At 42.0% G+C, this 57,671-nt stretch carries 42 protein-coding genes (1 of these 42 running past the window's edge); 34 read left to right on the top strand and 8 right to left on the bottom strand.

From position 1 onward, the window contains the following. Positions 1-164 precede the first annotated feature (164 nt). The 3 genes from PGR09_RS10175 to yegD form a co-directional block, all read right to left on the bottom strand. Complete coding sequence (locus PGR09_RS10175; RefSeq protein WP_315711207.1) at positions 165-1,655, bottom strand: hypothetical protein; 1,491 nt, start codon at positions 1,653-1,655, stop codon at positions 165-167. Between the two features lie 11 nt (positions 1,656-1,666). Further along, complete coding sequence (locus PGR09_RS10170; RefSeq protein ID WP_213797614.1) at positions 1,667-2,848, bottom strand: O-antigen ligase family protein; 1,182 nt, start codon at positions 2,846-2,848, stop codon at positions 1,667-1,669. A 432-nt stretch (positions 2,849-3,280) separates the two neighbouring features. Beyond that, positions 3,281-4,630 (bottom strand): molecular chaperone, encoded by a 1,350-nt coding sequence (gene yegD, locus PGR09_RS10165; protein ID WP_213797615.1) that lies wholly within the window; start codon positions 4,628-4,630, stop codon positions 3,281-3,283. A gap of 136 nt (positions 4,631-4,766) precedes the next feature. On the opposite strand from yegD, the gene alkA reads away from it, so the two are divergent. The 4 genes from alkA (at position 4,767) to asmA (ending at position 8,919) form a co-directional block, all read left to right on the top strand. After that, positions 4,767-5,615 carry a DNA-3-methyladenine glycosylase 2 gene (alkA, locus tag PGR09_RS10160; RefSeq protein ID WP_213797616.1) on the top strand — a complete coding sequence of 283 codons (849 nt, stop codon included), beginning with the start codon at positions 4,767-4,769 and terminating at the stop codon, positions 5,613-5,615. A gap of 114 nt (positions 5,616-5,729) precedes the next feature. Beyond that, positions 5,730-6,371: a uridine kinase gene (udk, locus tag PGR09_RS10155; protein WP_015365789.1), complete on the top strand. Its 642-nt coding sequence runs from the start codon at positions 5,730-5,732 to the stop codon at positions 6,369-6,371. 91 nt (positions 6,372-6,462) lie between these two features. Further along, entirely contained in the window at positions 6,463-7,044 is a 582-nt protein-coding gene (dcd, locus tag PGR09_RS10150) for a dCTP deaminase (protein ID WP_015365790.1), read from the top strand. Positions 7,045-7,071: 27 nt separating this feature from the next. Next, positions 7,072-8,919, top strand: coding sequence for an outer membrane assembly protein AsmA (gene asmA, locus PGR09_RS10145; RefSeq protein ID WP_315711206.1), 1,848 nt, complete (start codon positions 7,072-7,074; stop codon positions 8,917-8,919). A 47-nt stretch (positions 8,920-8,966) separates the two neighbouring features. On the opposite strand, the gene PGR09_RS10140 is transcribed toward asmA, so the two are convergent. Then, a complete protein-coding gene (locus PGR09_RS10140) occupies positions 8,967-10,553 on the bottom strand; it encodes a TerC family protein (protein WP_047046458.1) in 1,587 nt (528 codons plus the stop codon). Between the two features lie 855 nt (positions 10,554-11,408). Here PGR09_RS10140 and galF point away from each other — a divergent pair. The 21 genes from galF to ugd all read left to right on the top strand — a co-directional run bounded on the left by galF (position 11,409) and on the right by ugd (position 42,090). Continuing rightward, positions 11,409-12,299 carry a UTP--glucose-1-phosphate uridylyltransferase GalF gene (galF, locus tag PGR09_RS10135; RefSeq protein WP_015706060.1) on the top strand — a complete coding sequence of 297 codons (891 nt, stop codon included), beginning with the start codon at positions 11,409-11,411 and terminating at the stop codon, positions 12,297-12,299. Between the two features lie 448 nt (positions 12,300-12,747). Continuing rightward, positions 12,748-13,377, top strand: coding sequence for a phosphatase PAP2 family protein (locus PGR09_RS10130; protein WP_045391862.1), 630 nt, complete (start codon positions 12,748-12,750; stop codon positions 13,375-13,377). Between the two features lie 921 nt (positions 13,378-14,298). Next, the gene (locus tag PGR09_RS10125) at positions 14,299-15,738 is read left to right on the top strand and encodes a capsule assembly Wzi family protein (protein WP_315711205.1); all 1,440 of its coding nucleotides are present in this window, start codon (positions 14,299-14,301) and stop codon (positions 15,736-15,738) included. A 110-nt stretch (positions 15,739-15,848) separates the two neighbouring features. Beyond that, on the top strand, positions 15,849-16,985 hold the full coding sequence (locus tag PGR09_RS10120) for a polysaccharide export protein (RefSeq protein ID WP_213797619.1): 1,137 nt from the start codon (positions 15,849-15,851) through the stop codon (positions 16,983-16,985). A gap of 2 nt (positions 16,986-16,987) precedes the next feature. Continuing rightward, positions 16,988-17,422, top strand: a complete 435-nt coding sequence (locus tag PGR09_RS10115; protein ID WP_430916103.1) for a protein tyrosine phosphatase — start codon at positions 16,988-16,990, stop codon at positions 17,420-17,422. 16 nt (positions 17,423-17,438) lie between these two features. Further along, the gene (locus PGR09_RS10110; protein ID WP_430916102.1) at positions 17,439-19,595 is read left to right on the top strand and encodes a polysaccharide biosynthesis tyrosine autokinase; all 2,157 of its coding nucleotides are present in this window, start codon (positions 17,439-17,441) and stop codon (positions 19,593-19,595) included. A gap of 81 nt (positions 19,596-19,676) precedes the next feature. Then, positions 19,677-21,104 (top strand): undecaprenyl-phosphate galactose phosphotransferase WbaP, encoded by a 1,428-nt coding sequence (wbaP, locus tag PGR09_RS10105; protein ID WP_315711202.1) that lies wholly within the window; start codon positions 19,677-19,679, stop codon positions 21,102-21,104. A 112-nt stretch (positions 21,105-21,216) separates the two neighbouring features. Further along, positions 21,217-22,263 (top strand): glycosyltransferase, encoded by a 1,047-nt coding sequence (locus tag PGR09_RS10100; RefSeq protein ID WP_315711201.1) that lies wholly within the window; start codon positions 21,217-21,219, stop codon positions 22,261-22,263. A gap of 17 nt (positions 22,264-22,280) precedes the next feature. Further along, positions 22,281-23,264, top strand: coding sequence for a glycosyltransferase family 4 protein (locus PGR09_RS10095; RefSeq protein WP_315711200.1), 984 nt, complete (start codon positions 22,281-22,283; stop codon positions 23,262-23,264). A 61-nt stretch (positions 23,265-23,325) separates the two neighbouring features. Beyond that, the gene (locus tag PGR09_RS10090) at positions 23,326-24,867 is read left to right on the top strand and encodes a membrane protein (RefSeq protein ID WP_047056503.1); all 1,542 of its coding nucleotides are present in this window, start codon (positions 23,326-23,328) and stop codon (positions 24,865-24,867) included. Position 24,868: 1 nt separating this feature from the next. Beyond that, a complete protein-coding gene (locus PGR09_RS10085) occupies positions 24,869-25,858 on the top strand; it encodes a polysaccharide pyruvyl transferase family protein (protein ID WP_047078094.1) in 990 nt (329 codons plus the stop codon). Between the two features lie 55 nt (positions 25,859-25,913). Beyond that, positions 25,914-27,335, top strand: a complete 1,422-nt coding sequence (locus tag PGR09_RS10080) for a mannose-1-phosphate guanylyltransferase/mannose-6-phosphate isomerase (protein ID WP_047046485.1) — start codon at positions 25,914-25,916, stop codon at positions 27,333-27,335. Positions 27,336-27,351: 16 nt separating this feature from the next. Then, positions 27,352-28,725: a phosphomannomutase CpsG gene (gene cpsG, locus PGR09_RS10075; RefSeq protein WP_152691906.1), complete on the top strand. Its 1,374-nt coding sequence runs from the start codon at positions 27,352-27,354 to the stop codon at positions 28,723-28,725. A gap of 82 nt (positions 28,726-28,807) precedes the next feature. Continuing rightward, a complete protein-coding gene (locus PGR09_RS10070; RefSeq protein ID WP_315711199.1) occupies positions 28,808-29,959 on the top strand; it encodes a glycosyltransferase family 4 protein in 1,152 nt (383 codons plus the stop codon). A 219-nt stretch (positions 29,960-30,178) separates the two neighbouring features. Beyond that, positions 30,179-31,585, top strand: coding sequence for an NADP-dependent phosphogluconate dehydrogenase (gene gndA, locus PGR09_RS10065; protein ID WP_045391829.1), 1,407 nt, complete (start codon positions 30,179-30,181; stop codon positions 31,583-31,585). 155 nt (positions 31,586-31,740) lie between these two features. Beyond that, entirely contained in the window at positions 31,741-32,802 is a 1,062-nt protein-coding gene (locus PGR09_RS10060; RefSeq protein ID WP_315711197.1) for a glycosyltransferase family 4 protein, read from the top strand. Between the two features lie 507 nt (positions 32,803-33,309). Then, positions 33,310-35,913 carry a beta strand repeat-containing protein gene (locus PGR09_RS10055; RefSeq protein ID WP_315711196.1) on the top strand — a complete coding sequence of 868 codons (2,604 nt, stop codon included), beginning with the start codon at positions 33,310-33,312 and terminating at the stop codon, positions 35,911-35,913. A gap of 251 nt (positions 35,914-36,164) precedes the next feature. Next, on the top strand, positions 36,165-37,940 hold the full coding sequence (locus tag PGR09_RS10050) for a type I secretion system permease/ATPase (RefSeq protein WP_045391820.1): 1,776 nt from the start codon (positions 36,165-36,167) through the stop codon (positions 37,938-37,940). 52 nt (positions 37,941-37,992) lie between these two features. After that, complete coding sequence (locus tag PGR09_RS10045) at positions 37,993-39,324, top strand: HlyD family type I secretion periplasmic adaptor subunit (protein WP_047078091.1); 1,332 nt, start codon at positions 37,993-37,995, stop codon at positions 39,322-39,324. 11 nt (positions 39,325-39,335) lie between these two features. Beyond that, positions 39,336-40,700, top strand: coding sequence for a TolC family outer membrane protein (locus PGR09_RS10040; protein ID WP_430916108.1), 1,365 nt, complete (start codon positions 39,336-39,338; stop codon positions 40,698-40,700). Positions 40,701-40,923: 223 nt separating this feature from the next. Continuing rightward, on the top strand, positions 40,924-42,090 hold the full coding sequence (ugd, locus tag PGR09_RS10035; protein WP_045391811.1) for a UDP-glucose 6-dehydrogenase: 1,167 nt from the start codon (positions 40,924-40,926) through the stop codon (positions 42,088-42,090). 256 nt (positions 42,091-42,346) lie between these two features. Here the strand turns inward: ugd and PGR09_RS10030 are convergent, their stop codons facing one another. Continuing rightward, positions 42,347-43,351, bottom strand: a complete 1,005-nt coding sequence (locus PGR09_RS10030) for an NAD-dependent epimerase (RefSeq protein ID WP_315711194.1) — start codon at positions 43,349-43,351, stop codon at positions 42,347-42,349. 951 nt (positions 43,352-44,302) lie between these two features. Here PGR09_RS10030 and PGR09_RS10025 point away from each other — a divergent pair. From PGR09_RS10025 to PGR09_RS09990, 8 genes are all read left to right on the top strand, one after another. Continuing rightward, positions 44,303-45,070, top strand: coding sequence for an ABC transporter permease (locus PGR09_RS10025; RefSeq protein WP_045391805.1), 768 nt, complete (start codon positions 44,303-44,305; stop codon positions 45,068-45,070). Further along, positions 45,070-45,810, top strand: coding sequence for an ABC transporter ATP-binding protein (locus PGR09_RS10020; protein WP_045391802.1), 741 nt, complete (start codon positions 45,070-45,072; stop codon positions 45,808-45,810). Before PGR09_RS10025 ends, PGR09_RS10020 begins: the two co-directional genes overlap by 1 nt. Positions 45,811-45,821: 11 nt before the next feature. Then, positions 45,822-46,973 (top strand): UDP-galactopyranose mutase, encoded by a 1,152-nt coding sequence (gene glf / locus PGR09_RS10015; RefSeq protein WP_047045968.1) that lies wholly within the window; start codon positions 45,822-45,824, stop codon positions 46,971-46,973. After that, positions 46,970-47,860, top strand: coding sequence for a glycosyltransferase (locus PGR09_RS10010; RefSeq protein ID WP_430916101.1), 891 nt, complete (start codon positions 46,970-46,972; stop codon positions 47,858-47,860). The genes glf and PGR09_RS10010 overlap by 4 nt, the downstream gene beginning before the upstream one ends. Before the next feature lie 6 nt (positions 47,861-47,866). Continuing rightward, complete coding sequence (locus PGR09_RS10005; RefSeq protein ID WP_047045961.1) at positions 47,867-49,003, top strand: glycosyltransferase family 4 protein; 1,137 nt, start codon at positions 47,867-47,869, stop codon at positions 49,001-49,003. A gap of 22 nt (positions 49,004-49,025) precedes the next feature. Beyond that, complete coding sequence (locus PGR09_RS10000) at positions 49,026-50,780, top strand: glycosyltransferase family 2 protein (protein ID WP_047045958.1); 1,755 nt, start codon at positions 49,026-49,028, stop codon at positions 50,778-50,780. A 165-nt stretch (positions 50,781-50,945) separates the two neighbouring features. Beyond that, positions 50,946-52,115, top strand: coding sequence for a glycosyltransferase family 2 protein (locus PGR09_RS09995; protein WP_315711193.1), 1,170 nt, complete (start codon positions 50,946-50,948; stop codon positions 52,113-52,115). 4 nt (positions 52,116-52,119) lie between these two features. Beyond that, positions 52,120-53,604, top strand: a complete 1,485-nt coding sequence (locus PGR09_RS09990) for a glycosyltransferase (protein ID WP_049061320.1) — start codon at positions 52,120-52,122, stop codon at positions 53,602-53,604. Between the two features lie 49 nt (positions 53,605-53,653). Here PGR09_RS09990 and PGR09_RS09985 read toward each other — a convergent pair whose 3' ends face one another. Beyond that, a complete protein-coding gene (locus PGR09_RS09985; RefSeq protein ID WP_315711188.1) occupies positions 53,654-54,832 on the bottom strand; it encodes an acyltransferase family protein in 1,179 nt (392 codons plus the stop codon). A gap of 556 nt (positions 54,833-55,388) precedes the next feature. On the opposite strand from PGR09_RS09985, the gene PGR09_RS09980 reads away from it, so the two are divergent. Beyond that, a complete protein-coding gene (locus tag PGR09_RS09980; protein WP_161801950.1) occupies positions 55,389-56,732 on the top strand; it encodes a phosphoethanolamine transferase in 1,344 nt (447 codons plus the stop codon). Positions 56,733-56,807: 75 nt separating this feature from the next. On the opposite strand, the gene hisIE is transcribed toward PGR09_RS09980, so the two are convergent. After that, entirely contained in the window at positions 56,808-57,407 is a 600-nt protein-coding gene (gene hisIE, locus PGR09_RS09975) for a bifunctional phosphoribosyl-AMP cyclohydrolase/phosphoribosyl-ATP diphosphatase HisIE (RefSeq protein ID WP_047045945.1), read from the bottom strand. Then, positions 57,401-57,671: the 3' portion of an imidazole glycerol phosphate synthase subunit HisF gene (gene hisF, locus PGR09_RS09970; RefSeq protein ID WP_045391773.1), read on the bottom strand. Its footprint extends 506 nt past the window's final position; only the last 271 of its 777 coding nucleotides appear in the window; its start codon lies beyond the right edge, outside the window; the stop codon is at positions 57,401-57,403. Before hisF ends, hisIE begins: the two co-directional genes overlap by 7 nt.

Raw genomic sequence — 57,671 nt, 5'->3', positions numbered from 1 at the left:
TCTGAATTGGCGGGCTTTCACGAGGAGGCTCGCAAAGTGAGCGGCAATATGGTTATTCAATCTTGTATGAAAGTTGCGGCTATCAATACCAGTTTGGTGAGAGGCCGGAACATTTTTGACCAATGCGGGGAAAATTGGCCCCGCATTGGTCGCCTATATGATGATTACTGCATAGTATATTGAAATCTACTTGCAACAAATGCGATATCAGCAATCCATCTGGCATTGCTATCACCGTTTGATTTTACGTAGATTGTTGATTTTTCGAATGAAATATAGTTTTCATGCTTAAAGTTAACACTAACCGGTGAAAGTTCTGTATTAGTGATTTTTCCATTTCCATTTTCATCTACGGCGATGAAAATTAACCCTCGATTCACTCTTCCATTTGTGATCAATGAGAGGTCAAGAAAGGCGCTTTCTCCTGCACTCAAATGTAAAACGGGTTCTTGTGAACCATTAATAAATTTCCCTGAAAGCGAGGTTGGATTTCTTATAAAGTTTACCGAACCATCAGAGTTGGCCTGGAAACGGCTACAAAAAATAGCGTTATTTGTTGACAAGTTTTCACTTAGACAAACGACGCTACCAATAATATAAAGCGGTTTGCCTAATACTAGATCTACAATGTTTTTGGGTTTTTTTTCAACTGTGATTATACCATACACATTTGAACGTTCGAAACCATCATGATTAATGACTGGTGAGTCTGTTATATCCCGGAAAACATGAATCGTCATTGGTGCATTATAAACCAAACATCTTGGTCCAATATGGATATGTGGAGCGTTTGCATTCAATGTCTGCTGTTGGAATACGCACTCTCGAAGCCCAGTACCATGGAAAGATTCGTTCCCATTTTGGCGTTCATAAGTCATTCCAGTCTCGCATGAGGATAAAAAAATACACTTATCAAGAACGTTGAACTCTGTAAAACCTCCATTGGACTCATTAACCATCCGAACACCAGATTTACAATTTTCAAAAGAACATCTGTCAAGAGATATACCGCACTGATCAGCGATTATTAATAAACCATTATTATCACCGGAGCCTGAAAAAGTGATCCCGACAATATTTGAACCGCACAAAACACCCGAGCCACCTTTTATTTTTAAGAAGGCATTGTTTGCGAATTTTAAAATCGTTCCTTTATTTTTTCCTTTGCTTCCAGAACCTATGAGATTAGGGCATGAGAAAGATTGTTTTTTTTCAACATTGCCGGCGTGAAAATATTCACCTGTGTCGTATAATATATTTGCATTGTTATCATCAGCCCAATCCATAAGCATATTATGGTAGGCGGTGTTGTCAAAGTTATTTCCGGCCAACATGCCGGAATATGAACAGTGGATTTCACTTTTGGAATCTAATACTCTTTCCCAGACTCCACCAATGGAAGGATATGATGTAATCATATTAGCTTCTATTTCTGGTTGCGAAATAAACCGAATAAAACCCCCACCAGTGTTTTGGCCATGATGATAGGAGTGGAGGTAAGCAATTTCATCATCCTTGCCTGGATTGTCTTTAAGAGCATCAACACTTTCAAAGTTGCGGAATGTACTTGAAGTATTCTTTTCGCTGGCATGCGAAACTCCAGTAACCATCGCAGCCGGTACGATTGCTCCAATTAAGGTTCGACGTGAAATCATTAATCACCTCATTAAATTTTATTATTGGAGTTACGCTTATTAAGCGATATTTGACCCATAACAAGTCCTATTAACATCCAATAATAAGGACGCATGAAATTAGATTCAATGAATAATGCAAGCATTGCAACAATAAGCGAGCAAATTATCACAGGATTGTCTGATTTATTTTTGCTTGCCTCACTTAGCATTTTATAGTGCCAGAATAACCAGACAACTAAAGCCAGCCAGCCACATGTTGCAGCAATTTCAAAGTAAATATTTATTGCTGGATAGCCTATGGGGGATAAATAGTCAGTTAATCCGGAATACATTGGTAGGAAATGACTTAATGTATATTCTTCAAAAGCACCAATCCCAATGCCCCAAAATGTACTCATCGCAATATCATAGGTTAATTGTGCTCTTGGCCAACGGTTACCCGTTCTATCCATGGCTGCATTAAACTTATTTGATGAGTTGATGAAATTTTGAAAGGTAGTTGAAAGCAAATCATCTTTACCTTGCGAGTAAAAATAAAAAATACCAAATATAAATAATACAACTAAGGACATTAGGAGTGTTTTCTTAAACTTCCCTTTGCCAATCATTGAAAGGATAATGATAGAAATTAAGAAAACAAAAATCAAGTTGGCACTTTTAGTTGTATATAAAGCAATAGCAATTAAAAACCAATCAATTTTCCCCGTGTAATTTATCAGGTTTTTGTTTTTGCCAATAGCAGTAATTGAACTCACAATCATTACTACATAAGGTGTTAATGATAGTGCAAAATACGATGGTTCGTAATATAGGACTTGAGCTCTATATTGAATGCCGGAAAATGTAAGTAATGCCCCGATTATTATTTGAAATCTATAAGCATCTCTAATGCCGACTAAAGCATTATCTTTATTGTTAGTAATGAGATGCTTGTACACAATTGATATGGAAATATAATTGAAAATAATCCAAATTAAATAGCCTAAAGATTTTCCTTCATTGGTGGAAAAAAATACAGAAGGTAAGCAGGTTAAGGCGAAAATTAGAACATAGAAAAACCATTTATCAATTTTCATTGATCTTAGTAATAAATAGAGGCCATAAGCCAGAAGTGGCAAAAGCGTAAGCCTCAAACCAGAAACTTGTATAACATCCACACTAACTAAAAGTGTGCAAACGAACGCTATCACTCTGTTTTTATTAACAATCATATAGTTTACGCCAGCATATCAAAGTGCAAGGATGATATATCCTGAATGTTGAAAGATCAAGAATATAAGCTGTTAATATATTTATCTTTTTTTAAGAATAAACCGAGTGTAAATCAATAAAATAATACGTGGTAATGCATAAAAGCAATTAAGCGTCAATAGTTTAGAAGACATCGTTTTCTGGGGCCTGGCGTAGATTGAAACAGAATGCTTTTAGCGTGTGTTGATTAACTTATTGATTATTATCATTTTTAAATGATAGTGTTCGACTAGATGATGTTCTTTGCCATAAGAAAAAACGTATTTTATTTCACGGCTAAGAAAGTATCATTTACTATTTATGTATTGTATGTGTTTGAAGCTTATTGATGTTTTAAGGGCTAAATGCAGTGGGTGAAAACAAGATAGTGTATATCCCCCACTGCCGGATAATTAAAAAACCACCTGCGCCCAGCGGGCAAGACCGGCGGTCACGGAACCAAAATCATCGCCGCCGGCGATCGGTATCCCCGGCAGCTGTGCGGCCAGCGCCTTCTTAATTAATGGCGATCGCGCGCTACCGCCGGTGAGATAGATAACGTCCGGGGTTTCATGGCTGCTTTCCAGCGCTAACTTTACCTGCTCCATAATGCGGGCCAGCGGCTGATTGAGCGCCTCTTCCAACCCCTGCTGGCTGATAGCGGTCGCCAGCTCATCGCTAATAAACGGCAGTTCGGCGTTGAAATCCTGCTGGGCGGAAAGGGCTATTTTGCTCTCTTCCGCGCTGCGCACCAGGCGATAGCTCAGACGCTGACGCCATACTTTAAGCAGCAGTGCGACCTTGTCGGCATCGCGGGCGTCGCGCAGCAGGTCATTGAGCATACGGCCGTTGGCGGCGCTGTAAAAATCGCTTTGCGCCGGGACGTCATTAATCGCCACCGCATTCCACCAGGGCAGTACCGGCAGCGCAATGCCTTTTTCCGTTTCACCGCCCATACCGAGTAACGGCATCAGGCATTTGAAGGCCAGGGCGATATCCAGATCGTTACCACCGATACGGCAGCCGCTGTGGCCGAGCAGGCTATTCTGACGGTCAGCTTTCTGCCGCCACTGTGGCCCCATCAACAGCAGCGAGCAGTCGGTGGTGCCGCCGCCGATATCGACGACCAGTACGCGTTTTTCGTTATCGAGGGTGGCTTCAAAATCTAATCCCGCCGCGACGGGTTCAAACTGAAACACGACATCGTTAAATCCAGCTCGTTTCGCCGCCCGCTCCAGAATTCCTTGTGCCTGAGCGTTGGCGTCATCGCCGCCAAGCCCCTGGAAGTTAATCGGTCGACCAATGACCGCCTGGGTAATTTGTTCACTCAGCTGAGACTGCGCCTGCTGCTTAATATGCAGCATCATCGCGCAGACCAGATCTTCAAATAACGCAACCTGCTGGGGTTTAAGGCCATTGGCGCCAAGAAACGATTTTGGCGACTTAACGAAGTAGACCTCTTCCGGATCGTCAACGTATTGATGCAGAGAGGCGAGTCCGAACTGAACGCTGTTGCCCAGGACTTCGATATCTTCATCACGGTTATAATTAATGGCGCGACGCAGCAGCGCCTGGTTTTCCGCACCGTCGGCCGGGACATTGTGGTGGCGGTATAGCCATTCGCTGACCGCTTCGCGCGTCGGAGCGCAAAGCATCGATGGCAACAGCGGGCTACCATTTTCCAGCGTTAAAAGCCGTGGGCTGTCACCCTGCATAACGGCGACCGAACAGTTGGCGGTACCATAGTCAAAACCAATAAACATAACCGGAAAAATCCCCATGCCAGTGAAGAAGGGGGGCGACTTTAGCGGATTGCCGCCATGCCGACAACTGGAATTTAAAAGCAAGGCGTATCTGGCGCAGAGCATCTATGCTTGTTGCGATTAAGAAGGAGAGTGCATGACATTATTACCCTGGCAACCGCCTTATGACTGGCGATGGATGTTCGCGTTTCTCAGCGCGCGTGCGGTAGCGGGAATTGAAAGCTTCTATGAAGATGAATATACCCGCAGCTTTAGTATCGATGGGCACAGCGGATTGATTACCGTTAAAGCGGATGAATGCGGGCAGGGTTTCCGGGTGATGCTCTCTCGCGGACTATTACCGGTAGCAGACCAGTGCCTGGCGCGCGTAGCGCAACTGTTTGATTTAGCATGCGATCCGTTTGAGGTCACGCAAACCTTAGGCAAACTGGCGCAGCCGCGGCCTGGGTTACGCTTGCCGGGCGCGCTGGATGCGTTTGAACAGGCGGTGCGCGCGGTATTGGGGCAACTGGTGAGCGTAGCGATGGCGGCGAAGCTGACGGCCAAAGTGGCTGCGGCCTACGGGCAGCCGTTAAGCGAAGCGCCAGGCTATGTTCTCTTCCCTGACCCACAGAAACTGGCGCAAGCCGATCCATTGGCTCTCAAAGCGCTAGGTATGCCCCTTCGCCGCGCGGAAGCCTTGATTCACCTTGGCAAAGCGGCATTGAGCGGTGAATTGCCGTTGACGGCGCCTGCTGATATTGCAACCGGTATGAAGCGATTGCAGAGTCTGCCGGGCATTGGTCGCTGGACGGCGAATTACTATGCGCTGCGTGGTTGGCAGGCAAAAGATATTTTTCTGCCCGATGACTATCTGATTAAACAGCGTTTTCCTGGAATGACACCCGCGCGTATCGCGCGCTATGCCAGCCGCTGGCAACCCTGGCGCTCCTATGCGTTGTTGCATATCTGGTATACCGAAGGCTGGACGCCGGACGAGGAATAGGCGTACAGGGCGCATATTACTGGTATCGCCGCCCTGAAATCCCTATAATTGCCGCGTTTGACGGTCAAACGTCACCCTCCATCTACATCCAGGTTAATCAGGTCGCAAAAATTTATGACTGATACGTCTCATCAGTGCGTCATTGTAGGCATCGCCGGCGCATCGGCTTCGGGCAAAAGCCTTATCGCCAGCACACTTTATCGTGAATTACGTGAACAAGTTGGCGATGAGCATATTGGCGTTATTCCAGAAGACAGCTATTACAAAGATCAAAGCCATCTGTCGATGGAAGAGCGTGTAAAAACCAACTATGACCATCCGAGCTCGATGGACCATAGCTTGTTGTTCCAGCATTTACAGACGCTGAAAAGCGGCCAGCCAATTGAATTACCCGTGTATAGCTACGTTGAACATACGCGTATGCCGGAAACGATTCATATTCAACCGAAGAAAGTGATCATTCTGGAAGGGATCCTGCTGTTGACGGATGCCAGACTCCGCAATGAATTAAACTTCTCTATTTTCGTCGATACGCCGCTGGATATCTGCCTGATGCGCCGCATCAAACGTGATGTTAACGAACGTGGTCGTTCCATGGACTCGGTGATGGCGCAGTATCAGAAGACGGTGCGGCCAATGTTCCTGCAATTTATTGAACCTTCCAAGCAATATGCCGACATTATTGTCCCGCGCGGCGGTAAAAACCGTATTGCCATCGATATTCTGAAGGCCAAAATCAGTCAGTTCTTTGAATAACACGTACTAATTGTGTAACGTGCAAAGAGAATCCCCAATTGCCCTTATTCCCGGAAAGCGTAAGGGCTAGATGCCTTAAAGGAGAAAGCTCATGCGTCTGTGTGACCGAGATATAGAAGCCTGGTTGGATGAAGGGCGCCTGGCAATCAGCCCACGTCCGCCGGTGGATCGAATTAACGGTGCGACCGTTGACGTTCGCTTAGGCAATAAATTCCGTACCTTCCGCGGTCATACGGCGCCATTTATTGACCTGAGCGGCCCTAAGGCGGAAGTGAGCGCGGCGCTGGACCGGGTCATGAGCGAAGAGATCGTATTGCCGGAAGGAGAGGCTTTCTATCTTCATCCTGGAGAGTTGGCGCTGGCGGTGACTTATGAGTCCGTAACGCTTCCGGCAGACCTCGTCGGCTGGCTTGATGGCCGCTCGTCACTGGCGCGTCTCGGACTTATGGTTCACGTCACTGCGCACCGAATTGATCCGGGCTGGTCTGGCTGCATCGTGCTGGAATTCTATAATTCCGGCAAGCTGCCGTTGGCGCTGCGCCCGGGAATGCCCATTGGCGCGTTGAGCTTCGAGCCGCTTTCTGGCCCGGCGGCGCGGCCATACAACCGCCGTGAAGACGCCAAATATCGCGACCAGCAGGGCGCGGTGGCTAGTCGAATCGACAAGGATTGATAAAGTAAGCGGCTTATAGAGGATGTCATGAGACGAATTCTGACCACGCTGATGATCTTGTTGACCGTCATTGTCGCGGGACTCACTGCGCTGGTGTTGCTGGTCAACCCTAATGACTTCCGCAACTATATGGTGCAGGAAGTGGCGGAGCGTAGCGGCTATCAACTGAAGCTTGATGGTCCGCTGCGTTGGCATGTTTGGCCGCAGTTGAGTATTCTCTCCGGCCGTATGGTGCTAACGGCGCCAGGTGCTTCCGAACCGGTCGTGCGTGCTGATAATATGCGTTTGGATGTTGCGCTGATGCCGCTACTTTCTCATCAACTGCAGGTCAAGCAGGTGATGCTGAAAGGCGCGGTCATTCAGCTTACCGCGAAAACGGAAGCGGTGCGTGACCAGAACGCACCGGTGGTGCCGCATGACAATACGTTGCCGCAGGCGCCGCAAGATCGCGGTTGGTCCTACGATGTCCGTAAGCTGCAGGTAGCCGATAGTGTCCTGTTCTTCCAGCATGAAAATGGCGAACAGATCACCGTGCGCGACATACGCTTACAAATGGAGCAGGATGACAACCATCTGGCGACGGTTGATTTCTCCGGCAGGGTCAATCGCGATCAACGTGACCTGGCGTTGTCCTTTACTGCACAGGTTCAGGGCGGTGATTACCCTCATTCTCTGAAAGCGGATTTTTCGCAGCTCAACTGGCAGGTACGCGGAGCGGAGCTGCCGCCGGATGGCCTCAACGGGCAAGGAAGTCTGCAAGCCAGCTGGATTGAAGAGGCGAAAAAACTCAGTTTCGACAATCTCCATCTCACGGCTAATGGCAGCGCAATTACCGGTAGTGGTAGCGTTGTGTTGGGGGATAAACCTGACTGGGTGCTAAACCTGCAGGCGACCACCCTGAATCTGGACAGTTTGCTTGCGCAAAACGCGGCGGCTAATGAAGGCAATGCCGATCAGCGTGGGCAAAGCCAGCCGAGACAGCTGCGCCCCGTGATTGCCGATAGCGATATCCAGCAGGATTATCATAGTTTGCTTGGCTTTAACGGCCAGCTCGCGCTGTCGGCGGATCAGGTGCAGTGGCGTGGTATGCGATTCAGCCAGGTGAAGAGTGATATCACGAACCAGCAGGGGCTGCTGACGGTGAAACAACTGCAGGGCAGTCTGGGCGAGGGGCGTATCTCGTTACCTGGAGTGCTGGATGTTCGGGGCAATACGTCCCATGCCGCTTTCCAACCGCAGTTAGATAATGTGGAAATCGGTACCATTTTGCAGGCCTTCCACTACCCGATTAGCCTGACGGGAAAATTATCCCTGAATGGCGATTTCTCCGGCCCGCGCATTGATGCAGATGACTTCCGTCGTAACTGGCAGGGACAGGCACAGCTGCGAATGAAGGATACGCGTACCGAAGGACTCAACTTCCAGCAGCTCGTACAGCAGGCTGTAGCGAGGAGCACCAACGTACAGGCGCAAGAAAACTTCGATAATGCGACTCAGCTTGACGCGTTAAGCAGTGATTTAACCCTGAATAATGGCCAGATAACGCTTAACGGCTTGCAGGGACAGTCCGCAATGATGGCGTTGAACGGGCAAGGTAATCTGAATCTGCAAGCAGAGGATTGCGACATGCATTTCAACGTGAGGGTGTTAGGCGGCTGGAAAGGCGAAAGCAAGCTGATTGACCGCCTCAAGCAGACGGCAATCCCGCTGCGTATCTATGGTAAGTGGCAGTCGTTAAGCTATAGCCTACAGGTAGATCAGATCCTGCGTAAGCAGTTGCAGGACGAAGCCAGACAGCGTTTGAACGAGTGGGCTGAACGCAATAGTAATAGTCAGAACGGCAAAGATGTGAAGAAACTGCTCGATAAGCTGTAATCATCATCAGCCGCCGCAGGTGACCCGCGGCGGCTGAACCGCTTTATTCACACTTCATAATCTAATTCATCTTCTACTTCAACCGGCGGGATAATCTGTACTTTCTGCACTCGGTGGCTTTCAACTTCCAGAGTTCGCAGGGTATAACTGCCAATCTTCACTTCTTCACCTGCGGCTGGAATATGCTGCAAATATTCCATCAATAATCCGGCTATCGTGTGATATTCGCGTTTATCATCCAGCGGTAGCGGAACGTACTGAACCAGATCCTCCAGCGGCATATGGCCGTTAGCGGTCCAACTGCCATCGGCGTTTTTGTGAATATCATGACGAGCATCGATCTCTTCCACTTCATTAGGCAGATTACCCGCAATGGTTTCCATAACATCGCTGATAGTCACCAGCCCTTCAACGGAGCCAAATTCGTCGACCACAAAAGCAAAGTGCGTCCGCGCCTGGCGAAACTGCTCCAGCGCCGGGAGTAGCTGCAAGGTTTCCGGAAAAATAAGCGGTTGGCGTAGCAGAACGTGTAAATCAAGCGGCTCATTGCGCAACGACTGCTGTAGCAGGTCGATAACATGAACAACCCCTAACAGATCCTCGTTATCGTTGCCGCCGGTGACGACGATACGGGTATGCTGGTTTTTCTCCAGCAGCGCGCGGACTTCCTCTTCGGGCGCGCTTAAGTCGATGTGCTCGATATCATGACGTGAAGTCATGATGCTGCTGACGGTGCGTTGATTCAGATTCAGTACGCGCTCAATCATTAAGCGTTCCTGCGGATTAAACAGCGGGTTTTCCCCCTGATCGGCGACCATGGTTGCCGTCTCGGCATCAAGCTCAGCATTCTCCTTACGTCCGCTTAGTAGATTCATCACCGCCTCAGTCGTCCTCTGCCGCATAGTGAGATTTGCCGAGAGGAAGCGCCGGCGATTAAAGATAGCTAACTGATTGAACGATTCGATCATCACCGAGAAACCAATAGCGGCATACAGATAACCTTTCGGGATTGGGAAGCCAAACCCTTCGGCGATCAGGCTAAAACCGATCATCAGCAGGAAACTAAGGCATAGGATGACAATCGTGGGGTGGCTGTTGACAAAGCGGGTCAGGGCTTTGCTGGCCATTAACATCAGCGTAATGGCGATAATAACTGCGGCCATCATTACCGCCAGATGATCAACCATACCAACCGCGGTAATGACTGAATCCAGCGAGAAGATAGCATCTAGCACGACTATTTGCGCCACCACGCCCCAGAACTTCGCCCCTTTACGCTGGGTGGGATTATTACTGTCTTTCCCTTCCAGCCGCTCATTAAGCTCAACGGTGGCTTTAAACAACAGGAACAGCCCGCCGAATAACATGATCAAATCGCGGGCGCTGAAGCTTAAGTCATGCCAGTTGAAGAGCGGCGTGGTGAGGGTGACTAACCAGGAAATTGACGCCAGCAGAACCAAACGCATCACCATTGCCAACAACAGACCGGTAACACGCGCGCGATCGCGCTGGGCAGGGGGAAGCTTTTCGGCAAGGATAGCAATGAATACCAGGTTATCTATCCCCAGAACCAGTTCGATAACCACGAGCGTAATGAGACCAGCCCAGATAGAGGGATCGGCAATCCATTCCATAATCAATAAGAACCTTTACAACATAATCGTATCATCTATCGATCATGGATAAGCGCCAGGTAAAATGCAACGACTTATGGTGGCGATGCGTAGCGGGTTAGCGTACAAACGAAAGTTATAACGTAATAAGCGATGGTTAAATATCGGGCCTTTAAGATCTATTTGGGCTGATTTGGAATTAATTAGAAATCCACACAATTACTGTGCGGTAATAGCAAGGATAAGAAAAGATTATTAACCGTGGCCAACACCAAAATATTGGCGTATTTTTCACCAAGTTGTTATTTAGGGGAAAATTCCTACTGAATTCCGTAGCTTGTCAGGCCTCTCGTTTAATAAGACCCTTAAGATGGCTCATTGTTGCATAAAAGCAGCAGTATCAGCGATGGACAATGGGTTAATCTGCGGGTAAGAAGGTTAGTTAAGTTAGCTTTTTGTCCAAAGTTTAGACGATTTTACTAATTACTATCGCCAAATTGCTATTCCACATGGTATTTGACTTTTTCTGAAGTGTCTTGCCATGGCGGTTTTTAAGAAAGAAGATGTTTAATCTGCAAAGGAAGTTGCTTATCGCCAGGAACGTTTTCCAATTATTATTGTTAAATAACAATGAATTAGGTGCTGCTTTTGCTCTGTTCCCATGAATGCCAATTGACCAGGACAAATGTGTGAGAATTTTCTTAAAGCTACCTGTCAGCTAGCATTTTTTGCGTGTATTCTTGGACTAAGAGAGTAATTTAGGATTTTGGTTAAAGTCGTGCACGGTACGATGCTGTACCATCACAAACAAATGCCAGTGACATCAACGTTCTGACAAAAATTCGAAAGTTTATAACCATATAGGTGGATGAAATAATGGTGAGTTTGAAAGCAATTATTCCGGTAGCAGGGTTAGGGATGCATATGTTGCCTGCAACCAAAGCGATACCGAAAGAGATGCTGCCGATCGTTGATAAGCCGATGGTTCAGTATATCGTCGATGAAATTGTCGCCGCCGGAATCAAAGAAATTGTGCTGGTCACCCATTCATCTAAGAATGCTGTAGAAAACCATTTTGATACCTCTTATGAGCTGGAAGCGCTGCTGGAGCAACGAGTTAAACGCCAACTGTTAGCAGAAGTGCAGGCGATTTGTCCGCCAGGCGTCACGATAATGAACGTTCGACAAGGTCAGCAACTGGGCCTGGGTCACTCTATCCTTTGCGCGCGTCCGGCCGTTGGCAATAATCCGTTTGTAGTGGTGTTGCCGGATATCATTCTTGATGGCGCGAGCGCGGATCCGCTGCGTTATAACCTTGCGGCAATGGTAGCGCGGTTTAATGAAACCGGGCGCAGTCAGGTTCTGGCCAAACGCATGCCAGGCGACCTTTCCGAGTATTCCGTCATTCAAACCAAAGATGGGTTGAAAGTGGAAGGGGAGATTGGCCGTATTGTTGAATTTATTGAAAAACCAGACGAACCGCAAACGCTCGATTCCGATTTGATGGCCGTTGGCCGTTATGTGCTGTCTGCTGATATCTGGGAAGAACTTGAGCGTACCGAACCTGGCGCATGGGGTCGTATCCAGTTGACTGACGCTATAGCCGCACTGGCGAAGAAACAGTCTGTTGATGCCATGTTGATGACCGGTGAGAGCTACGACTGCGGTAAAAAAATGGGCTACATGCAGGCGTTTGTAAGCTACGGCTTACGTAACCATAAAGAAGGGACTAAATTCCGCGAGAGCATCAAAAAGCTGCTGGCGTGAAACCAGGCGCTTAATACGAACGAAAGCTGGCGTGCAGATAACATCATATTGTTGAGTGGCACGCCAGCGTTAGAAGATCCAACTGAAATGAAGCCGAGATTCTTATTTATTCGGTTCATTAATTGCAATGAAGAGTTTTCATCTCAGTTGAATCTTATTGAGTACATAGATGCGATGGCTGATTGATGATTGTCGTGCGTGAAGCAGTCATTTGGTCAGATGAGTCAGAAAATTGCTTAACTGATAGTTGCTTAGTGCGCTCTTTCTTAAGCAAGCGCACTGTAGCACAGTTAGAGATGCGAAATAAAACTTGACTGAGATCATGTTTAGCCATTAAACAACGGTGATGTATGCATATAAACGTAACGTTAATGGATGAATATGCCCATAAGGAATTCATGGATAAGATACAGGGAAAAGGGATGTATCGTCAGAGGATGAAGCGTAAATGAACTGGCAATTTGTCTCGTTTTTTGGCGATAGTACCGTGTTGCTTCCTAGCGCAGTGGTGCTGTTCGCGGTGCTGGTGCTGCGTAAAACGTCCCGGACTCTGGCCTGGCAATGGGCGCTGCTCTTTGGGATTACGGGGACTGTCGTGTGCATTTCAAAACTGGCCTTTATGGGCTGGGGAATTGGCATACGGGAAATCGATTTTACCGGTTTCAGCGGACATACCGCACTCTCAACCGCCTTTTGGCCAATACTCTTATGGCTGTTAACTTCTCGTGCTTCATCATCCCTGCGCTGGGGGGCCGTGCTTCTGGGCTTTATTCTGGCGGGTATTGTGGGTTATTCCCGATTGATGATTCATGCACATTCGGTATCTGAAGTGGTGAGTGGATTTATTCTGGGGGCTTGTGGAAGTTTGACTTTTCTGCTGTTGCAATGGCGTACGTCGGCTTTTCGTTCTGCGCAGATTTCATGGATGGGGGCGTTGAGCGTGGTAATTATCCCACTCATATTATTAAACACTGGGGTTAAAGCACCGACGCAGTCGTTGTTAGGCGAGGTTGCAACCATGATCGGACCATTTGAGAAGCCGTTTACCAGAGCCGATCTACATAAGCATATATATTAATCATACTATTTCGATAAGTTTACGGGTTAACAGTTGGCGTGATTAGTATGATAAATGGCGTATCCATAGTTAACTAAGGGATTTTAGAATCGTGGCTTTCATAATGGTGAAACATAATAATGTTAACAGGATCTTTGAAAGCGCGGTTCGGTATGTTATTACGGATAAGATGATTCTTAAATGAAAAGAGAATAACGGAAATCAGAGTTATCGTTCTGGAACCCAAAAAAGAAGTGGGTGATGATATCTATCATATTTTGTAGTTGACTACTGCATGGGTATTTTTTTACTTAAACATGGCATTTATTTTAATTGCTTTAAAATCATATGGTTACCATGGTTCATTCTTAGGGTGGTAATAAATTGGTCAGCTGGTGAGGGATGCCATTAAATAATCTTATTAACAGATGAACCCTTGCCAGTAAAAATGAAAAATATCGTTTTATCCGCTTCGTGGGGGTGAATTTATACTCCCAATTAACAGAAGAATCTCGTAAACTCGAGGCGGTAAAAATAATTGCTGTGGTTAATTCACCAACAGTCGATGTAAAGAAAATTCCTGGGTAAGAGGTACAGTGCGTTGGTAGCTGTTAAGCCAAGGGCGGTAGCGTATCCTGACACTCACGGTACCCAATGTTTTGAATACTCACCATACGCATAGCGACGTTGTCAGACTTCTGATCATGTGCACATTATTGAGCCCATGAAAGTAGCCTTGGCAACCAATATCGCTTACATTATGAATGCATTAAGTTCACATCCGTTTGCAGCAAACCGCTCGTACCTGAGGATGTTGTCCATCGAGGCAATGGATCGCTGTTGTAAAAAATAGGCTTGTCGAACTCATAAGCTCCTGATTCTTAAAAATCCCCATTGCCGTACCCACCTGGTGGGAAGGGACTCGTAAATGGAACTTGAACAATGATAAAAATTGCTCGTATCGCACTTGCTTTGGGTCTGGTTGCATCAGTTAGCTCGCAGGTATATGCAGCAGGGTTGGTGCAAAATGATAATGAACTTCGCAACGACCTGGCGTGGTTATCCGATCGCGGAGTCATTCATCTAAGTCTCTCCACCTGGCCGCTCAGCCAGGAAGAAATTACCCGAGCGCTGAAAAAAGCAAAACCTTCATATTCCTCTGAACAAGTTGTCCTGGCGCGCATCAATCAACGCCTTTCTAATTTGAAGGCGGATTTTCGCGTAAGCGGCTATACGTCAACTGACCAGCCTGGAACACCTCAGGGATTTGGCCAAAGCCAACCAGCAGATAATTCTCTCTCTCTTACCTTCAATAACAGCGGTGAATGGTGGGATGTGCATCTGCAGGGGAATGTCGAAGGCGGCGAGCGTATTAGCAATGGATCACGTTTTAATGCCAACGGCGCATATGGCGCAGTCAAATTCTGGAATCAATGGTTATCATTCGGCCAGGTGCCCCAGTGGTGGGGCCCTGGTTATGAAGGTAGCTTGATTCGTGGCGATGCGGCAAGACCGATGACCGGTTTTTTAATGCAACGCGCTGAACAAGCTGCTCCTGAGACATGGTGGTTGCGCTGGATTGGTCCGTGGCAGTATCAGATTTCCGCAAGCCAGATGAACCAATACACGGCCGTACCTCATACCAAAATTATCGGTGGCCGTTTTACCTTTACTCCGTTCCAGTCACTTGAGCTTGGCGCTTCACGCATAATGCAGTGGGGTGGGGAGGGACGTCCTCAATCGTTTAGCAACTTCTGGGATGGATTCACCGGCAAAGACAACACCTCAGCCAACGACCCAAATGAACCGGGCAACCAACTTGCCGGTTTTGATTTTAAGTTTAAGCTCGAACCTACTCTGGGCTGGCCGGTGAGTTTCTATGGCCAAATGATTGGCGAAGATGAGTCAGGATTCTTACCTTCCGCGAATATGTATCTTGGTGGTATTGAAGGTCACCACGGCTGGGGTAAAGATGCGATTAACTGGTATGTGGAAGCGCATGATACCCGTACCAATATGAGTCGCACTAATTACAGTTATACCCATCACATCTATAAAGATGGTTATTATCAGCAAGGCTATCCACTAGGTGATGCGATGGGGGGAGATGGCCAGTTGTTTGCAGGCAAAGTTGAGTTGGTGACTGAAGATAATCAGCGCTGGAGTACCCGTCTGGTGTACGCGAAAGTGAACCCGGAAAATCAGACTATCAATAAAGCGTTTCCTAATTCAGACACCTTAAAAGGGATACAGTTGGGCTGGAGTGGCGATGTCTATAAATCTGTTCGATTGAATACTAATCTTTGGTACACCAATGCCGATAACAGCGATAGCGACGATGTTGGTGCCAGTGCAGGGATAGAGATTCCATTTAGTTTATAGGCTGGATGCTGAGAAGAGGGTAGGGATTACTGATTGTGAATTGTTAATCGGTAAAAACTCAGACGGCAAATCAGTAATTGAAAAATTTGGTTTATTGATGATGTGACATTATGAAGAAAAAAATTGTTAGGGTTTCAGCAGTGGCATTGGCAATTAGCTTTTTGACAGGGTGTACTATTGTTCCGGGTCAGGGGCTGAACAGCTTACGCAAAAATGTAGTTGAACTTCCGGATAGCGATTATGACCTGGATAAATTGGTGAACGTATATCCAATGACGCCAGGGATAGTTGATCAATTACGACCTGAACCTGTGATGGCTCGTTCAAACCCTCAGTTAGATAACCTACTTAAAAACTATGAATACAGAATTGGAGTAGGTGACGTATTAATGGTTACTGTTTGGGATCATCCTGAGTTAACTACTCCTGCGGGGCAATACCGGAGCGCTAGCGATACAGGTAACTGGGTAAACTCTGATGGTTCAATTTTTTATCCTTACATCGGTAAGGTCCAAGTTGCAGGCAAAACACTAGGCCAAGTACGTCAAGATATCGCAAGCAGACTGACGACTTATATAGAAAGTCCGCAAGTTGATGTTAGTATCGCGGCATTCCGTTCACAAAAGGCATATGTTACAGGCGAAGTCGCTAAATCCGGCCAACAAGCTATCACGAATATCCCTCTCACTGTGATGGATGCAATTAATGCAGCAGGGGGATTAGCTGAGGATGCAGATTGGAGAAATGTTGTTTTAACTCATAATGGAAAAGATACCAAAATATCATTGTATGCTCTAATGCAAAAAGGTGATTTGACCCAAAACTATTTGCTGTATCCTGGGGATATTTTATTTGTTCCTAGAAACGATGATTTGAAAGTATTCGTTATGGGTGAGGTCGGCAAACAAAGTACCATGAAAATGGATAGAAGTGGTATGACACTTGCAGAGGCATTGGGAAATGCCGAAGGTATAGTTCAGGCTATGAGTGATGCAACTGGCATATTTGTCATAAGACAATTAAAAGGTGATAAACAAGGTAAGATCGCCAACATCTATCAACTTAATGCCCAAGATGCCTCAGCGATGGTTTTAGGTACTGAATTCCAATTGCAACCATATGATATTGTATATGTTACAACAGCTCCTCTTGTACGTTGGAATCGCGTAATTTCACAGCTTGTACCGACTATTAGCGGTGTCCATGATTTAACTGAAACCGTACGCTATATCAAAACTTGGCCATAAATATGTTTAATTCAATATTGGTAATTTGTACTGGAAATATTTGCCGCTCCCCAATTGGTGAACGATTATTACGTAATGCTTTGCCGAATAGAAGAATTGATTCAGCAGGTGTCGGGGCATTAGTAGGACATTCTGCCGACCCGGCAGCTGTAAGAGTGGCAGAAAAACATAGTTTGTCTCTTGATGGGCATAAAGGAAGGCAATTTACCTCGAGCCTGGGACGCCAGTATGACTTACTTTTAGTTATGGAAAGCGTTCATTTAGAGCAGGTGACGAAAATTGCGCCTGAGGTCAGGGGAAAAACTATGCTCCTTGGTCATTGGTTGGATGGAAAGGAAATACCGGATCCTTATAGGAAAAGTGATGAGGCATTCGAATTAGTATTTCAGTTAATTGATCAAGGTTGCCGACTTTGGGCCGAAAAGCTAGGTAGATAATTCAGGAATCGTCTGCATGACATCAGTAAATAACAAAACATCTCAAGATAACGGTGAAATTGATTTTGGACGTTTGGTTGGCGAGTTAATTGATCATCGGAAGTTAATTATAGCTATTACTGCTGGTTTTACAGTATTGGCTGTAATGTATGCTCTATTGGCAACGCCTATTTACCAAGCTAATGCACTAATTCAAGTTGAACAAAAACAGGGTAATGCTCTTATCGATAGTTTGAGCCAAATGTTGCCTGATAGCCAGCCGCAATCAGCCCCAGAAATCATCTTATTACAGTCAAGAATGATATTGGGTAAAACTGTAGATGATCTTAATCTGCAGGCAAAAGTTGAGCAGAAATATTTCCCGGGGATCGGCCGTGGTATAGCCCGGATCCTTGGTGAAAAACCAGGTGAGTTAAATATTAATCGCTTGTACCTTTCTGAAAATAATGGAGAAAAAACACCTGAATTGATCCTTACTGTAAAAGACAATAATCACTATACTGTCCAAGGTGAGAATTTCTTAGTAAACGGTGTTGTTGGAGAATTGCTTGAGAATAAATATATCTCAATTTTGGTGCAAGCCATTGACGCACCATCTGGGACCGAATTTTCAATTAAGTATTTAACTAGACTTCAGGCAATTAATAATCTTCAAAGTGCATTTGTAGCTGTAGACCAAGGTAAAGATGCAGGAATGTTAGGGCTAACCTTGACAGGTGATGATCCGGCTTTACTCGTCAGAATGTTAGATAGTATTAGCGATAACTATTTATCACAGAATGTCGCTAGACAGGCTGCCCAGGATGCAAAAAGTCTTGAGTTTCTCAGCACTCAGTTACCAAAAGTACGTGCTGAATTGGATAGTGCCGAAGATAAATTAAACGCATATCGAAAACAAAAAGACTCTGTCGATCTCACAATGGAGGCAAAATCAGTACTTGACCAGATTGTTAATGTCGATAACCAACTTAATGGATTGACTTTTAAAGAAGCTGAGATATCTCAACTTTATACAAAAGAACATCCAACATATAAAGCTCTTATGGAGAAGAGGAAAACCCTTCAGCAAGAGAAAGATAAACTTAATAAACGCGTAAATGCCATGCCTTCAACCCAACAAGAAGTATTACGGTTGAGCAGAGACGTGGAGTCGGGAAGGGCTGTGTATATGCAACTTCTAAACCGACAACAAGAACTTAATATAGCCAAATCAAGTGCTATTGGAAACGTTCGTATTATTGATAATGCAGTTATTGATCCAAAAGCTGTTAAACCAAATAAAATATTAGTTGTTTTAGTTGGTGTGATTATTGGTCTGTTTCTATCAGTTGGTATGGTACTACTACGAGTACTGTTACGTAGAGGTATAGAATCTCCTGAAGAGTTAGAGGAACTTGGAATAAATGTCTATGCAAGCATTCCTATCTCGGAATGGTTAGCAAAAGAATCATCTAAAGCTGGCAAGAAAAAGAAAAATGAATCTGCAAAATTACTAGCGGTTGAGAATCCAGCTGATTTGGCAATAGAGGCTATTCGAAGTCTCCGAACTAGCTTACATTTTGCTATGATGGAGTCCAGGAACAATGTTTTAATGATTTCTGGCGCAAGTCCTAATGCAGGGAAAACATTTGTTAGTACTAATTTAGCTGCAGTTATTGCATTAACAAATAAGAAGGTACTTTTTATAGATGCTGACCTACGCAAAGGTTATGTCCATAAAATGCTAGGCCATAAGCAATTGAAAGGTTTATCAGAAATTCTTTCTGGACAGATTAAGGTCGAAAATGTAGTTGAAAAAGTACCTGGCGGTGAGTTTGATTATATTGGTAGAGGACAAGTTCCACCAAATCCTGCTGAATTATTGATGCATCCACGTTTTGGAGAGTTAGTCCAGTGGGCATCAGAAAATTATGATTTAGTCATTATTGATACACCGCCAATTCTTGCTGTTACTGATGCCGCAATCATTGGTCATTATGCAGGTACAATCCTTTTAGTTGCAAGATTTGAAGCCAATACGCCTAAGGAAATATCGGTAAGTGTTAGTCGCTTTGAGCAAAGTGGATTAATAATAAAAGGTTGTATTCTTAATGGAGTAGTAAAAAAAGCAAGTAGTTACTATGGATACGGTTATAATCATTATGGATATAATTATTCCGATAAAGAAAAGTAATACATTTTGATTAATCGGTCCTGTCACGGCAGGGCCGATTGTATTACCTATGTGCGCTTGTTTACATATTTAGAGGGATATATGACCCAATTAAAGAAAAATATTAGTTGCAGCATTGCACTAGGTGTAGCCGATTTGCTGGGCTTTGTTCTTTCGCTTTATCTTTCATTGGCTATATTATCAGTTACTCTCCCTAATTTCGAAAATAGGGTTCCTGATGATCAAATTGATGGTTGGATTGCTCTCCATTGGTTACTCGGCGCATGTTGCATAATCTGGTTTGGAGTGAGACTTAGGCATTATTTTTATCGTAAGACTTTTTGGTATGAGCTAAAAGAAATATTGAGAACCTTAGTAATCTTTGCTGTAATTGAATTAGCAGTTATTGCTTTTGCAAAGTGGTATTTTTCTCGTTATGTCTGGCTTTTAACATGGCTTTTAGCGGCACTTCTCGTGCCTCTTTTTAGGATGATAACAAAAAAAGTTCTGGATAAATTAGGTTTGTGGTTGCGTGATACTTGGATCATTGGGAACGGTAAGAATGCGATTGAAGCATTTAATGCAATTAACAGTGAAAAGAACTTAGGCCTGAATATCATAGGATTTATCGCAGATTCCCGAACAGATAATTTAGAAATTGCAAAGCTCAACATTCCAATAATTTTCGCAAAAAAAGAATGGTTGAATGGAATAGACAAACGAACACAATTCATCGTAGCGGTAGAGGCCAATCAAGGTGATATTCGTAATTCTTGGCTTCGCGAGTTTATGATCAAAGGGTATCGTTTTGTCTCGGTAATCCCAACCCTACGGGGCGTACCATTAGATAGTACGGATATGTCATTCATATTTAGCCATGAAGTTATGATATTTAGAGTACAGCAGAATCTGGCTAAATTATCTTCACGAATTATTAAACGAGGGTTTGATATATTCGGCTCGATGGGTATTATTCTAATTTTATCTCCACTTTTACTTTATATATATAATAAAGTTAAAAAGGATGGCGGTCCTGCTATTTATGGTCATGAGCGCGTTGGGAAAGATGGTAAGCCTTTCAAATGCCTGAAGTTTAGATCAATGGTAGTTAACTCAAAAGAGGTCCTGGATAACTTACTGGCGAGCGATCCAGAAGCTCGAACCGAATGGGATGCAACATTTAAATTGAAAAATGATCCCAGAATCACCAAAATTGGCCAATTTTTACGTAGTACAAGTCTTGATGAGCTCCCTCAATTGTTTAATGTTTTAAAAGGGGAGATGAGTCTGGTGGGCCCACGCCCTATTATTACCGCAGAGTTAGAAAGATATAACGAAGAAGTCGATTATTATTTACTTAGTAAACCTGGAATGACAGGACTATGGCAAGTGAGTGGCAGGAGTGACGTTGATTATGATACTCGTGTCTATTTGGATGCATGGTATGTTAAAAACTGGTCTATGTGGAACGACATAGCCATCCTTTTTAAAACTATAGGTGTTGTATTAAAAAAAGATGGCGCATATTAAATCATCTTAAAGGTGAAAAATAAAAAAGTTTCGCATATTACTTACAGATTAAATAGTGTTTTAATTATTAACAAATGGGTAGTATGCGAACTGCATTGTCCATGGACTATCTATGAATAAAAAAGAAGTAATCGCTGTCGTATTTACTGCAGCAATCGTCGGTGGTCATGAATTGATGACGATTGCTCATTTAAATAAATTTAGAAATAAAGGGTTTAGGTTTGCATGCTTTGTCCCTTCAGATAATATAGCGTTAAAAAAAATTCTCACTGATCATAATATTGCATATGAGAATCATGAAGTGTTACATAAAAAATTTGAAATACTTCATTCTACTTTTAATTATCCTTTTCGAAAAAAAGCTAAAGAACTACTAGTATCTCTGAAGGGGAAACATAAAACTATTATCATTGTGCAAGGTGATATTGAGTTAGGCTCTGTATTTGTTAATACTTCGAAGGCTGCGGGAGTCAAAAACTTAGTTAGTTATATACCTTATGCGCATAGTTTTCGTTTGATGGGAAGCAAGTTAGGGTGGTTAAAAGACATATTATCGAAATTTGTTTACAAGAAGTGCGAGAATTATATTACGATTAGTAAAGTTTTTGCCGAACAGATTTCCCTTAAAAACAAAAATGCCAAAGTTAGAGTATTACATAACTTTTCATCTAAGTTACCAATAGAATACATTAGAGGTAAGGGATATATCTATAAGAAAGATGAGGATAAGTTTACTATCTTAATGGCAGGACGAGTTTCATTTAGACAAAAAGGACAAGATATTCTATTTCAGGCGTTAAATTCTATTTCGACCTCTAAAGAAATAGTGCTTAAGGTTATTGGAGATGGTCCTGATCTTGAGAAGCTGAAAACTATAACAGGATGTTCACATAATAATATTAGAGTAAATTATTATGGCTGGCAGCCAAATGTATGGGAGTATAGCAAGGATGTTGATCTTATTACCTTGCCATCTCGGTTTGAAGGGGTGCCGCTTCTGATGCTAGAAGCAAAGCAAGCCAATATCCCGATTATCGCCCCTGCACGTGATGGAATGATTGATTTTCTTCCTCCCACAAATTTATATGAGCCAGGAAGTCGTGACTCTGAAGCTGCGGCGCTGGCTAAAAAGATCCAGACTATAATAAATAACCACTGAAATGTATCAAGGAATATATGAAAAACATTCTAATTGATGACCGATGGTCAGGTTCAGGCGGAATCGGAACATTTGCTGAAGAAATTAATAAAATAACAAATTATAAGAGTGCGGGTTTCACCGGCAAACCATTCAGCCCTGTTGATTGCATAAAAACATCGTTAAAGATGCTGAAGATGCGTGAGGGTATAGTTTTTTTTCCAGGCTATATTCCTCCATTATTTTCCAGAATACCATTTGTGTTTACAATCCATGATTTGAATCATTTGGAGCGTCCTGAAAATTCGAGTCTATTAAAAAAAATATTCTATAAGGTTGTTATAAAAAGAGGATGTCGAAAAGCTAAGTATATTTTTACTGTTTCCGAATTTTCTCGCCAAAAAATCATCCAATGGTCCGGGGTTCCTGCTGAAAAAGTTGTAAATGTAGGGAATGGAGTATCCAACGATTTTCGACCAAATGGACAAAAGAAAGATTTTGGATATCCTTATTATTTATGTGTCAGTAACAGGAAAAGTCATAAGAATGAGGTTGGAACAATTCAGGCGTTTGCCAGAGCAGATATCCCTAAAAACGTAAAACTTGTTTTTACTGGCAAGAAAACCGATGAGTTAGCGACTCTCATTGAAATCAATGAGCTTACTGATAGGGTTGTATTTACTGGTTTTGTCAAAACTGAAGAATTACCTGAGCTTTATCGTGGTGCAGAAGGATTGATTTTCGTCTCCTTCTATGAAGGATTTGGTCTCCCTGTTATTGAGGCAATGGCAAGTGGTATACCTGTAATTACCTCCAAAACAACCTCCCTCGGTGAGGTTGCTGGCGACGCAGCACTTGTAGTTGACCCTGAGAATATACAGCAAATAGCAACTGCAATATCTAAATTACATTCTGATATTGAACTTAAAACCCAACTCATTAGTAAAGGCTCAAAACAGGTCGGTAAATATTCCTGGAGTGCTACCGCAGAACTTGTTAATAAGTATCTAACAAGTAGTTGAGAGTATAGAAATCGTAAAACAAGAATGAAATTTTTCTGTGTTGACGATAATGTTGGTAAAAATGAGTGAAAAATACGCTACAAATAAAAAGATAGTTGCAAAGAACACATTCATGCTTTATGGCAGGATGTTACTAATAATGTTTGCAACTTTTTATACCTCACGCTTAGTTTTAAATGCGCTTGGGGTTTATGACTTTGGGCTTTACAGTGTTATTGGCAGTATTATCGTTTTATTTTCGTTCATTCAAAACGTATCAGCTTTGGCAACTCAAAGGTTCCTGTCAGTTGGTTTAGGTAGAAGGGACTTTTCCTGGACTAAAAGAGTCTTTTCGACAAGTATATTGGTCCATTTTATAATATGTGGCGCTGTTTTATTCCTCGCTGAAACAATTGGTTTATGGTTCTTAATCTATAAATTAAGAGTTCCTGTTGAGCGTATGACAGAAATATTTTGGGTGTACCAGTTGTCTGTCATATCTCTGCTTATTCAGATCATGCAAACACCATTTATCGCTGCGTTAATTGCAACTGAAAAGATGGATTTGTTTGCTAAGATAGGGATATTTGATGCTATTCAGCGTTGGGGCATGGTGTATTTATTTACCTTGTTCGAATTCGACTCGAAATTAATATGGTATGCTGCATTTTTGCTTTTTGGATATATATCAGTGTTTTTTGTCTATTTTGTTAGTTGCATTAAGAAAATAGATATATGTACTGTAAAGGTAAGTTTCAAAGAAAATAAAGAACTGCTCAAGGAAATACTATCCTTCTCGAGTTGGTCCATGATGGGCTCATTGAGTTTAGTCGGACTTTCTCAAGGTATTGCTCTCCTGACATATTTCTTTGTCGGAGTTGTGGCAAATGGTTCTGTTTGGTTAGCGGAGCAGGTGCTGATTGCCTTTAACCGTGTCATAGGTACTTTGCAAACCGCATTCAATCCTCAACTGATAAAGCAGCATTCAACTGGAAATCACGAAGAGGTTTCGTCTCTTCTATCTTTATCCTGCAAGTTGACTGGCTTTATCGTACTGATTGCAGCAGTACCCGCCTTTGTAGATGCGCCTTTTGTTATTAACTTATGGTTGAAACAAGTTCCAGAGCATTTGGTGGTGTTGGTAAGAATTGTCATACTGTATGTCATCATTGATTCTCTATCAGGACCTTTTGTTACCGTAGCATATGCAGTGGGAAAGTTGCGGAACTATCAGTTAATAGCATCATTAATAATGCTTTTAACTTTGGTATTAACATATGCTCTTTACTCTTTGGGTTTTGCATTGGTTGTGGCGGTGTCGAGTCGTATACTTTGTGCAGTTGCAATGCTTATGTTCAGAGTTTTGTATGTGGAAAAAGTAACTGGATTAAATAGTAAAATATTTTTCCTTAATATTTTTCCGCGCTTATTTTCTGTTTCTGTAATATCATTTGCAATTTCATTTTACATTAACACCGTACTTCCTGTAGGTTTTTTAGGATTACTGCTTCTAATCGCCTTAAACACAATCGCAGTGGCTATACTCTTTTTCTATTTGGTGCTAATTAGTTCAGAAAGAAAATATTTAACATCTTTAATAAAGAAAAAATTAGGTAGGAAATAACATGCAAGTAAACAATACTCAATATGGCGTCCTGACGTACGAAAGTGACATCTATGTCAAAAGAAACTGGATCAATCTTGGTGATTATGTACAAAGTACAGCAGCACGCCAGTTTTTACCTTGCGTGAATGAGTATATACCACGAGATCATATGAATACTTATAGTGGTAATAAAGTAAAAATGATCATGAATGCGTGGTATATGGATATACCAGAAAACTTTCCGCCATCTGAAGATATAACTCCTTTATATGTGTCAATCCATATTAACTCTACTATTGTAGATAAAATTTTCACACCTGCGAGTATTGAGCACTTTAAAAAACATGCGCCGATAGGTTGCCGTGATTTTTACACTCGTGATTTGCTGATCTCAAAAGGGATTGATGCATATTACTCAGGCTGTATGACACTTACGTTGGGGAATAAATATAAACGGGATAATGTTACTGATGATATTTATTTTATCGATGTGATGTATGACTCAATGTCATTACCAGAGTTAATGAGCCAACCATTACGTTTCGGAAAACGCTTGCTAAATGGTCGGGCATTTGAATTTAATCATAGAAGCAAAGTACTAAACCAGTTTTTTGATAGTGAATTACTCAAGCATGCTAAACATGAAAAACAGATCATTCCGTACCTTTCCGCTGACGAAGGTTTTAAATTAGCCGATGATTTTCTGAGGAAATTGGCTAATGCAAAACTGGTAGTAACCTCCAGGATTCATACTGCTCTTCCATGCCTGGCTATGGGCACTCCAGTTATTTTTGTAAATGGTGGTTTTAAAAATAAAGTTGATAACTGCCGTTTCGATGGATTATTTGACTTCTTTAATAGAATTGACGTCGATATGAATGCCAATGCGACTGCTAACTTCGAATTTGATGGTAAGAAAATAGGTATGAATACTATTATTAAAAATAAAACATTGCATGAACAATATGCTAATGAATTAGCGGATAAATGCAGAAGTTTTGTTGTGTAATTTTATTCTAAATGTCTCTTTATCGAACTGTAAATATATTAAATGAGGTTAAGTCATGATTCTCCCAGTGATAATGGCTGGAGGTACTGGTAGTCGTTTATGGCCGATGTCGCGAGAGCTATATCCAAAACAGTTTTTACGTTTACACGGCGAGCAATCAATGCTTCAGGAGACAATTACTCGCCTTAATGGTTTAGAGACTAAAGAACCTATTGTGATATGTAACGAACAACATCGTTTTTTAGTCGCAGAACAACTACGTCAAATCGAAAAGCTATCTAATAACATTATCCTTGAACCAATTGGACGTAATACGGCTCCAGCAATTGCACTTGCTGCATTACACGCAGTAGCACATGATGATGATGATCCATTGCTACTTGTTTTGGCCGCGGACCACGTTATTGAGAATAACGATGCTTTTCAAGCTGCAATCAACAGCGCTGTAGTTTATGCAAATCAAGGGAAGCTTGTAACGTTTGGTATTGTGCCTACTGGCCCTGAAACGGGATATGGTTATATCCAGCGTGGTAACGAAGAACATTTCGATAATCATATAGCTTATGATGTAAAACGTTTCGTTGAAAAACCTAACTTGCATACAGCACAAGAATATTTGGACAGCGGTGAATATTACTGGAATAGCGGTATGTTCATGTTTCGAGCAAGACGCTTTCTGCAAGAGTTGGATGAGTTCCGTCCAGATATTCTTAGCTCATGTAAAAAGGCAATGCAGACTGTGCATACCGATTCTTTACGTGATTTTATTCGTGTTGATAAAGATGCTTTTATTGCTTGCCCTGATGAGTCAGTTGATTATGCTGTAATGGAAAAAACGCAATCTGCATCTGTAGTACCACTGGATGCAGGTTGGAATGATGTTGGTTCATGGTCAGCACTGTGGGAAGTCAACGATAAGGATGGTCAAGGTAATTCACTATCCGGGGATGTTTTTGTTCATGATTCTTCTAACTGTTATATAAATAGCGAAGAACAACTAGTAGCTGCCGTTGGGGTTAACAATCTGGTAGTAGTCAGCACCAAAGATGCTGTGCTCGTTATAGATAAATCACAGGTGCAAGACGTTAAACGTGTAGTTGAACATCTTAAAATGACTTCGCGTAGAGAGTATAGGATCCACCGTGAATCCTATAGCCCTTGGGGGCATAGTGATAAAGTGGTTAATACAACTAAATATCACATTAACAAAGTTACAGTTAAACCGGGCGGTAAGTTTTCTTTGCAAATGCACCACCACCGGGCCGAGCACTGGATTATATTATCAGGAACAGCGAAGATTACCTTAAACGAACGTGAGTTTTTGCTTACTGAAAACCAATCAACATTTATTCCTGCTGGTTCGACTCATATGCTGGAAAATCCAGGGAAAATAGATCTTGAAATCCTTGAGATTCAATCTGGTTCATATTTAGGTGAAGATGATATTGTTCGTCTAAAAGATCATTATGGAATTTGATTAAACGGGGAAAATGATGGAATTATTAACCTGCTTTAAAGCGTATGACATTCGCGGCAAGTTAGGCTCGGAACTTACAGAGGACATCGCATACCGTATTGGTCGTGCATATGGTGAGTATCTTAAGCCTAAAAAAATGGTTGTCGGAGGCGATGTTAGACTAACTAGTGAATCCCTTAAACTTGCCCTTGCCAAAGGATTGCAGGATGCTGGTACTGATGTTTTAGACATTGGTTTATCGGGTACTGAGGAGATTTATTTTGCTACATCTTACCTCGGCGTTGATGGCGGAGTGGAAGTAACAGCCAGTCATAACCCAATTGATTATAATGGAATGAAACTCGTCCGCGAGAACTCAAAGCCAATCAGTGGTGATACTGGGCTAAGGGAGATCCAGCGTCTTGCCGAAGAGAATAATTTTGCTATAAATTCATCGCAGCCTAAAGGTAGTTATCAATCCATTTCTGTATTAGATGCATATATTGATAAGTTATTGAGCTATATCAATCTTCATAATATCAATAGAACGCTAAAATTAGTTGTTAACTCTGGTAATGGCGCCGCAGGTCATGTTATTGATGCCCTTGAGAAGCGCTTTATAAAACATAATGTTCCTGTTGAATTTATAAAGGTGCACCATGAACCCGATGGGACCTTCCCAAATGGTATACCAAATCCATTATTACCAGAGTGTAGAAAAGATACTACTGACGCTGTCATAAAAAATAATGCTGATATGGGAATTGCATTCGATGGTGATTTCGATCGATGCTTCCTGTTCGATAATATGGGTAACTTTATCGAAGGCTACTATATTGTTGGTCTTTTGGCTGACGCATTTCTTGAAAAGAATCCTGGTTCTCGTATTATTCATGACCCGCGTTTAAGCTGGAATACAATTGATATTGTAAAGAATGCTGGCGGCATTCCTGTGATGTCTAAAACAGGTCATGCTTTCATTAAAGAACGTATGCGTGCAGAAGATGCAATATACGGCGGCGAAATGAGTGCCCACCATTATTTCCGCGATTTTGCCTATTGCGATAGCGGAATGATCCCATGGCTCCTTGTCGCTGAGTTACTCTGTATCAAGGATAAAACGCTAAACCAATTAGTTAGTGCACGGATGCAAGCTTATCCTGCCTCTGGAGAAATCAACAGCTCCCTTAGCGATCCACAATCCTCGATCAAACGGGTTCTTGAGCGCTATCAGAATGAAGCTCTTGATATTAATTACACGGATGGTATAAGCCTTGAGTTTGCGGACTGGCGCTTCAATCTACGTAGTTCTAACACTGAGCCTGTCGTTCGCTTAAATGTGGAATCCAGAAGTGATGTTACTTTAATGAAAGAAAAAACTGCAGAGATTTTAGCCTTGTTAAGGGCTTAAATTTAAATTGCTAAAGGTGCTTTTCAAATCTGGAGCACCTTTATATTTTGCATGTTAAATTATAAATGTACGATGGATTTTTATGCGCGATTTAAATGTTGGTATTGTTGCTGATTGGTTTATTACTTATGCTGGTTCTGAAAAAGTAGTAGCGGAACTTATTAAATCATATCCAGAATCACACTTGTATTCTGTTGTGGATTTTCTTTCCTCTGAAAATAAAAAATACTTTCAGAATAAAGAAATAACCACAACATTCATTCAACGCCTCCCAAAAGCGAAGAAAAAATATCAAACATATCTTCCTTTAATGCCATTAGCGATTGAGCAACTTGATGTATCCAGCCATGATGTCATTCTTTCTAGCAGCCATGCTGTTGCTAAAGGGGTTTTGACGGGGCCCGATCAACTGCATATTAGTTATGTTCATTCCCCTATAAGATATGCATGGGATCTCCAGCATCAATATCTACGGGAAGCAGGTTTAGATCATGGAGTCAAAGGAATGATTGCAAAATTGATTTTGCATAAAATGCGCATGTGGGACTGCCGTACTGCAAATGGCGTTGATCATTTTATTGCTAACTCACAATTTATCGCGCGGCGGATTAAAAAAGTTTATGGGCGAGAGGCTGATGTCATTTATCCGCCTGTTGATGTCAATCGCTTTCTTCTGAATGAAGCTAAAGAAGATTATTACTTTACCGCATCACGCCTTGTTCCATATAAGCGTATTGATTTGATAGTTGAGGCTTTCAGTCACATGCCAAACCGTAAACTTGTTGTTGTTGGTGATGGGCCGGAAATGCAAAAGATAAAGTCTAAAGCCACGTCTAACATTGAAATCCTGGGTTATCAATCAAATGAAGTCATGCAAGAACATATGAGAAATGCTAAAGCATTTGTTTTTGCGGCAGAAGAAGATTTTGGAATTACTCCTGTTGAAGCGCAGTCTTGTGGGACGCCTGTTATTGCGTTTGGCAAAGGTGGTTCACTTGAAACAGTAAGACCATTTGGTGTAGATAATCCAACAGGTATCCTTTTTGACAAACAGGATATAGGTTCTGTCATTGATGCTGTCCAAAAGTTTGAAACTATGCAGGATCAAATTCTTCCTAATGATTGTCGTGCTCATGCGCTAAAATTTTCAACCGAGCGGTTTAATCAGGAAATTTCTGAATACGTCAATTCTAAATATTGTGAATTTGTGGAAAACAAAAAAATTATCTATTAATAAATGAATAAAAACTAAGCAATTTTGTGCCACTTGGCTTTTGTTGCGGTAATGGTATTAAAAGGCAGAATTAAAACCAATAATTTTCAATGGGTTATGACTGCCATTCTTAATTTGTGAACATTTTTACACTATACGTCATACAGGCTTTGAGCTAATATAAACATCACATTTGAACTGCGAACTTGTCGCAGTGACCACACCAGACAGGAGTAAGTAATGTCCAAGCAACAGATTGGGGTTGTTGGTATGGCGGTGATGGGCCGAAACCTTGCGCTCAACATCGAAAGTCGTGGCTATACCGTCTCTGTTTTCAATCGCTCCCGTGAAAAGACTGAAGAAGTTATTGCTGAGAATCCAGGCAAAAAATTAGTCCCTTATTTCACAGTGAAAGAGTTTGTTGAATCTCTGGAAACCCCTCGACGCATCCTGTTGATGGTTAAAGCCGGTGCCGGCACTGATAGTGCTATTGAATCTCTTAAGCCATACCTGGAAAAAGGCGACATCATTATTGATGGGGGTAATACTTTCTTCCAGGATACTATCCGTCGTAATCGTGAACTCTCTGCTGAAGGGTTCAATTTTATCGGGACAGGGGTATCCGGCGGAGAAGAAGGTGCGTTGAAAGGCCCTTCAATTATGCCGGGTGGTCAAAAAGAAGCTTATGAACTTGTTGCGCCAATTCTTAAACAAATTGCTGCTGTTGCGGAAGACGGTGAACCTTGCGTAACTTACATCGGAGCTGATGGGGCTGGCCATTATGTTAAGATGGTTCATAATGGTATCGAATACGGTGATATGCAACTTATCGCTGAAGCCTATGCATTGTTGAAAGGTGGTTTAAATCTTTCTAACGACGAATTGGCGGAAACTTTCACCAAATGGAATGAAGGTGAGCTAAGCAGTTATCTTATTGATATTACAAAAGATATCTTCACCAGGAAAGATGAAGAAGGTAACTATCTGGTAGATGTTATTCTTGATGAAGCCGCGAATAAAGGCACCGGTAAGTGGACAAGCCAAAGTTCTCTCGATTTAGGCGAACCTTTGTCCCTTATTACGGAATCAGTTTTCGCTCGTTATATCTCGTCCCTAAAAGAGCAGCGTGTTGCAGCGTCTAAAGTCTTGACGGGCCCACAGGCTAAACTTGCCGGTGATAAAACTGCATTTATCGAGAAAGTCCGTAGAGCATTATATTTAGGTAAGATTGTTTCTTACGCCCAAGGTTTTTCTCAGTTGCGAGCTGCCTCGAATGAGTATCATTGGGATCTCAACTACGGTGAAATTGCTAAAATTTTCCGTGCAGGGTGCATCATTCGTGCTCAGTTCCTTCAGAAGATCACCGATGCTTATAATCAGGATGATAAAATAGCCAATCTGTTATTAGCCCCATACTTTAAACAGATCGCTGATGATTACCAGCAGGCATTACGTGATGTCGTAGCTTATGCGGTGCAAAATGGGATCCCTGTTCCGACATTCTCAGCTGCTATTGCTTATTATGACAGCTATCGCTCTGCTGTTTTGCCAGCGAACCTAATTCAAGCTCAGCGCGATTACTTCGGCGCACATACTTATAAGCGCACTGACAAAGACGGTGTGTTCCATACTGAATGGATTAACTAAGTTAGTAAAGATTTGCTTTCTAAGCCCTGTTTTTACAGGGCTTTTTTTTATCTATATCTGTTTAGATATTATATTTTGTTCGAAAATGGTTTTTTTCAATTTATAATCCTGTCATAATGAGTGTCTTATAATAATAAACCTCAAGTAGGTCGCTAATGATTTATGTTAATGGTCGTTTTCTTACTCAAAAACTTACCGGTGTGCAGCGATTTGCTTATGAAATGACTCTTCGGTTATCGAAATTGAGACATAATGTTGTGGTCTTGGTACCCAATATCTCCGCCATTGATAAAAGCTATAACATTTCAGGTTTTAATATTAAAGAAATCTCAGGGGGTAGAGGCCATTTCTGGGAACAATTCACATTACCTCTTTTTTTAAAAAAACATAAAGATTGCATGCTAATCAACTTATGCAACACTGGTCCTTTGCTTTTCAAAAGGCAGATTATTACGCAACACGATATTACTTATATTCGTTACCCAGAAAGCTTTTCATTTGGCTTCAGATGGTTATATTCATTATTAACCCCTATTTTACTAAAGAACTCTAAATTAATAGTGACGGTTAGTGATTTTTCTAAAAGTGAGCTAGTAAATTATTATAATTGTGATGCCAGTAAGATTCATATCATTCCGAATGCTGTGAGTAATAATTTTTTTAAACCACATGACAGTATGGTTAAGACTAATGAGATTCGTGGATGCGACTACTTCCTGACTGTATCTTCGGTTAATCATCATAAAAATATTCATGGTCTTATTGAAACTATACTATCTGCAGATTTAAATATAAATTTGAAGATAATAGGTGACAGGAACACAGTGTTTAATTGTGTAAATATAAAAACTAATGATCCAAGAATTGATTTTTTAGGGCGTGTATCTGATGATGAACTTATTTCATTATATAAAGGTGCAAAAGCTTTTATATTTCCATCCTTTTATGAAGGATTTGGTATACCCCCACTGGAAGCTCAATCATGCTCTTGCCCAGTTATTTCTTCAAATAGAGCTTCCCTTAAAGAGACCTTAGGTGATAGTGCATTGTACTTTGATCCAGACTCAAAATATGAGCTTATCAAAGCTATCATAAAATTAAACAACAGCGTTGAAGACCGTAACTTGTTGATTAGAAAAGGTAAAGAAAATGTGCAGAGATACTCCTGGGAACGTTCCGCTGAAACACTGAATATGCTTATTACTAAAGTTGAATAGCTTATTCACTATACACTCTCGAGTGTGTTACACGTTATTCATTGTCAACAAAGTTGCTTTATTAATAATGGTGTTAATTATTTCAGTTAATTAACATTTTACCCGCCTTGACTTGCTCTGACCTCAATTAGGCTACATCTGCTAAGCCTGCATTTACTACACCATCCTCTGGCCCTATCCTCAAAAAATTCCGCAATTCTGTTAACATGTAAAATACCCTTGTTATAAGTGGTGGTATTTGTTGTTTCTAATTTGAATTTATCCTTCTTGCGTTTTCCCCTACTGAATTTAGTGGGGGGAGGGAAGCTCTGGTTTTAATTTATAGCTGTATAACTTATGGAAACTATTCGTGATTTATTTTTTTATTCGGGCGTGTTGACGGTGTGATTTTTTTAGACTTTTCTTATTAAGGGGAAGGTGCATCTATGCTGATGCAAACGCTTCCAATGTACTCCCAATAACTCTGGGCCTGGATTGCTCCTGATACGAAATTTTGAGGATTCTTAAATGGTTACTCAAGTGCTACTCACACAAAAAGCAGTTGCAGCTATACAATTTGCAATTCTTGGGAAAAACACCTATACGACGGCTTCCACCTATGATGCCGTAGCAGGCCAGTTTCGTACGGGGGCGATTAGCCAAGAACAATATATTTCTAACCTGTTAGCATCCACAGCGGGTCAGACTTTGTATTCTGGCAAAACTGACCTTGAGATAGTTAAACTTGTCTATGCGTCCATTTGGGGAAGTACCCCAGCAGATAGTGTCGCCCAAACCTTTTTAACAGGCTCAAATTTAAATGCTGCACTTAATAATGTAATTAATGGCGTTCTTAATTATACAGGATTCGATTCTGCGACGCTAACTGCACAAAATAGCTTTGATAATGCACTGAATAAAGTCATGTACAAAGACTATGGCTCAGCGAACTGGAATACATGGAGCGTTGCTTTAAGTAGCAAGGAGCAAGTCGAAGCTGCGTACATTTCTTTAGTTGGCCGTTCAGTTGATATGGGTGGGCTTGGCGACTGGACTAATTATCTCGCCACCGGTGGGAATACATATAGTTCATTACTGACAAAATTAATCGCATCTTCCGAGTTTCAAAGCAAGGGATCTAACTTAACTGGTGATGCCTTTATCACACATGTTTATCAAGGAATTTACGGCGTCGCGCCTAGCGCAGCGGTTTTAGCGCAATACAGCGCTCTTGGTACCAATAAGGCAACCATTACTCAGGCAATCATTAACGATTTACGCGGTTCTACGGCTACAGATGCGGCAACTGTAACCAATCAGCATGCTTTTGAATACCAGATTGGCACCGGGCTACTTTATAAAACCAGCGCAGTCCTCAGCGCCAGCGCCGCAGGCGGCAACGCGACAGGTACTGTTAACACTAATGCCAGCCATCAGCTCACCAATGCTGAAACTGCGGTTCTGACTAACGCGCAACTCAATGCTAACGTGGCGAGCACCGTTAACCTCAAATTCGCGGATCATTTGGCTAATCTCACCATTAATGGTTCAAGCGCAGCCACTGTTAACCTGTCCGATAATGGGGTAAACCCTGGAGTGGACATCGTTGTTAACAACGGCAGCGTGATCCTCAATGCCAGTTCCGGCGCTGATGATGTTCTTGTGAGTAACCTTGTTAATATGACTACCGCCACGGCTAAGTTTAACCTCGGAACGGGTAACGATACGCTGAAATGGGCTGGTAACTCTACTGGCGGGGCAAATACGGTGAGCACATCTGTCACCGCTGATGGTGGAGCTGGGATTGATACCATTTCGGCTAACTTTATTACGAAAAATGTCGTTATGGGTGGGACTATTCTAAACAGAACTGCGGTCATCACTTCTAACTCCGCGCAATTTAGTAACTTCGAAAAGCTGGATCTTGCTGGCTATGTAGGGCAGGCAACTGTTAGTTCTGGATCTACTGCGCAGGCCCATACATTTGACTTTGGCGTATTAACGGGTAATGCAACCACCGAATCGAGTTTGACTGGTACTCTTGGGACAAATATCACCCAGGCTGGAACTTCAACAGTCGGCTCACAAGGATTTGTGCTATCGGGTCTGGCAAGTAACGTCCATGTGATTAATGCTGCAGGTGGCAATTCCGCGCAACTTGAAGTCACAGGTAACGCGACTGCGGCAAGTAGTGTCGATATTACATTCCGACAGGATATCACGGATCACTTTAATGTTAATTTTACAGCAACCAGTAATAGCGATATTAATGCGGGAGCACTGGCCCTTAATAGCAGTAATTCGCTACTTGGTACCGCATTGACAACATTGAATATTGGTTCTGGTGGTACAGGCAGCTTTGCAAACAGCATTGCGCTGGCGGGAACCAATAGTCAAGTACAGACAATTAATGTTACTGGAGACCATTTGCTTAATCTGACGGTAGGCACAGGTTACGGCAACCTGGAGACTATCAATGCTTCAGCAAATTCCGCAGGATTGAATTTGGATGCTAATGTGGGGGGAACTGGTAAAGGGATCCTTTATCAACTCCTTACCATTCTTCCCGCAGCAGGCGTGACAACAACGATTATTAATCTGTTGGGGTTAGGTGGCGGGCATAACTTATCGGTTCAAGGAACTAGCGTTACGGACACCTTTAAGGTTCTCGGTAACACCATTGTTTCAGGTGGTGACGGCGCGAACCTTTACCAGTTGAAAGCGAGCACCGTCAACTCTGGTGTGACTATTTCAGATTTTAATAGTGGTAAAGATAGCATTTTTGACACCGCCTCAGGTCTGACTATTAACAATGATGTCACGCATACCCAGGTAGCTGATTATGGTGTACGTACGACTGATGTCGTTGACTCGTTATTAGGTACATTGGTTGGTGGTGTGGTTGGCGGCGTTGTCGGTCTGTTAGGTCAAATCCTTGGTATCGGTGGTAGTGGGGACCTCACTGCGAAAGTTGGTGTGGCGTCAGTCATCTGGACTGATAACTCTCATGAAGCCAGTAACTATTTGATCATTGATAACAACAACGACCATACCCTGGATGCGAACGATACAGTAGTGTATCTCAACGGGCAAACCCATCAGCAGTTGGTTGATACTTTGCACTACGCTTAAGTAGCGTGATGTGATGGATGTTTTATAAAGAAAGGGGGAGGTCACTCTTCCCCTTTTTATTGTGATCTCTGTCGTGCTTTTATTAACATTAATTTTCGTATGGATTTAAAAATATTTTTTTTGGTAGCTTGATATTTTAGTACTTTCCTATCTATATATTATAAATATCTCCAGCCTGAGTTGTTGGGATCTGATTGCTCTACTGTCGGTAGAGGTGTGGCTGAAGGTACACAAAATTAAGGGAAAAAGCAGTGGAGCACTATTTACCGCGCAATGAAATTGCGGACGTAATACGCACTCGCAGTAAAATATTCTGGACAGTTGGTGTTTTCACCGCATTCATTAATATCTTAATGTTAGTACCTTCGATTTATATGCTCCAGGTTTATGACCGGGTGCTACCCTCTGGTAATGAAATTACTCTACTGATGCTAACCCTTATCATGCTTGCCATGTTTGGTATGATGGCATTGCTGGAGTACGTCCGTAGCATGGTGGTAATACGGATTGGCGCACAGCTAGATATGCGTTTAAATACACGTATTTATACCGCAGCATACGAAGATAATCTCAAAAACAAATCTGCTGATGCCGGGCAAATGCTTAACGATCTTACTAACATGCGTCAGTTTTTGACCGGCAGCGCGCTTTTTGCTTTTTTTGATGCACCCTGGTTCCCGATTTATTTGTTGGTCATTTTTCTGTTTAATCCCTGGTTGGGGTTGTTTGCATTAATTGGCTCACTAATACTGATAGCGTTGGCCGTGGTGAATGAAATAGTTTCAAAAGAACCATTGGCTGAAGCGAGTAAGCTTGCGTTGCAATCAGGAAGTCTTGCCAGCACCAACTTGCGTAATGCGGAAGTTATAGAAGCATTAGGAATGTTGCCAAATATCAAGGGACGATGGTTTAGTTTACATCAACGATTTCTGAACAGTCAGCGAGTCGCGAGCGAACGAGCTTCACGTATCAATTCTATTACAAAGTTTGTGCGTCTTTCCTTGCAATCTTTGGTGCTCGGGCTGGGGGGCTGGTTGGCCATTGATGGCCATATTACTCCGGGGATGATGATCGCAGGTTCTATTTTGATGGGAAGAACGCTTGCTCCGATAGAACAAGTGATTAACGTCTGGAAAAGCTGGAGTTCGGCAAAACTATCTTATGGCCGGTTGGTGAAGTTACTCGATAGTAATCCACCCCGTGGCACCGGGATGTCTCTACCGAAGCCTGAAGGAGTACTGAGCGTAGAAAATGTATCTGCGAAACCGCCGGGCGCGCAGGGTGAACCGGTACTACACGCTGTGTCATTTAATTTACAGGCGGGTGATGTGCTTGGCATTATTGGCCCTAGTGCATCCGGAAAATCGACCCTGGCACGATTATTAGTTGGGATTTGGCCGGTTAGTGAAGGAATTGTTCGTTTGGATGGCGCAGATATTTATCAGTGGAATAAAGATGAACTGGGCCCCCATATTGGCTATTTACCACAAGACATTGAATTGTTCGCCGGAACCATAGCGGAGAATATTGCGAGATTTAATGATGTCGATGCTGAGAAAGTGATTGCTGCCGCGAAACTGGCAGGGGTACACGAACTGATTTTACGTTTTCCACATGGCTATGACTCAGTTATTGGCAACGGAGGAAACGGACTTTCCGGAGGTCAAAAGCAACGAATTGGTCTTGCAAGGGCCTTATATGGCGATCCCTCGTTGATTGTTCTTGATGAACCTAATTCTAATCTGGATGACGCTGGCGAATTAGCTCTTAATAAGGCTATTGCCTTTCTTAGAGAGCGGAAAAAAACGGTGGTACTGATTACGCATCGAACTAACTTGCTTTCAATGACCAGTAAGTTGTTATTGTTAGTCACTGGTAAGGTTAACGCATTTGGTACCACCCAGCAGGTACTTCAGGCTTTGAATAATGCTCAGAGAACTCAGTCAGCACAGCAACAGGCAATGCATGCAGTTAATAATGAATCGCATGACGGCAACGGGGCACCCCCTAAAACACAAATAAACTAAAAAACGGCTTCTCAAATAATAGCTGCAACTATCTGTTGTTAAAGGGGGGAATATGTCTTCTCACATTAATCAGTCTCTTCGTGGCGATACCTCATCAGATTCTACTGATGAGCGGAAGTATACGCGTTTCGGTTGGTTGGTGATCGCCATTGGTTTATGCGGTTTCCTTTTATGGGCAGCTTTTGCCCCATTGGATAAAGGCGTTGCTTCTCAAGGGTCGGTAACAGTTTCAGGAAACCGTAAAACAATCCAGTCTCCAACTAGCGGTATTATTAGCAATATTGCGGTTAAAGAAGGGGATAAGGTTAAAGCCGGGCAGGTACTGGTTCAAATGAGCCAGGTTCAGGCGCAGGCGCAGGTGGATTCTCTGAAGATTCAATATTATACCACTCTGGCAACAGAAGGGCGTCTGTTGGCCGAAAGAGATAACCTGGATACCATAAAATTCTCTGACGTTTTCAATGCTATCAAAGACAAGCCTCGTGCAGCGGAAATCATTGCCTTGCAGCAACAACTTTTTATTTCGCGCCGACAGGCATTACGTAGTGAAGTTGATGGTTTTAAACAATCTATTGATGGCATCCGTTTCCAGCTTAAGGGATTACAGGATTCCCGGGCGAATAAACAGATTCAGCTAAACAGTATCCGTGAGCAGATGACCAGTATGAAACAGCTCTCTGCTGAAGGGTATTTGCCGAGGAATCGTTATCTGGAGGCTCAACGTCAGTTTGCAGAAATCAGTAGCAGCATTGATGAGACGATTGGCAGGATCGGACAGCTTCAAAAACAACTGCTAGAGTCGCAACAGCGAATAGACCAGCGTTATGCGGATTATCAGCGTGAAGTAAGAACACAGTTAGCGCAAACGCAAATGGATGTAAATGATTATAAAAACAAACTTGATATGGCTAATTTTGAACTAGGGAATACGGAAATTATTTCGCCAGTTGATGGAACAGTTGTTGGGCTGAATATATTTACCCAAGGGGGAGTAGTGGGTGCAGGCGACCATCTTATGGATGTGGTTCCCAGTGAAGCTGCGCTGGTTGTGGATGCTCAATTAAAAGTACAATTAATCGATAAAGTATATACCGGACTTCCCGTTGAGCTTATGTTTACTGCTTTTAACCAGAACAGGACCCCTAAAATACCTGGTACTGTAACGCTCGTTTCTGCAGACCGTTTAATCGATAAAGCAAATGGGGAAGCTTATTATCAGATGCAGGTAACCGTCACTCCGGAAGGCATTAAAATGCTCCAGGGCGAGGAAATAAAACCTGGGATGCCTGTCGAGGTGTTCGTAAGGACGGGGTCACGTTCGTTGTTAAGTTATCTCTTTAAACCTATTTTGGATCGTGCGCGTACTTCATTGACCGAGGAATAATCGTGATTTTCATGAAAAGGAAGATGATTAATCTAGCCCTTAGTTCGATAGTGTGGGTGATATCCTCACCGGTGCATGCATTGGGTATTCTGGATGCTTATTCGCTTGCATTGGAAAAAGACCCAACATTTCAGGCGGCGATTAAAGAAAAAGAAGCCGGTGATGAGGCAAGGAATATCGGACGAGCAGGGTTGCTACCAAAAGTCTCTCTCAATTATCAGAATGCACCTCGAAATTGGCAGACTCAAAAATATCAGACGAGTGATATTTTTGGCAATGTCAGCGATGTGACTAAACGACAGCAGTACCGCAGTTATGCTGGTTCCGTGACCTTAACGCAACCTCTATTTGATTATGAGGCTTATGCGAAATATAAAACGGGAGTCGCACAAAGTTTGATGGCCGACGAAAAATATCGCAGTAAATATCTCGATCTTGCAGTCCGGGTCATTTCGGCTTATGTCAGTGTTGCATATGCAAAAGATCAAATTGCACTCGCTGAGGCGCAGAAAGCTGCTTATAAAGAACAACTTGCTTTAAATGATCGCCTGATGTCCGCTGGCGAGGGTACTGTAACGGACGTTGCTGAGACTCAAGCAAGGTACAGTTTGGCCGAAGCTCAGGTTATCGAGGCTCGGGATTTGTTAGACTCAGCTCAGCGGGAACTTGAAGTCATCATCGGAATTCCACTTGATCAGTTAGATGCATTGCAGACGTTACGGCAAGGCAAATTTCAGGTCTCGCCGCTACGTTATACAGCATTCGATGATTGGCAAAAATTAGCCATGGAACGAAATCCCCAACTAGCTTCATCACGTCATGGCGTGGATGCAGCGCGTTATGATGTAGAACGCAACCGGGCTGGATTTATGCCTCAGGTACAGCTATACGCATCACATTCGGAAAATGATTCCAGCAGCGACAACACCGTAAATCAAAAATATCGAACAGATAGCGTTGGGGTTCAGGTATCAATGCCAATTTATTCTGGCGGGGGGGTTGCTGCCTCGACAAGGCAGGCCGCGGCACGTTATGGTCAGGCCAAGTATGAACTGGACGCCCAGGTCGGTTCGATAATGAACGATCTGCGTAAACAGTTTAATCAATGTATTAGTAGCCAGGCGAAGCTTAGGGCTTACGAACTGGCTGTAAAGTCTGCAACGACGCAGGTTGAGGCCACGCGGCAAAGTGTGCTTGCAGGGCAAAGGGTTAACGTTGATGTGCTTAATGCGGAGCAGCAGCTTTACGCTGCGCAGCGAGATTTAGCAGAGGCCAAATACACGTATATTAAGGCCTGGATTACGTTGCTTGGAGATTCAGGTACGCTGAGCGAAAAAGATATTATGCAAGTCGCGGGGTATTTCCATCGTTCTTGAGTTAAGCTATGAAGTCGGAAACAGAAAGAGTGTAAAATAGTTTGTTTTTTGCATCTCTGAAACCCGTATCGATACTACGCTTCAATCTGTATGCTCACATGAGGGGGACCCTTAAGACCCGTCCCCGTCTTGACTTCACTATTCGCAAAGAGTAAAACGCCAGCAGTATCCATGATTACTGTGGCGATTTGCCATCACCCGTTAACTGTAGAAGTGTTGCTCTATGAAAATTACTATTTCCGGTACAGGCTATGTTGGTTTATCGAATGGTGTTCTGATTGCCCAGAACCATGAAGTGGTTGCTTTGGATATCATTCAGGCCAAAGTAGATTTGCTTAACCAGAAAATTTCACCTATAGCAGATAATGAGATCCAACAATATTTAACGGAAAAAAAGCTTAATTTTCGTGCAACAACAGACAAACTCGATGCGTATCATGACGCTGATTACGTTATTATAGCTACGCCGACAGATTATGATCCCAAGACAAATTACTTCAATACGTCTTCTGTTGAGGCTGTCATCCGTGATGTGACTGCTATCAATCCGAAAGCTGTTATGGTTATAAAATCAACGGTCCCAGTTGGTTTCACTCGTGGCATAAAAGAACGCCTTGGCATTGAAAATATCATTTTCTCGCCGGAGTTTCTCCGCGAGGGGCGTGCTTTGTACGATAATTTATATCCATCACGGATTGTCATTGGTGAGCGTTCTGCTCGTGCTGAGCGATTCGCAGACCTATTGAAAGAAGGTGCGATAAAAAAAGACATTCCGACCCTTTTTACTGATTCAACTGAAGCTGAAGCTATTAAGCTCTTTGCTAATACTTATTTAGCACTACGTGTTGCCTATTTTAATGAGTTAGACAGCTACGCCGAAAGCCAGGGACTAAACAGTAAACAAATTATTGAGGGTGTATGTCTGGATCCGCGAATTGGTAATCATTACAACAATCCCTCTTTTGGCTATGGTGGGTACTGCTTACCGAAAGATACCAAACAGTTGCTGGCGAATTATGAGTCGGTGCCCAATAATATTATTTCGGCAATTGTTGATGCTAATCGCACCCGAAAAGATTTTATTGCAGACTCCATTCTGGCGAAAAACCCGAAAGTTGTTGGTGTGTATCGGTTAATTATGAAGAGCGGCTCTGATAATTTCCGTGCTTCCTCTATTCAAGGTATAATGAAAAGGATAAAAGCGAAAGGTATACCTGTAATTATTTACGAGCCAGTGATGAAGGAAGATGAGTTTTTTAACTCACGCGTTATTCGCGACCTTGATGCTTTCAAGCAGGAATCAGATGTTATTATCTCTAACCGCATGGCAGAAGAATTGGCGGATGTGAAAGATAAAGTATATACGCGTGACCTCTTTGGTAACGATTAACTTTCCATAATGACAGGTAGTTTGCAAAATTACCTGTCTTATTTTTTTATAAAGAAAAAACGCAGCATCATTATGTGCTGAAATAAAATACTAATGCTACCGTGGCATTTACGAGACTATCTCTTTCTTCTACATCGAAAGATACGCCTGTCGAATTAGAAATATATAGCGTAGGAATAATACTAGACAGACTACACTATGGGCGGTTAATATACCGCAATCTTTTGATTGCGGTAAAACAGAAGATAAGAAACTATCAAATTGCGTAGTAGTCTTTATACCAATCCACGAAGTTCTTCACTCCTTGCTTAACTGTGGTTTGTGGCCGGAAACCAACAAGATCATATAGCGGTTGGGTTTCAGCGCTTGTCTCCAGAACATCGCCTGGTTGCAACGGCATCATGTTTTTCTTAGCTTCCATTCCCAGCGCCTCTTCAAGCGCAGTGATGTAGTCCATCAGTTCTACAGGCGAACTATTACCAATGTTATATACCCGATAGGGGGCGGAACTGGTCGCTGGAGACCCGCCTTCAACCGTCCAGTCTGGATTCGGTTGCGGAACAACATCCTGAACACGAACAACTGCTTCAACTATATCGTCAATATAGGTGAAGTCCCGCTTCATTTTTCCGTAGTTGTAGACGTCTATACATTGCCCCTCGAGCATGGCTTTCGTGAATTTGAATAGTGCCATATCCGGGCGTCCCCAGGGTCCGTAGACGGTAAAAAACCGCAGCCCGGTTGTTGGAATTCCATACAGATGCGCATAAGTATGTGCCATCAATTCGTTGGCTTTTTTGGTTGCCGCGTATAGCGATACAGGATGGTCTACCGAATCATCGGTTGAAAACGGCATCTTACGGTTTAAGCCATAGACGGAACTGGATGACGCGTAGACCAGGTGCTCAACTTTAGTATGGCGACAACCCTCAAGGATATTCAGGAAGCCCATCAGGTTAGCGTCAGCGTAAGCGTGTGGGTTTTCCAGCGAGTAACGCACGCCGGCCTGAGCGGCAAGGTTGATTACGCGGTTAAATTTCTCCGTAGCAAAAAGCTGCTCCATGCTGACCCGATCGGCGAGATCAATTTTGTGAAAACTGAACAAAGGTGCTTTCAGAAGATCCAGGCGGGCTTGTTTGAGGCTCACATCGTAGTAGTCATTCATATTGTCGATTCCGACAACCTCATGACCAGCTTCCAGCAGGCGTTTACATACATGAAAGCCGATGAAGCCAGCAGCACCAGTGACTAAAAATTTCATTTATATCCTCCAGGATCATTATGTCCCACTGCCTATAAGGGCCTATTTTACACAGGGGGGAGGTATCGATCATCTTGTTTACTGATTGGTTCGGAAAGGTTGGAGATAATAACATTTAAAGCTAAACCTACCGTAGCAAGGACGCCATCTCCAATATGAGAGTGAAAATCACTCTCATTGGTTAGCAAGTGTTTTTAGTTGTAGACAAATGTTTAAACGGCATTGTACTTACCTGGTATATATCTCTTCTTTGCCAGCCAATACTGCTTTTTCGCTTTTAATCTTATAGTCCGGGAGTATACTATGCTGCTGTTTCATTCATATGGTATTAACTTAAGATGCCCACATTGCAACTTTCTGATTTTATTACCATAATAGGCAGGTATACCACTGACATTAATGACGCTGCTGAATAGGGCAACTTGTATAAAGTTAAGTAACTCAGTTGCCAGGTCCGTTGCCTGAAATGAGACTAACCTGATGGCAAGTTGCCTCTAAAGCGGCGAGAGTGACCGCTCTCAGATTGAGCTCAACTTGAGGCTTGAGACAGAGCAAAATCATGGACTCTTGCGGTAGTAGTGCTTTGAGGTTTATGACGATTTATCAAATGCTAAGCTTGTTTTGCGCGCTTTGGTTGCGATAGCCAATGGCGGTAGCGTGTCTCTGATTGATGTGATCGTTGGCTGTTGCGAGTCAACTAGACAAAGCTAATCGTTTGTAGTCGTATAGTCACCCCCGTAACATACTCCAAATGATGGTATAGAGTACGCTATTATATGGAACCGCTTATGGTTGCTAAGACGGGTTTCTCTATACCGTGGATATAGAGGCAACGACTGCTTTTGGCTAATTTATTATAATTATGTTGATATTATAGCTGTGCACAATTTCCTCAAGGTGCCAGAGGAAAGAATGATTGCGTGGTCGATTTCAAAAAAATGAGTGCAAATAATGAAGTTTAAATTAGGATATTTATTTGATCTACTTGTTGTGATAACTAATAAAGATTTAAAAGTTCGCTATAAAAGTAGCATCTTTGGATATTTATGGTCTATCGCAAACCCTTTATTATTTGCGATGATTTACTATTTTATTTTTAAAATGGTAATGAGAGTACAAATTCCAAATTATACCGTTTTCCTGATTACTGGGTTGTTCCCGTGGCAATGGTTCGCAAGTTCGGCAACCAATTCATTGTACTCATTTATTTCTAATGCGCAGATCATTAAAAAAACAGTATTTCCGCGCTCGGTTATTCCTTTGAGTAATGTGATGATGGAAGGGCTGCACTTCTTGTGTACAATTCCTGTAATCGCTGTGTTTCTATATGTTTATGGTATGTCACCGTCGCTGAGTTGGTTCTGGGGCATTCCTCTACTGGCGATCGGACAGATTATTTTTACATTTGGATTTGCTCTAATTTTCTCAACGCTGAATTTGTTTTTCCGTGACCTGGAGCGATTTGTCGCCTTGGGCATTATGTTGATGTTCTACTGTACCCCGATACTCTATAATTCAGATATGATCCCGCAACAATTTACCTGGATCATTGATTATAACCCACTGGCTAGCATGATAATGGCCTGGCGAGATCTGCTTATGAATGGCAACCTGGATTATGTGCATATCACTTATCTATACTCATCAGGCATGGTTGTGTTGCTGCTAGGAGTGTGGGTCTTTAATAAATTAAAATATCGATTTGCAGAGATTTTGTGATGACCGCTGTTATTGAATTTTGCAATGTAACAAAAGAGTATCCTCTATATCATCATATTGGCTCTGGCATTAAAGATTTGTTTTTTCATCCGCGTCGGGCCTTTAATTTGCTAAAAGGCCGTAAGTATCTGGCTATCGAGAACGTGTCATTCACCGTCAATAAGGGTGAATCAGTTGCATTGATTGGTCGCAATGGCGCAGGCAAAAGTACGACCCTTGGTCTCGTTGCGGGTGTGCTAAAGCCAAGTAAGGGCGAGGTAAAAGTTGTCGGACGCGTGGCTTCGATGTTGGAGCTGGGAGGCGGTTTTCATCCGGAACTTACCGGGCGTGAAAACATCAAACTTAATGCCACCTTACTGGGGTTACGCAGAGCAGAAGTTAATAAACGGCTTGATAAAATTATCGAGTTCTCAGAGCTAGGTGAGTTCATTGATGAGCCTATTCGCGTATACTCCAGTGGCATGCTGGCGAAGCTGGGCTTTTCCGTTATTAGCCAGGTTGATCCAGATGTATTGATTATCGACGAAGTTCTCGCGGTTGGGGATATCGCATTTCAACGGAAATGTATTGAAACAATCAATGAGTTCAGAAAACGTGGGGTAACAATCCTGTTTGTTAGCCACAGCATGAAAGATGTTATGCAGATTTGCGATAAAGTTGTGTGGGTTGAAAATCACCGGTTGAAAGCTATCGGTGAGGCAAGCTCTATTGTTGATGAATATGTAGCCTCAATGGCTTGATGGAAAAACTAATGCAGAAGAATGTACTTATTGTCGGCGCAGGATTTTCAGGCGCGGTTATTGGTCGCTTATTGGCTGAAGCAGGTCATCAGGTGACGATTATTGACAGCCGGCCGCATGTTGCTGGTAACTGCTATAGTGAGCGGGATAGTGAAACCAACGTTATGGTTCATACCTATGGCCCTCATATTTTCCATACTGACAATGCTGAGGTTTGGGAGTACATCAACCAATACACGGAAATGATGCCTTATGTGAACCGGGTGAAGACGACGGTCAATGGGCAAGTATTTTCCTTACCAATCAACTTACACACAATTAATCAGTTCTTCCATACCACGTGCTCCCCAACCGAAGCACGTAAATTAATTGATGAAAAGAGTGATAAAACGATAGAAGAACCTGCAACATTTGAAGAGCAGGCACTGCGTTTTGTCGGCAAAGAACTTTATGAAGCCTTTTTTAAAGGTTACACAATCAAACAGTGGGGAATGTCTCCGTCGGAGCTCCCGGCTTCAATTCTTAAGCGTCTGCCTGTACGATTTAATTATGATGATAACTACTTTAATCATAAATATCAGGGGATGCCAAAAGACGGCTACACGGTAATCGTAGATAAGATATTAGATCATAAAAATATTTCAGTGGCTTTAAACACCCTGTTTGATGAAACCACTCGTGGCGAATATGACCATGTATTTTATAGTGGCGCGCTGGATGGTTTTTATAAATATGATATGGGACGTCTGGGCTATCGTACCCTGGATTTCGATGCATTCCGAACCGACGGTGATTATCAGGGATGTGCGGTAATGAATTATGGTGAGCAAAAAGTGCCTTATACTCGTATTACTGAGCATAAGTACTTTGCACCATGGGAAAGTCATGAAAAATCAATCTGCTATCGTGAGTTTAGTCGCTCATGTGAGCCTGAGGATATTCCGTATTACCCAATTCGTCAGGTAGGGGAGATGGCTATGCTGCAAAACTATCTCGATCGCGCCGAAAAAGAAGCGAATATTACCTTTGTTGGTCGTCTGGGTACATACCGCTATCTTGATATGGATGTAACTATTGCTGAAGCTCTGGAAACTGGGCGAACTTATCTTAAGTCATTAGAACAGAATTCTGTGATGCCTGTGTTCACGGTCAAAGTCAGATGAATGTAGCTGCTCTAATCGTCACTTATAATCGGTTAGAAAAGTTAAAAACAACAATAGAGGCAACGCTGGCGTTGCCTTTTCAATATATAGTTGTGGTTAACAATGCATCAACCGACGACACTCAAGCCTATCTTAATTCTGTTTGCGATGAACGCGTTATAGTTTTACATCGGGAGATGAATGATGGCGGGGCTGGCGGTTTTAAATATGGAGCGCAATGGATAACGCAAAATTTGAACACTAATTGGGTTCTATTTTACGATGATGATGCGTATCCGAAGAAAGATTTTGGCGTAGCTTTTCAGTCACTTGATTTATCGAGTGAAAATGTCTATGTCTGCACGGTGGTGGATACATCAGACAAATGCTGCAAGATGAATATACCCTGGAAGAAAATTCCTAATGGTTTTTTGGGAAATATCGCTTACAGAGTTAATCCTGCACGTTTTATTCCTGACGGAAGCCAGCAAGAGACCGTGGTGAGCGTTTCATTTGTAGGAATGTTGATAAGTCAGGAGACACTAAAGAAATCTATATCGTTTATATATGATGAGCTTTTTATCTATTTTGACGATGTGTATTTTGGTCATCATCTGGTCCTGCAGCGTACGCCTATTATTTACCTTCCTGAATTATGTATTGTCCATGATATTGATACTACTAATCAATTAATAGCCCCATGGAAACTATATTATTTAAGTAGAAACCTTATCTTGTCCCGTAAAATATTCCAGGACAATTCGCCTTTCACCTTATTTGATGTTTCATTAAGGTTGTTGAAGTATATATTTACAGCACTGAAGCATGAAAAGCGGAAAGAATGTATGATTAATGTCTATAATGGAATCAAGGATGGTTTCTGGAAGCCAAAAGGTAGAGGTGCATAATCCGCTATGAAAAATAAATTATGCTATTTTGTTAACTCTGCCTGGTATTTTGAACTTCATTGGCTCGAAAGAGGAATTGCTGCATTAAATAATGGATATGATGTCTATGTTATTGCAAATTTTGTAGATGATGCAATTTCAAACAGACTCACCGCATTAGGATTTCACTGCGTTAATAGCCAAATTAATGAGAAAAGCATCAATCCTTTTGCTTTTATCAAAGGCTTTATTAATGCATCGAGGATATTGAAAGGCATTAATCCTGATATCCTTCATTGCATTACGATTAAACCTGGGATCATAAGTTGTCTGTGGGCCAAATATCACAAAACTAAACTTGTTTATAGTTTTGTAGGGCTAGGGCGAGTGTTTGAGAGTGAGCAACTCATTTTTAAAATATTACGTTGGCTTGTCCTCAGGTTGTATCGATATTTGTTCTCAAATGTTGATTGTAAAATAATATTTGAACATCGAGAAGATAAAAGAAAAATACTTTCTCTGCTGGGAGTCAAAGAAGAGAAAGCAAAGGTCATTGATGGCGCCGGGGTTAATATCAGTTATTTTTCATACCAGCAAGAACCGAAATTGACTCATGGAATAATACTTTTTGCCAGTCGTATGCTACATAGTAAAGGATTACTTGATCTCATTAAGGCAAAAAGGATCCTGAAGTTAGAAGGGATAGATTGTACTATTCAGGTTGCAGGTATCATTGTTGAGAATGATGACGATGGGATTACCTTGGGACAAATAGAGAAATGGCACGCAGCAGGCGATATCGTCTGGTTAGGTACTCGAGATGATATTAGAGAATTGATTGCTGGGGCAAATATTGTTGCTCTTCCTTCTGTATATCCCGAAGGTGTACCGCGAATTCTGCTTGAGGCTGGTGCTGTGGGTAGAGCTTGTGTTGTCTATGATAATGGTGGGTGCAATTCACTAATTAAAGACGGCTATAATGGTTATATAGTTGAACGCAAAAATGTCAAAGAACTGGCCGCGAGAATTAAAGCATTAATAAATGAAGATGCTGACAGACAGAAAATGGGTATCAATGCCAGGGAAAATATTGTCAATCATTATACATCAGAAATTGTTATTGATAAAACATTACAAGTATATGAAGAGCTGTTTCAGCGCTGAAAAATACTCATGCGGTTAGGTTATGAATAATAATATTGCATTACAGTCATCAGTATTCCCTGATATACACCACCGTGAAATTAGCGCTCTGTATTTTTTATCCGATAATGTATCTACATGTTATAGTGATGCAGGGTACGTCAGAGTATCGAGGAATCATGACGTTTGCTTTGATACTTTTTACAATTCATTTGATCTCCAAAAGTGGTCAAAATACACTACAGTTAAACAGATTGGGTTCAAAGTTGATGTTGTTGGCAGAGGTATTGCCACAATTTTCTTAAAAACGAATGATAAATTAAAGAAAGTATTTCAACGCGAAATTGAAGGGGCATTCACGCTAGATAATTTAGAGTTAAATGAATGTCGTGACGGTAGGCTTTATTTTTACTGGTCGTCAATTGATGATAGTGAGATCAGGAGTTTTTCTTTTACTACATATGGGGCAGTAGAGGATTTTGGTAAGTTAGCGATTGTCATCACGACTTATAATCGACAGGCAGCATTATTATCGACGTTGTCGAGATTTGAGAAAAACTTATTTGCCGATAGTGTCGGTCAGTCAAAATTTCATGTGTATGTTATTGATAATGGATGCAATTTAGATTTAGAGCCAAGACCTAATGTTACCTATATAAAAAATAAAAACATGGGGGGGGCTGGTGGTTTCACTCGTGGTTTATTTGAGGTGAAAAAGAACAATAGAGAAACTTATTGTATCTTTATGGATGATGACGCATCCTGTGAAATCGAAAGTATTAAAAGAGCATATTGGTTCATGTGTTTTTCAAAAAAAGATGAACAGATGATAGCAGGCAGTATGCTATACGAGGATAAACCTCAAACGGTTTACGAGGCTGGTGCTATTTATCCTTATAAACAGATACGAATGCGGCCTTTAAAAAATGGTGTTGATGTCTCAACACCAAGTGGCCTGGATGTGTTTAATAAAGAGGACGGACAAGCCAATTACGCAGCATGGTGGTTCTGCGCTTTTAAAGTATCAGCGATAAAATACTATGCTTTTCCTTTCTTCGTCCGCGGCGATGACATTTTATTCGGGATAATGCATGCTTACCCGATCGTTACTCTCAATGGTATTGCGTCGTGGCAGATGAATTTTAATCAAAAATATAGCGCATTAGTTGAATATTTGAGCGTTAGAGGTCTGTTGGTTCCTGCATTTGTATACCCGTCATCACATAAAAGAAGACAGATAGCTTTTTGGATATTAGCAAAAGTACTTTTGCTATGCTTTTCATACCGTTATTCTTCGGCTGAGGCTATCATTGAAGCTTATTCAGATGTTATGCAAGGCCCTGATTTCTGGATTGACGATGCGGATGCGCAAAAAGCGCGTAGACGGATTAGTGAGCTGTCGAAAGATGAATTGCCAGGTGAAGTAGAGCAGGGTAATGGCGTGAAAAAAACTGACCGTGATAGCCCCGAGTCCAAATGGGCGAAGATAATCAGGCTGTTTCTTCTCAATGGTCATCTGGTTCCTCGGTTTATTATGGCTGGAAATAGGGTACGAATCCCTAACACAGAAATTCATCCGACAAAACAGGTTTTTTTGAATGCTGAAGTTTACTATGAAACTACTGAGGGTAGTTTTATCGTACTGAAGCAGGATAAATTACGCTGTGCTAAGTTGATCATCAAAACATTGTGGGCCATTAGCAAAGGGTTCTTTACCTATAATGCTATTGCAGAAGAGTATGGAAATAAGATCTCGTACTTAACGTCTGAGAATTTTTGGAAGAAATATTTTATTTAAATATTGATGGCTTGTTCTTTATTCGTAATGATAATATTGTCATAGTTAAATATTTCTCTTGCGGATAGAGTTTAGGATATTTATTTATACGGAAGATACACATTTTGATTTGGCTAGTTTCTACAATCTAGTCTGAAGTTAAATATATTTATACAAGAGACAGTAATGAGCGACATGATAGTTTGTGATACTCGACAATCAAAGGTTATACCAAAATTGTCTATTATAGTACCAGTCTATAATACTTCTGGTTTTGTGGAGAAGACTTTATCTTCATTTGATAAAAATGGTAATGATCAAATAGAACTTATCATTGTAAATGATGGCAGTACTGATAATAGTGTCGAAGTTGTTCAGCAATGGCTTGATACCTATAAAGGTAACGCAATTTTCGTATCACAGGAAAATAAAGGGCTATCAGAGGCCAGAAACACGGCCTTACGCTACGCGAATGGCCAATATATTTCTTTCTGTGATAGTGATGACTGGTTGAACGAAAAAGCTGTTCTTGATTCCCTGGAATTTGCCGAGTCTGACGATCTTGATATTGTCTTATATCGTTCATACGTTTACGACAACCAAACAAAAGATTCGTATCCGTTCTATGATGCAGCGACTTGGGATCACATTTTAGGTGGTGAGCTGAAGAAGACAGTAAATATTGCAGCATATCCGCAAATCCTCAGTCTTGAACCTAATACCAACAACCGAATCCTTAAGAAAGAGTTTTTTGACAAGTATATAACTATCTTCCCGGTAGGGATTCATTTTGAAGACGTTACTCCTCATATTGTAAGTCTGGTTAACGCAACAAAAATTGGCATGATAGATACTGTCGGCTATTTTTATCGAGTTAATCGTGAAGGAAAGATTACGGATCAAAAAAGCGAAAAGCGATTTGATATAATTAAGACCGCGAAAGAGTTACTGCAGAAACCTGAAGTTAAAGGTCTCAATGCATATCAACAATATTGCGTAATGTCGCTAATATTTAAAATGATTTTCTGGTGTGGTAGATATACAACTCTGAGTGATCGACGTCGTTACTTCCAGCAAGGTGTGGATCTGTTTTCTGTATCTAATCCGGGCGTGCGTTCGCGCTTAAAAACATCCTTAGGTTTTGCGGAGCGTAACAGAGAGTTTATTCTCATGTTGGCATTTTTCAATGGCGCAACGGATTTTCTTACAGAGTACAGTACTGGTAAGCAAACGCTATCAACTAAATTTAAACTGTTGAAGGCTATTTCTACTGCAAACATTGATGTCAATAAATTGATCTTCAAAAAAGCTTTGCGTTTTGCAAAAAATAAGTTCGGGAAACGGGTAGTAGGTTAATAAAATGATCAATAGAACACAATTGAATGCATATCTAAATAAACTACCTTCAGCAATTAGCCATGATGAGTTAGCACAACACAAGCATATCATCGAGCGAAGCTTTTTTGGCGTAGATTTGTTTTCTTGCGAAAGTGATGTTTTGGCTTTTGTCGGTACTTATACCGGTCTGGAGCTTCTGGTTGCATTTTATAACAGCAAGCCGCGCGCGATAATTGTTGTTGAATCTAATGCAAGCAAGTTTAAACGTATTCAGGAACTATTAAATAAAAACCCTGAATTGAAAGAACGCGTCTATCTGTTTGATAATTTCTCCAATCCTGAAATTAATGAGTTGATTGGTGAGCGTCACGTTAGCGTTCGTATTTCTCTTCCTGCATTTACCCGGGCAGCTCTGGAGTATGTTACTGCACAGTGGAAACTTGACCATATTTGTGGTGAATTCAATCAGTACGATGTTGATCCATTAATTGTTTATCGTCAATGCGCGCGCGCGGCGGATACTTTTTACTGGCGCATTCAGGATCAACACCAACCTCTCACGGGTAGTCGCCAGAAGTATGAGTATGAAGTTTCAGTGGTCGTACCCGCATACAATATCAGCGCCTATATCGACCAGTGCATTGAGTCCCTGGCGAATCAGTCTATTGAAAGTATAGAGATTTTAGTCGTCGATGATGGTACACCGGATGATTCCGGTGAGAAAGCTGACGCCTGGGCTGCGAGATACCCAGGCAGAGTGAAAGTTATCCATAAAGCAAATGGTGGGTGCGCGACGGCACGAAATGCCGGCGTTAGCCAGGCTAAAGGGCAATATATTGGTTTTGTTGACGGCGATGATTGGTGCGATCTTCAGATGTATGAAGATTTGTTCCGTGCCGCGGTGATGAAAAATGCTGACATTTCCCAGTGTGGCTATAAAGAAGCTTATGAGACTGGTGAAATAGTTAAATTCCCCCTGGACATTAATCTCAGCCGTCTGGATTTACTACGCGAGCGCCCAACAATGTGGCGTCGTATTTACTCTGCTGACATGCTGAAAAACAAAGGAATTTCTTTCCCTGAGCATATTCGTCGGTTTGATGATTTACCTTTCCAGTTCGAGACTTTTTTAAACGCCAAGATTATTGCTAATATACCTTTTGATTATTACTATTATCGTCAAGGGCGCTTAGGTCAGGATATTTCTGTGCGAGATGACCGACTTTATGTTCATTTCCCTATTTTTGATTGGATCTACAGTCGTAACTCGGATACGTTCAACTATGATGAAGAGCGTAAATTATTTGAGTTAGAACTCGATGTCCACTTCTGGGCCTGGAGTGTCATTGAAGCTAAATTCAAGGATGAATATTTTAAGCAGGTCCTGGCGCAAATTTTTGCATCTAAGAAGATTTTGTCTAAATTTGATATGCTGGTAATAGCCAAAAATAAAGGAAGAGAAAGATTTATGTTTTATTTAAAGCTGCTAAAAGCTAAAACATTCTAACTCTTCTACCTTATTAAAAGCCGCGAAAGATTTCTTTCGCGGCTTTTTTTTATAATTGGCTGGCTCTCATATTCAGCTTGTCGCCTACTAAAGATGCAATTTTTGTAGATGGTTTATCAATGAATGTATAGCCAAACCATGAGATAAGCACACAAAATAATAAACTGACTAATGTGCTTATTATACTAGCAAATTGGTTAGTAATACCTGCATCATGTAAATAAACAAATAATGCCGTTCCAATACTCATGATAATAGGGATATGAAATACATATAAGGAAAATGAGATCTTACCCAGAAAAGTAAATACAGATCTGGACAGATAATTTGAAAGTTTTGATGATGTATTAGCTATTAATAATAAAACTACTGCTGCGATTGAGTGACAGAATGTGGCTAAACTTTCTTTACTAAAACCTGTGAGTTCATTTAAGAAGTTAATTTCAATTGTCCACGGATTTTCTGTTGCAAGAACAACTGTTAATATACTGGCTGGAAGAATAAACTTAGGTTCAAATTTTATGTTATATACCAAAATAGTACCGCCAATGATAAATAGTATCAAATAGCAGCCAAGTGTCGGTTCAATCAGATAGATAAGTATTGCTGATATTATGATGTGGGCACCGTTTTTTTTGACAAAAAATAATGCGGCATAGAGATACAGAAAAAGTGACCCCATTAACTCTATTTTAATCGTCCAGAGTGGGCCATTATAGGAGGTATCGCCTATGTAAGCAGAATACAGACCATTGTATATGGCTCCAGTTAGTGTGAGTTCTGATTGATAGTTAGATTTTAACCACTCGTGTCCACCGACGATCGCCGCCATTTCGGCATTATGGAAGCCTATCGTATTTTGTAAAACAACAGCCAGAATGACTGAAGCGAGTACCAGTGGGGTAAGTCTAAAGTATCTTTTTATAAAGCTTTCTTTAAGATAAGAAAGGTCGTTTTGCCGCTTATAAAAGCCAATGAGCAACACATAACCACTCATTACGAAAAATAGACAAACTGAGAAGTTCCCATCCAAAATTCTTCGATATATCTGCCACCATACTGAGTTTTGCGAATATAATCCATTTGGCGATACCAGCACCCCCATAAATACATCCATATGGTAAAGCACGACGACAAGCGACGCGACTCCGCGGAGTCCGTCGAGATGTTTATAATGTTGCAAGTGAGACCCCGTAGCCTGTTTGGCTTTATTTTTGTTGTGTTCCATAACCAACGCGTCAAGAAGCAGAACCTGACGGTATTTGTTTATATTACCACACTGATGTTAACTGGTAGTTATTTTTTTGTTGTTGTGATCGGTCTCACGATAGTTGATTTAACATTAAATTTGCTTAAGTATGTGAAATTAAGCCCGGAGTGCAGCACCCATCATGCCGAATAAATTATTTTTAAACGCTTTCATTATCCAGGATCAATGGAGTGATATTTGTCAGTGAGGTTCAGTGTGTTAAAATAGCAACATTACAATGCACAATAATAAGTTGCTTTATTTCGGAGTTTGCATGAGCGTTTTTTTTAGATGTTTAGAGTATTTAAAAACCAGACGTTTTTTATATTTTATACTGTTTTTTCTGTCCCTTGTGTTGTGTTGGTTTGAACCTACAAATATATTTTTTACCACTTTTTTCTCTGTTTTTATTTTCTTGCGTTTGATTTTTTGTATTCGTAATAAAATAATCAGAAATAGTCTGGTGGTTTTTGTTTCATTGATCACGTTTTTGACTTACTTTATCTATCAGAAATATGGTGGACTCTCAACTAGTATGGTTATGTCAACCTTCGGGGTTGGCCTTTCCGTTTCATTAGGTACCGTACAAACCTTTGGTCTAAAATTTCTGGTAGGTTTTCTTTTCATACTTTTTGCGCTTTCGTTGTTATCTATTAAAATACCAAAAGCACGCTATTCTGTTAAAGAACGTGTTATTTTGACTATTAGTCTTATCCTTATTCTTTCAAAGCCTGTGATAGATGGTGTTAGTTTTTGGGGGACTAAATTCTTTATCAATAATATCGAATATTCACCAACTTTTATTTCGCAGCCATACATCGATCAGTACAAGATTTTTTTTGGACCTCTTGTTTCCTCAGTGTCGATTATCGCTGAAAATATAGTTGATGATGTTAAATACAAAAAGATAGAGCATAAAGAATATCCTGATTATATTAAAAAAGAGACTGAAGGTAGCCAGAACATTATATATGTGATTGGCGAATCATCTAACCCTGGCCGCTATGGTATTTACGGCTATGGAAAAGATACTACGCCAAACTTATCGCAGATGGATAGAGATGGACAAATATGTGTCGTTAATAACGTTCACTCTCCGGCTGCGCAAACACGACTTGCTGTACCGATGCTGGTTTCTTTTGAAACGCCCTTGCAGCGTGGCAACTTGTTTAAATTTAAGAATCTTATCGAGATGGCACAATTGCAGGGCTACCATACGTACTGGTTCGACTCTCAGATGCAAAACAACATGTGGAACAAGCCTTTCGGTTATCTGGCAAAATATGCTGAAGTACTGCAAACTCCGGAAGATAATAATACCCGTTTCCCAGTTAACGAGGGGCAGGACGAAAAGTTATTACCGGCAATCAAGCATTATTTTAAACAATCGCAAGAGAGAAATTTTTACGTCATTCATCTGATGGGTAACCATTTGCCTTATTCTGACCGTAGAGGGGAAGCGGACAACCCGATGGTTGATGATTATGATGCGTCTATTTATAACGTCGATGATACCTTAAAGAGTATTTTTACCCTTGCTGATACCTATCTTAAAGATTACAAGTTGGTTTATGTATCAGACCATGGGGAAGTTGTGGGACAGGGACATGGTTTTCCATCCAGTGATAATGAAATGTATAAAATTCCATTGCTGATGAATGATGCGTCCTGGTGTGCGAAGGCTGAACAATTGCGCAACAACAATCACTACTTCTCATCTGATTTAACCAAATTCCTGGTGTTAGAAATGATGGGTTATGCTGTTTCTGATGAGCATATGAAAGACGCGGTAAAAAATTCTGATTTCGTGCTGAATGAAAAAGAAGACGCTATTCGTTTCTCTGAATTAAGGGATGTGCCCTTACCGCAACATCCTTAATCGGCGGTTAATACATAGACTCTGGTTTAAAGGATGATCATATTAAACCAGAGTCCCTTCAATGCATGTTTCGATTTACTTATGTCTGGACTTAAGATTATCGATAACATCCCCTAAATCCAGCCCCTGGTCCTGAAGTAGTACCAGCAGGTGATACATCAGGTCTGACGCTTCATTCTTCAGTTCAAACTTGTCATTTACCGTCGCGGCCAGGGCGGTCTCTACGCCTTCTTCCCCAACTTTTTGCGCAATACGTTTGGTGCCGCTGGCATACAGTTTCGCAGTGTATGAGCTCTCCGGGTCTGCATGTTTGCGCCCGGCCAGCAGTTGTTCCAGTTGATAGAGGAACAGCCACTGGTGTCCGGTTTCTCCAAAGCAGCTTGAAGTCCCTTTGTGGCAGGTCGGGCCTATCGGGTTGACCAACACTAACAGGGTATCGTTATCGCAATCCGGGGTGATGCTGACCACATTAAGAAAGTTGCCGGAGGTTTCACCTTTTGTCCACAGGCGCTGTTTGGTGCGCGAGTAGAAGGTTACTTTGCCGCTTTCTTGCGTTTTCGCCAGCGCGTCCTCATTCATATATCCCAGCATTAACACTTCGCCAGATTCAGCGTGCTGTATGATGGCCGGCATCATGCCGTCGGTTTTTTGCCAATCCAGCTGTTCACTCAACATACCCTGATCTCCACGCCCTGGGCTGACAGGAACGTTTTTAATTCGCCAATATTAATAATTTGTTTATGGAACACGGAAGCGGCGAGGGCGCCATCGACGTTGGCGTCGCGGAATGCCTCAAGGAAGTGCTCCATGGTACCGGCGCCGCCGGAGGCAATCAGCGGAACGTTACACACTTCACGGACCTTTCTGAGCTGATCCAGATCGTAACCGTTGCGCACGCCGTCCTGGTTCATCATGTTGAGAACAATTTCTCCCGCTCCG

Origin of the sequence: Klebsiella sp. 141251 (assembly GCF_050600725.1) — a bacterium.
Classification (GTDB): domain Bacteria; phylum Pseudomonadota; class Gammaproteobacteria; order Enterobacterales; family Enterobacteriaceae; genus Klebsiella; species Klebsiella aerogenes.
This window is presented reverse-complemented; position numbering and strand designations above follow the sequence as displayed.

Bases quoted from the DNA above. Each gene is read 5' to 3' on its own strand.
- PGR09_RS10025 (WP_045391805.1), top strand. From the start codon at position 44,303: ATGAAGTTTAAATTAGGATATTTATTTGATCTACTTGTTGTGATAACT.
- glf (WP_047045968.1), top strand. From the start codon at position 45,822: ATGCAGAAGAATGTACTTATTGTCGGCGCAGGATTTTCAGGCGCGGTT.
- ugd (WP_045391811.1), top strand. From the start codon at position 40,924: ATGAAAATTACTATTTCCGGTACAGGCTATGTTGGTTTATCGAATGGT.
- udk (WP_015365789.1), top strand. From the start codon at position 5,730: ATGACTGATACGTCTCATCAGTGCGTCATTGTAGGCATCGCCGGCGCA.
- PGR09_RS09985 (WP_315711188.1), bottom strand. From the start codon at position 54,832: ATGGAACACAACAAAAATAAAGCCAAACAGGCTACGGGGTCTCACTTG.
- PGR09_RS10085 (WP_047078094.1), top strand. From the start codon at position 24,869: ATGCAAGTAAACAATACTCAATATGGCGTCCTGACGTACGAAAGTGAC.
- PGR09_RS10055 (WP_315711196.1), top strand. From the start codon at position 33,310: ATGGTTACTCAAGTGCTACTCACACAAAAAGCAGTTGCAGCTATACAA.
- PGR09_RS09990 (WP_049061320.1), top strand. From the start codon at position 52,120: ATGATCAATAGAACACAATTGAATGCATATCTAAATAAACTACCTTCA.
- alkA (WP_213797616.1), top strand. From the start codon at position 4,767: ATGACATTATTACCCTGGCAACCGCCTTATGACTGGCGATGGATGTTC.
- PGR09_RS10115 (WP_430916103.1), top strand. From the start codon at position 16,988: ATGTTTAATTCAATATTGGTAATTTGTACTGGAAATATTTGCCGCTCC.
- asmA (WP_315711206.1), top strand. From the start codon at position 7,072: ATGAGACGAATTCTGACCACGCTGATGATCTTGTTGACCGTCATTGTC.
- gndA (WP_045391829.1), top strand. From the start codon at position 30,179: ATGTCCAAGCAACAGATTGGGGTTGTTGGTATGGCGGTGATGGGCCGA.
- PGR09_RS09995 (WP_315711193.1), top strand. From the start codon at position 50,946: ATGAGCGACATGATAGTTTGTGATACTCGACAATCAAAGGTTATACCA.
- PGR09_RS10110 (WP_430916102.1), top strand. From the start codon at position 17,439: ATGACATCAGTAAATAACAAAACATCTCAAGATAACGGTGAAATTGAT.
- PGR09_RS10000 (WP_047045958.1), top strand. From the start codon at position 49,026: ATGAATAATAATATTGCATTACAGTCATCAGTATTCCCTGATATACAC.
- PGR09_RS10130 (WP_045391862.1), top strand. From the start codon at position 12,748: ATGAACTGGCAATTTGTCTCGTTTTTTGGCGATAGTACCGTGTTGCTT.
- PGR09_RS10005 (WP_047045961.1), top strand. From the start codon at position 47,867: ATGAAAAATAAATTATGCTATTTTGTTAACTCTGCCTGGTATTTTGAA.
- PGR09_RS10175 (WP_315711207.1), bottom strand. From the start codon at position 1,655: ATGATTTCACGTCGAACCTTAATTGGAGCAATCGTACCGGCTGCGATG.
- PGR09_RS10060 (WP_315711197.1), top strand. From the start codon at position 31,741: ATGATTTATGTTAATGGTCGTTTTCTTACTCAAAAACTTACCGGTGTG.
- dcd (WP_015365790.1), top strand. From the start codon at position 6,463: ATGCGTCTGTGTGACCGAGATATAGAAGCCTGGTTGGATGAAGGGCGC.
- PGR09_RS10095 (WP_315711200.1), top strand. From the start codon at position 22,281: ATGAAAAACATTCTAATTGATGACCGATGGTCAGGTTCAGGCGGAATC.
- PGR09_RS10040 (WP_430916108.1), top strand. From the start codon at position 39,336: ATGAAAAGGAAGATGATTAATCTAGCCCTTAGTTCGATAGTGTGGGTG.
- wbaP (WP_315711202.1), top strand. From the start codon at position 19,677: ATGACCCAATTAAAGAAAAATATTAGTTGCAGCATTGCACTAGGTGTA.
- PGR09_RS10090 (WP_047056503.1), top strand. From the start codon at position 23,326: ATGAGTGAAAAATACGCTACAAATAAAAAGATAGTTGCAAAGAACACA.
- PGR09_RS10120 (WP_213797619.1), top strand. From the start codon at position 15,849: ATGAAGAAAAAAATTGTTAGGGTTTCAGCAGTGGCATTGGCAATTAGC.
- PGR09_RS10020 (WP_045391802.1), top strand. From the start codon at position 45,070: ATGACCGCTGTTATTGAATTTTGCAATGTAACAAAAGAGTATCCTCTA.
- PGR09_RS10030 (WP_315711194.1), bottom strand. From the start codon at position 43,351: ATGAAATTTTTAGTCACTGGTGCTGCTGGCTTCATCGGCTTTCATGTA.
- yegD (WP_213797615.1), bottom strand. From the start codon at position 4,630: ATGTTTATTGGTTTTGACTATGGTACCGCCAACTGTTCGGTCGCCGTT.
- PGR09_RS10170 (WP_213797614.1), bottom strand. From the start codon at position 2,848: ATGATTGTTAATAAAAACAGAGTGATAGCGTTCGTTTGCACACTTTTA.
- PGR09_RS10140 (WP_047046458.1), bottom strand. From the start codon at position 10,553: ATGGAATGGATTGCCGATCCCTCTATCTGGGCTGGTCTCATTACGCTC.
- PGR09_RS10100 (WP_315711201.1), top strand. From the start codon at position 21,217: ATGAATAAAAAAGAAGTAATCGCTGTCGTATTTACTGCAGCAATCGTC.
- PGR09_RS10125 (WP_315711205.1), top strand. From the start codon at position 14,299: ATGATAAAAATTGCTCGTATCGCACTTGCTTTGGGTCTGGTTGCATCA.
- hisIE (WP_047045945.1), bottom strand. From the start codon at position 57,407: ATGTTGAGTGAACAGCTGGATTGGCAAAAAACCGACGGCATGATGCCG.
- PGR09_RS10045 (WP_047078091.1), top strand. From the start codon at position 37,993: ATGTCTTCTCACATTAATCAGTCTCTTCGTGGCGATACCTCATCAGAT.
- PGR09_RS10010 (WP_430916101.1), top strand. From the start codon at position 46,970: ATGAATGTAGCTGCTCTAATCGTCACTTATAATCGGTTAGAAAAGTTA.
- PGR09_RS10070 (WP_315711199.1), top strand. From the start codon at position 28,808: ATGCGCGATTTAAATGTTGGTATTGTTGCTGATTGGTTTATTACTTAT.
- PGR09_RS09980 (WP_161801950.1), top strand. From the start codon at position 55,389: ATGGTTATGTCAACCTTCGGGGTTGGCCTTTCCGTTTCATTAGGTACC.
- PGR09_RS10080 (WP_047046485.1), top strand. From the start codon at position 25,914: ATGATTCTCCCAGTGATAATGGCTGGAGGTACTGGTAGTCGTTTATGG.
- galF (WP_015706060.1), top strand. From the start codon at position 11,409: ATGGTGAGTTTGAAAGCAATTATTCCGGTAGCAGGGTTAGGGATGCAT.
- cpsG (WP_152691906.1), top strand. From the start codon at position 27,352: ATGGAATTATTAACCTGCTTTAAAGCGTATGACATTCGCGGCAAGTTA.